This is a genomic window from Marinomonas sp. TW1, assembly GCF_001625355.1.
Taxonomy (GTDB): Bacteria; Pseudomonadota; Gammaproteobacteria; order Pseudomonadales; family Marinomonadaceae; genus Marinomonas.
On the sequence record NZ_JSEE01000005.1, the window covers coordinates 1 to 57,671 of the forward strand.

Genomic DNA, 57,671 nt, shown 5'->3' on the forward strand with positions numbered 1-57,671 from the left:
TTTGAATACATTGAAGTATTTTATAACCGAAAGCGGCGTCATGCATTTTTAGATTACGTAGCGCCAGTTGATTATGAGGCTCAGTATGCCTCTTAATTATTTTATCCGTTTTATTGTGGCAACCTCAGGGTGACTAAACAATGTTTAGTCAAACCATCAACAATGATGTCACTGGCGAATCATTGGTAGCGTGAGAACATATAGACAATCCAGTAATGAGTCATATGTTAAGCCCTTCTATATAGCCAGCGTATTGCAACCGATAACAAACAGTTCGTGATAAAGAATCTTCATATAGCCAGTAAAATGAATCTTCCTTGAAATCAAAATGCCCTCATGAACATTAGAGAATATTGTCGTGTTCCTTAATATCAGCCTTATTAGTATACATTTTCTTATCCGCTACAATGAGAAGCTCCTCAACATTTTTACCGTCTTCTGGATAATGAGCCACGCCAATGGCCGTATTCAAATTAATTGCTATTGAGTTAAAGATAAAAGGATCTGACAAGGCTTCTTTAATGTTTAAGAGTATCGAATCTATATCCTCTTTACTCTGTACGTTATTAAGCATAATAACGAATTCATCCCCAGCAAATCGTGCTGCTAAGCCATTCTGAGGAGTCTGAGCTTTTAGCCTTAGAGCAAATTCCTTCAACGTTTGATCACCAATATCATGACCAAACTCATCATTTATTTTTTTGAAGTCATTAAGGTCGAAAAACAACACCACAAAAGGCGTAATTGAATCAGCGATGACGCATTTTTCAATTGCTGCTTTTACATGTTGCTGGAAAGCATAGCGATTCGGTATACCAGTAAGGTAATCTGTCTGTAATCGGTTTTGCATGGCCGAAAAATTCTTCGCTAGAGCGCCAATCTCATCTTTTCTTTGGATATGTATAGGTTCTTCAAGATAACCACTTCCGACTCTGTTTACGGCTTGCGATAACAGCTTCAAATCCTTGGTTACCCAATGCAAAATAACAAGTCCGATAATCGACACAACCGCCGTAGCGAGAATACTTAGAAATAACGTCTGAGTGACATTGTTCTTAATGCCACCCATAAAATCTTCACTCGGAATAGCCACGACGTTTATCCATTTTAGTCCGGCCTCATCTTCGAATTTATTATAGCCAACGTAAAGCTCTCTACCCTGTTCATCGGTTAAGCTGAAGGTCTCCGGTTTAAGGTTTTCCATTTCACCAGAAATTAAAGGCGACAGTTTTAAATATATGTTCGTGAGCAGCGCATTGCCACTATCACCAGCGGCCACTCTAACGTTGCGTCCATTGTCATCCCGTTTAATATTAGGGCTATGGGATGACGCAATCAGCATACCGTTAGACTCTACAATGAAAGCAATCGCATTTTCGGAAATGTTTAAACTAGCAATAAAATCGTTCAGTGACTCCAGAGAAATATCCGTTGCAACGACCCCTTCAAACGCTTCATTTTCGTCTTCAATACGTCGTGCTCTCGTCGCCACCAAATTATTGGTTCTAAAATCGATGTAAACAGACGTCCAAATGTCATTAACATTACTCCAACCAGCCTGAAACCATGGCCTTACTCTAGGGTCAAAAATTTTGTCCTCTACAGACGAAAACAGCGGCTCGCTATTGATACCATCAATGGCGTAAAAGTTTCTCAGCTCTTCTGGAACGAACTTAACCCTTAACTCTCCGGAGTCAATGGAATCTCGATACAAGCCTATTGCTTGACCTGCTCTATTCCCATAGTACACATAGTTATTTGGATCTAAATATAAGGAAGAAGCGGTCCACAAACGGGTACGAATGTTTTCAAAATCCTTTCTGATATCCTTTTGAACAGCAATACCGGCCGGAAAAGCCGTTTCAAGAACCGCAACCGACCCCACCACATGCCGATCTATGGCTTGGCTTAAACGACTTACCGTTTCTTTTAATAAATTATCAGACACCGTCTGAACAGCATGGCTACCAGCGTTATAAGAAAGTAGGCCGATCGCCAGAGCCAAACAAATGACAAGTGCCACATAAGGAAGAATAAGAACAGATCTGAGTGAAAATTTGGTCATGTGAATATATTACATGCCAACAATTATAAAGGACAACAATAATGCCCCTTGCGAGACGATATTGTGAACGCTCCAACATACGTTCTATTTTCATCTGCCCCCAATTTCATGCCCTACCGAAAAGTAGGGCATGTGTCCGAGGTTAAAATTCGATTTCTGTGCCTGCAACGTAGGCCATTTCCGCGCCTTCTTTGTCGGTATTAGAAAGCTCAGCAAAGACTTTTACGTCTTTAAATTCAGGAAACGCATACGTCACGTTGGTGTACCATTCGCGAGTCTCTTCATCCGATTCTGGTTTATTATTCACATAACCAAGCACCAGGGTGGTCGAGTCGGCGACGTCAAACATGGTGACTAGGTTATAGACTTTTAACGTGTCTTCCGCTTCCGAGTAGTCTGCTGCGAAGGTCGCAAAACCAGCATCGTATTTGGCACTCACCCCATACGAGTCCATCTTCTCACCATGAATTGCCACTTCGCGATTTTGGTAAGCGACGGCAAGTTCCAAGTCTGAAACGTTAAACGATGCAAACGCATCAAATGATTGCTCGTCTTCGCTGTCTTCGCCTTCTGCTCGTAATTCTGTCGAGAGCACAAGATTCACTTTGTCTAGATCAAAGTCCAGTAAGATCACGTCGTCGCCATCCGTTTCATCAAAGGCCACATCGTCCGAGTCCATTTCATAGTCCTCTGCGATGCCAAATCCATCTGTAGCGTAATCTTGCTTACCAATCGACAGCGCAGTATCACGGTAAGCAAAACCGGCATAAGCGTCTTTGAGTGCGGCACTGTTTTGATCATCGTCATCATTTGCCGCGTCGTCAAAGTCGAATTTGATTCGACCAAACGCACTCAGATCCTTGCTTAGTTGATAAGAGACTTTGTTATCAAATTTCAAAGAATCAAAGTTCACGTAAAGGTTTTTATTTTCACCATTGTCTTTTTGCAATTGAATTTGGATGTCTCCATTCAATTGATATTTAAAGCCATCATGATCAACCATGGTGGCGGCCATAGCGGAAGTGGTCATAAGAGTAGAAAGCATTGCCGTTGCTAGAATTGTCTTTTTCATTTTAAGTTCCTCGGTGAGGTTTGTCTGTGCCACTAGACAACAGCCGCCCCACCTTATCTAAAAGTGTTTATGATTTAATAAAGAGTTCATTCAGTCCTGAAAGCGGTGATGTACCGCTAGTGAGGGCTTAGTTCATCCCGGTAACAGCGCTCTAGTTCACTTAAACTGTAGAAATACTGAGTGCCTGGAAAGACGTCGCAATCGTCTTTAAAGCCGATTTCTTTTTCGTTGTAGAGCATCTTCACCAAGGTGGCACTATTGGGTTTGTTGCTTTTAAACAGATCCCATTGGATGTTCGCAGAGTAAGGCGTTACCCAGCCGCCACGCCACGCGTTATTTTCTTGGCTATAAAGCTCGTCGGTGGTCGCGGATGTTTGGCTGCCTTCGACATGCAGAAGCGCCGCCAATGGCATAATTTGCTCGGCGTGAGCAAAACGAAGTTTGGCGACATGCTTAACCGTTTGACGGTCGTTCGCAACGGCGTCCATTTCATTGAACATGTCTTTTAGCAAGGGCTTCGCAATGTTGTAAGTCACACCATGACCATCCGCAAAGCTTGGCCCTTTTTCATAGAAGTCTTCCGCATCAGACTGGTAAGCGAACCAAGCGGATTCTTCTGGCGTGATAAATTGTTTCAGATCCCATTCTCCACCTTGCGCTTGGGCCTCACGCAACATCCCAGGCGCGATAATAAACATATTATAAAGTTTGGATGCCGCATCGACTTCGTTTTGCACGTACTTCCAATCGTCTTCTGTTTCATCTGGTTTACGAGTATTGGTTTTAAAGCAATTTCCGGCCGCGACATCGCAATTTTTGTCATCAGAAACTTGGTGTTCAAGGAAATCGACAAACTCTTTGGTATAAATGCGTTCTAGCATTTCACGCGCCAATAATTTGGTTTGCGGCAGTCTTGCGAGCTCATCCAAGGCGGCGTCTAGCTTGTCTGATTTTTTAAACGTCTTATAGGCTTTGTAGTTGTCCTTGTACTCTTGGTAGTTGGCGTTTTTCGCTGGGTTGGTTTTATGGAAGTAGAGCTCGTATTTATTGACCATCTTCTTATCAATTTTATTGGCTTGTGTTTGGGCTTGATAACACTGCGCCGCATCATCGCTTACGTAGTTAACGTCTTTTGCAAGCGACTGCATGAAGAAATGGGCCGTTTGATTGGCTCGCGCTTTACCCGACGTTTGCACTTGAATACAGACAGGCTGTTGGGATGCATTCTGCATGAGCGGTGACAAACGCTCAGCCATGCGTGTGGCAATACCCGAAGGCTCTTCTTCACCAATTTTTGTGAGTAAACCATAGCCCAGGGTTTGGTTTGCTGCGGTGACTTGATCGGTGATCGGCCCAAGCTTTTCCCCCAGCTCCGTTAATTGGCCGCGTTGTTTCGCCAGTGCCCATACTTGTTTTGTCAGTACGTCGTATTTGGGGCTTGATAACGCGCGTGCCCCATGGCGTTCAACCAGTTGCGTATAAGCAATATTATAGCCGTCAGGTGCGGCTTCGTAGCGGCTTAAATCTTGTTTAGGCACGTACGTTGCCTTGCTGCTGTATTGATATTCAACAGACTGAGCAAAGCTACTAGACGCACTCAACAAGGCGATCGTTGCTGAAGTGATGAGAGAATAACGATTCATGACTCTTCCTAAAAATGAAAGTGAAACAGGTGTGATGCGATTTCATAAAACAAGCGGAACAGTAACCACTAAATGTGACAATCTGATGGCATAAAAATGAATTTTGCACATAGGTGCAAAAAATTAACCTAACGTTCATTTGTTGTATTTTTGATGGTTGCTTTGCCTAAACTGGGAACGTTGAAGGCAACAGAAACAAGGCCCATTAAGTGCTTAAAATGCCAGGAAAATGCGCCTATCAGTGGACATTGAAGGTATAAAAAACATCACTAAACGGCGATCAAATACTTAATACCCCTGTTAAAAAGGGCGCTGGTATTCAGTTCAACATAAAGCACTCTCATTTCTGATAAATGGCGAGCTAACGACTCAGCCATGCTTGGTATTCGTTTCAGTGAAAGTCTGGATTTTTAGCGGATAGCATCAAACGGAGCATGATCGAAATGCATTAAGTCATATCAGCCGGTAAGTCAGCCTTCACATCGTGTTTACTTGCCATATACAGTGCATTGATATGATCTTGTAATCCCCCTCGTTCGTATAAGTCAGCATGGCCCACAAGAAACCCCATTTACCAGAAAAAATCTGTCTCGCTTGTCAGCGCCCTTTCACTTGGCGTAAAAAATGGGAGCGGGATTGGCAAAACGTCAAATACTGCTCCGTTCGCTGTAAGAAACAAGGCGCGAAACCGGCCTTAAATACGAATAACTAATTGCCTACTAAGATGACTCCATCATGCGCTTGTGGTTTACTTTATGTACAGCAGTCGAAGTACTGAGCCGTTGGACAATGGGTTAATGCCGAAAAAAAGTAAACGCACACAATCTCATAAACGATGGCGTCGTTGGGTGAACAAACTCTGGTCGATTTTCTGGCGAGCCTCGTTATTGTTTATCTTGGTGATCTTTCTTTTCCGTTTCATTCCTTTGCCAACAACGGCTTTTATGCTGCAAAGTGATTACCCAGTAAAGCAAGAATGGATCAGTATTGATAAGTTGCCTAATCATGTGGCATTGGCCATGGTGGCCTCTGAAGACCAACGTTTTCCCGAACATTATGGCGTGGACTTCGCGGCCATTCGTAAAGCGCTAGACCAATATTTTGATGGCGAGGGTTTACGAGGCGCCAGTACGATTACCCAACAAACCGCTAAAAATATCTTTCTATGGCCAGGGCAAAGCTTTCTGCGTAAAAGTTTGGAGGCAGGATTAGCGCTTGGCTTAGAAGCACTTTGGGGCAAGAAACGTATTCTTGAAGTCTATTTGAATATTGCCGAGTTTGGTAAAGGCATTTATGGAATTGAAGCCGCCAGCCAACATTATTTTGGCCGATCGGCTGAGCGCTTAACAAAAGATCAAGCTGCTCGTTTAGCTGTGCTGTTGCCTAGCCCTCGTACGCGTGATCCGGTCAATCTTACTCGCTACTTACGCAAACGCGCCGTCTGGGTTGAACTGCAAATGCGCCAACTGGGCAGCCACTATTTGGCCACTATTCTGCAACACTAAGGCGTCATAAATAAACCACCAAGAACAAAAAAAGCGACACTCAGTCATACCGAGTGTCGCTTTTAAATTCAAACGAGCTGTGACTAAAACTTACTTCGTCGCTACTAGAATCTTACGCACAACGTCCAATGTTAAATCACCCGTTTCCGACAAGGCCGTTAAACCCATTTTCTCCATGCTCTTAACGATGCTGTCGATACCGGCATCATCAATACCGTAATGCGTCAGGTTAGTTTCAATATCAAGAGCGTTGAAGAAAGCTTCGGTTTTATCAATCGCAAGATCAATTTTCGCCTCATCAGACCCGTCTGTTAGATCCCAAACCCGCTCAGCAAACTGCAGTAATTTAGCGTGCTTATGTGTCTTACGTTCACGCAATAGGTTAGGCAAAATAATGGCCAAAGTTCGTCCATGAGCAATACCGTATTGCGCTGTCATCTCATGACCAATCATGTGAGTTGACCAATCTTGTGGAACCCCCACACCTATGATGCCATTTAGCGCATTGGTCGCGGACCAAATGAAGTTTTTACGCGCATCCATATCATCGTTATCAGCCAGGGTCACTGGGCCATCTTCAATCAAGGTTTTAAGAATGCCTTCCGCCATTCTGTCTTGAACTTTCGCTTTGACAGGCTGCGTTAGATACTGCTCTACAACGTGTACGAAGGCATCGGCAACACCATTGGCGATTTGTTCCTTCGGTAAGGTTTTAGTCAAATCTGGTTCCAATACAGAGAACTTAGGAAACACCAACGGTGACATAAATGGGTATTTTTGCGCTTGATAGGTAATCACGCCACCCATGTTCATTTCTGAGCCTGTCGCAGGCAACGTTGCTACGCAACCTAACGGTAGCGCCTTCTCTGCAGGCACAGGAGAAAAACCATTAAAGAGAATGTGTTGATACTCTTCGCTGGCCGATTCCGCGGCTAAGGCAATAAATTTTGTGCCGTCCATGACGGAACCGCCACCCACAGCCAACAAGAAATCAACCTGTTCTGCTTTCACTACCTCAACGGCTTTTACTAGGGTATCAAATTGTGGGTTTGGCTCTATGCCACCAAATTCAACAATGTCACGAGCCTGCAAGGCCGCACGCACTTTGTCGATCGTGCCGTATTTTTTCGCACTCTGGCCACCAAAAGTAATCATTACTTTTGCGTTGCTAGGAATCAGTTTATCCAGTTCTGCTAAACGATCTTGGCCAAAAACGATGTGTGTTGGATTATAGTAATCAAAATTGTTCATAGTTACCCTCGTAATATTGGAAACAACAATAGATGCACTATAGTTCTGATTATGTTTTTATTTAAGGCCTATTTGGGCTTATTACATGCCTATTCGTTCAAATTATAATTTTAGTAGGCATCCTAAACGTTTACTATTATCATTCTTAATTAGACAAAAACTTCAGGCAAAAGCGGTGTCCAATATGCTCTCTCAATTTCAGCAGGCTTTAACACAACATGCCATCCAAGACGGTTTTACACCATCCTTGATGTCAAACTTCGGTGTCTTTCGTGCGTCTCAACAGCAAACAAAAAATCATGCTTTTTACCAACCTTTCATTTGCTTAATGGGACAGGGAGTAAAGCGTTGCCATGTGGGCGATCATGCTTACACATACGAAACAGGCGACTTTTTCATTAACTTTTTACCTACTCCGGTCACCAGTGAAATCCTCCAAGCGGACGACAAAACGCCGATGCTATCGGGTTTATTGGAAATCAATCTCGTGAGTTTGGCTGATATGGTGTTGCGCATTGAGCGCTGTGAGAAACATACTAAAGCGTACTCTAAAGAAGGGTTATCCTCCTTGATGGTCGGTAAAGCCGATGATCGGCTGCTGGCTTTATTCAACAAATTAATCGACATCAGTTATCACCCATTAGACGCCAAAATTTTAGGTGAAGCCGTGGTAGACGAAATCTATTATCGTATTTTGACCAGTCAGTATGGTGATGCCTTACGTCATTTGTTAAACCAGTACGGCGGTATTCAACCCATATCCAGAGCGATTACCTACATTCATGACAACCCTAACCGCATGATTCAAGTCCAAGAGCTGGCAGAAATCGCGAACATGAGTAAGACACGCTTTTTTAATGCCTTTAAACAAGTCATGCATGTGCCACCAATGCAGTACATCAAATCAAGCAAGTTACAAAAAGCTCAACTCTTGTTAAAGCAAGGCCTGAGCGCCACCGAAACCAGCTTTCAAGTTGGCTACAGTAGCTTTTCTCAATTCAGTCGTGAATATAAGCGTTTTTATGGCTTTCCGCCGTCACAAACCCAGTATTATCCAAATCAAGTACACGAATAACTGATTGATTAAACGGACATAATTTGTCCCTTTTCGCTGACTATTTTTTAAGCTACTCTTTAATCACGGGATGTTTGCTAGGAGAGCAGAATTGTTTAAACCAAACTATTTTTTATTGGCGACTGCCGCTTTTGTTTTGTTGGCCGTTTTCACTAGTCATATCTATTTCAAACTGGCTTGGGCCTGGTTTGCCTTGTCGTTTTTCACTGTCAGCTTAGCCTATTTACTGAACAAGCCGACCATCTTTCGTAAACGTTCTGACGGCACGGTGCCCGTTTATATACGCTGGGTGTTCATGCCCTTTTTATGGAGCACTCAGCTCTATAATAGTTGGGCTCGTAGCAATGACCCAGTACCCGCTCTGCAAAAAATAGACGATGGTATTTATCTCGCAAGGCGCCTCTTTCCTTCTGACATTCATGCCATAAAAAGTGAAAACATCAGCGGCGTGTTAGACGTGACGGCAGAATTCAGTTCGCTAAATTGGATGGCTTTGCAGGCAAACATCGATTACTTGAACATTCCCATTCTGGATCATTCCGTTCCAACAGACACACAAATACAACGAGCGTTAAACTGGATACACACACATAAAAAAAACGGCCGCTCGGTCGTTGTACATTGTGCCCTTGGTCGTGGTCGTTCCGTTTTTATGGTGGCGGCTTACCTATTAAGCCAATACCCAGATGCTAAGCCGAAAGAAATCATGAACAAGATTCGTGAAATTCGCTCCACGGTTAGACTCAACAACAAACAGTTTAAGCACCTTAACCAAGCCTTTGAAAATAAGCACCTAGTGGTCCATAACAGTGCTTGGATTATTGCCAATCCGGTCGCCGGAAAACGCCAGTGGGAAGAGGAAAAGGACACCATACTGAAACGCTTATCTGGCTATTACAATCTAACAGTGAAAACCACCACACCTGAGGAGAATGGCACCACACTGGCAAAACAGGCACTCAAAGCTTCGCCAGATTTGGTCATCGCTTGTGGGGGGGATGGCACAGTAACGGAAGTCGCCACCGCCTTGGTTGGCACAAAAGTAAAACTGGGCATCATCCCATTCGGTACTGCCAATGCCCTTAGCCATGCGTTATGCGGAACCCTGTCAAAAATGGCCTCAATAGAAACCGTTTGCTTGAACATCATTGATGGCTGTGAACAACGCATTGATACGGCGACCTGCAACGATGAATTGATGTTGCTGTTGGCTGGTGTCGGCTTTGAACAACAAATGATAGAAAAAGCCGACCGAGAGAAAAAGAACAGCAGTGGACAAATGGCGTATTTACAGGGTTTATGGGAAGCCATCAGTCAAAACGATGTGCATACTTTTAAGATCACACTCGATGACGATGACCCCTTTGAGATAGAGACGCCCAGTTTGACCATCGCCAATGCATCGCCTGTTACTACGCTGTTAGCACAAGGCAAAGGCGTACCAGATATTGAAGATGGAGAGCTCGATTTAACTTGGTTAGACCCAGAACGCATGCAAATTCTCAACCTTGCGGAGCTGGCCATGTTGGGATTAAGCAATAATGAAACAGACGAGAATAATCAACAAAAAGACTCTGGTGTGTTTCACCGTAATGCACGAAGAGTCCGGGTCGATATTAGCCAAATAGGTCATTACGTCATCGACGGTGAAACCCGTGAAGCCGATCGCTTAGAAGTGACCGTACAGCCACAATCTTTGAGCGTGGTCGTACCAGAAGCCGCATTAAAATAAAGCCTGATAGCCAACAAAAAAACCTGCCCATCGTGACTCGAAGGGCAGGCTTTTTTTTGTGATATTGAGCGAATGAATTAATGCTGCTCTGCGGTTTGCAAGGCTTTCATTTCATCATGGCACTCTTTCATACGTACTTTGACTCTTTGCAGAGTCACTTCACAGTTTTGTGGTTGTGGTTTTTCTAAGGCCGTATCAACTTCATCCAACACCTTATCTTCCACTTCTTCCAACTGATCAACATAAGTAAAGGCTTTATTGTCCGATAATTTCGCCATCAGCTTAGTGTAAGTTTGGCGGGCTTTGACCAGATTATCGGCATCCAATTCTGCATGGCCTTGTTCAGCAATAGCAAAGGGCTGAAGGTCATCTACGGCTTCACGCTTGGCATCTATCATACGATTAAAAAAGGCTTGATAACGCGCGCCTTGGAGTTTGTCTTTCGCTTCTTGGTAGAACTCAATACCACCCTGCATGACTTGAATAATATCGGCAATGTGTTTGCTCTGTGTCGTTTGGGTTTGCATGTTTTCCTCCTGTTTGCGTTTCGGATTCAATCTCTAACGCTTTCTATGTTTGAGGATGACGAATAGAAAAACAACCGCACAAAGTAGGTTGCACTGAGGTTGCATCATTACTGCAAAAAACCTCAATACTCTTTAAACTTATTATTCGCTTTTAGAAAAGCGTCGCCGATTATTTATTCCTGCTTAAAGCAGAGTACAATGGCGACCTTTCAATTTTCATGGGAACGAAAATGTCTAGCTCAGATCGCCAAGTAGGATTTTATAAAATTGCCATCATTTTAGGCTTGTTGTCAGCGATTGGCCCCTTTGCCATTGATATGTACCTACCAGCCTTGCCGCAAATCAGTCAGTTTTTCACCGTGGGGGTGGCTGAGGTGCAATTCAGTTTGACGGTTTTTCTCATTGCACAGAGTATCTCTCAGCTTTTCTATGGCCCGTTGTCCGATAAATTTGGCCGTAAACCTCCTTTGTTTATTGGTATGGGAATTTTCTTTCTCGCCACACTTGGCTGTATTTTTGCTTCTTCGTTGGATGAGTTAATTATCTATCGTTTCTTGCAAGGCATAGGTGCTGCTGCTGGCGTCGTGATTGCCCGCGCCATTGTTCGTGATATGTATACTGGGGTGATGGCAACCAAGTTGATGTCTTTGCTAATGCTGGTATTCGGAATTTCTCCGATTCTCGCCCCTCTGGTTGGTAGTACCATTCTTACCTTCACGGATTGGCGTGGTATTTTTGTTCTGGTGGCCATTTGTGCCGGCCTGGGTCTGTTATTGATTCAGTTTGGTTTACGCGAAAGTCAGTCTCTAGAAGAGCGTCAACACACTCGCTCACAAGGCAGCAGTTTAAAAGCTTATGTGACGCTTTTAAAAGACAATCACTACATGGGCCTTGTGTTTGCCGGCAGCTTTGCGTTAGCCAATTTCTTCATTTATTTGGCCAATTCGCCTTTTGTGCTGATCGAACATTATGGCCTCAACGAGACTCAATATGGTTTAGCCTTCGGATTAAACGCCATGTGTTTCTTCTTCGCCGCTCAGTTTAATAGCCGCCTTTGCTCACTTTACGGCATTGAAAATGTGATTCGTGCCGGCAAGTGGATTGGCGCGATTGCCATGTGCTGTATGAGTAGTCTGTATCTTATTGGCTTCGATTCTTTGTATCTGTTTATGGGGTGCTATTTGATCGCCAGTGCTGGCGTCGGCTTAGTGATTCCAACTACGTCAATTCTTGCTATGGAAAATCACGGTCGCATTGCCGGCACCGCATCGGCTTTATTAGGCACAATGCAAATCGCCATTGGGCCTATTTTTATTGCTATTTTAAGCCCATTTATGAACAAAGAACCTTTGCCTATGGTGCTGGGTATGACTAGCTGCTCGCTGATTGCCCTATTATTCGTGACCTTCACCTTGTCGAAAAAAACACCTTTCGCTAAGGCATAAATTTGTTATAAAGAAAGTCTGACAGAGTCCTAATAAAAACGGAGGCAAAAATGTCACAACACCATACCGGTTCTTGTTTGTGTGGACAGGTGCGTTACGAGCTCACAGGGGAATTTAAAAAGTTTTTCTTGTGTCATTGCAGTCGTTGCCGCAAAACTTCAGGCACATCGCACTGTGCTAATCTGTTCGCACCAGGAGCCGAACTGACCTGGTTGAGCGGCGCAGACAAAATCAGCTTTTATCGCCACCTAGACAGCCACTTCGCGCGCGCTTTTTGCCAAGTCTGTGGCTCCAATGTGCCAATTGATGCAAAAGCACGTGGTTTGGTCGTGGTGCCTGCAGGCAGCTTGGACTCGGATCTCGACATGAAAGCACAAGCGAATATCTTCATGGGAAGCAAGGGCAACTGGGATGAGGATCTTAATCAAGCGCCTTGTTTTGACGCCATGCCAAGCTAACGCAGTGGTTCTTTAAAGCCGTGCCAATTTCTGCGCTGCAGCAAGCAACGTGGCGTCGTCTTTGGCAAAGCATAAGCGAATGAGTCGTTGTCCTGTTGGTGGATTCTGATAGAACACACTGACAGGAATAGCCGCGACGCCCACTTCTTTCACCAAGTATTGGCAAAACGCCACATCGTCTAATTCGCTAATGTCGCTGTAATCCAATAATTGGAAATACGTGCCTTGGCAGGGTAGAAGGCGAAAACGACTGGAAGCTAGGGCAGCACGTAAAACATCACGCTTCGCTTGATAAAAGGGCGATAGCTCAGAACTGGCCGTTGGAGTACTCAGCAAATGCTCGCCAATCGCTTGCTGTAATGGTGTGGCGGTACTGAAAGTGATGTACTGGTGAAGCTTTCTCAGTTCACGGGTAATGGTTTCGGGTGCCACTACGTAACCCACTTTCCAGCCGGTAAGATGGAAACTTTTACCAAAAGAAGATACCACCATACTACGCTGTGCCAATGAAGCATGACGATGCACACTGACACTTTGAGCTTGATAGTGAATAAATTCGTACACTTCATCGGACAAGACAAACATATCCCTGTGCTGAATTGCCTGCCAAAGTTGTTCTAAGTCTTCATCTTGCCAGCAGGTTCCAGTGGGGTTGTGTGGCGTATTAATTAATACCAAACGGGTTTTATCTGTGAGCAATGAAGCAAACTCAGACCAGTCCGGTCGAAAGTCTGGCGCGCTCAATACCACACGTTTACACACACCACCAGCCAAAGCAATAGCCGGCTCATAGAGGTCATAAGCAGGGTCAAACAAAATCACTTCATCGCCCGCATTCACTAAGGCTGTAATACCATCAAAAATGGCTTCCGATGCACCACTGGTGACGGTGATTTCGCTGTCGGCATTGACCTGACGATCATAATAACGAGCAATCAGGTCTTGAATGGCTTGGCGCAACACAGGTAAACCCGTCATGGGTGCGTACTGATTGTTGCCATGCAAAATAGCCTGAGAAGCCCGTTCTAATAACGCTTGATCTGCAGGGAAGTCAGGAAACCCTTGTGACAAGTTAATCGCGCCATGTTGCGCCGCAAGAGACGACATTTGCGTAAAAATGGTGGTGCCAACTTGCGGTAATTTGGAAGTCAAAGTCACGGTTACAGCCTTAAAAATCTAGTGATACGCAATACGTTAAAAGACCACCACAAGCTGGGTCAACCTTTCTTTCAAAAGATCGTATCAATGCCTAAGTTGAGGCAAAAAAAAGCCAAGACACTTGGCCTTGGCTTTCCCTATTAAAGTATTTCGCTTACTGGATTAGCTAGCTTGTAAGCTCGGGTAATCCGTATAACCTTCCGCCCCTGGCGTGTAGAAAGTATCAGGATTAGGCTGATTCAAGTCTGCACCTTGCTTAACACGAGTGACGAAATCTGGATTCGCTAAAATGCCCGTACCAAAGGCCACACTGTCCGCCTGCTTGTCAGCAATGACTTGTGTTGCTTCTTCTGGCGTGTAGCCCATGTTCACCATCAAGTGACCTTCGTACACCTCACGCACAGCAGGCACAACATCCGCTTGCTGTAGGCCAAAGAAATCCGCACGCATCAAGTGTAAGTAAGCCAAATTGTAACGATTCAACGCTTTAGCAAGGTAGGTCACCAAACCAACAGGGTCACTGTCTTTCATGCTTTGGAAGCTGTTCAAAGGTGATAAACGAACCCCTACGCGACCGCTGCCCATAACGTCCGTTACCGCATCCAACACTTCCATCAAGAAACGGGCACGATTTTCGAATGAACCACCGTATTCATCATCACGCTGGTTGGCACTGTCTCTTAAGAATTGATCAATCAAATAGCCATTCGCAGCATGCACTTCCACACCATCGAAACCGGCTTCTTTGGCATTGATCGCCGCCTGCTTAAACTCCTGCACAATGTCCGCGATGTCCGCTTTGGTTAGCTCTCTTGGCACAGTGTAGGCTTTTTTACCTTCAGGTGTGTGTGTGTCGCCTTCAATCGCAATGGCACTTGGGGCAACCGCTTCTTTACCACCATTCAATAGCGGGTGAGCAGCACGACCAGCATGCCAGATCTGCATAAAGATACGGCCATCGGCTTTATGAACCGCTTCTGTTGTCAGTTTCCAGCCTTGAACTTGTTTAGCCGAATAAACACCAGGATCGTTACCGAACGCCGAGGTACCTTCACTGACCATCGTGCATTCTGTAATCACTAAGCCTGTTGCAGCACGCTGTGAATAGTATTCCGCCATCAATTCATTCGGCTGATGCTCTGGCGCACGACAACGAGTAAGTGGGGCCATGGCAAAACGGTTTGGTAGTTCTAAATCACCCAGCTTAACTGGGGTAAAGAGAGAATTCTCTGTACTCATGTTGATCTCCAAAAAATAAGTTTGATATCAAAGATAGCTAGTTAGTGTGGCTAGCTGAGTGGATTTCAATCGCTTGCACGCTATTTACTGAATTAATGTGGATGACGACGATTAAAACGGGGGTGATCGACTGACACCTTATCGATGGGTTTGGGGATCAAATGACATCACCTTGGAGACTTGATGCTCTGGGTTGGAAATTTCATTTCATACATGGCTTTATCTGCCCGAAGGAGCAATTTCTCCAGCGACTCCCCAGCTTGAATCGTACTCTGACCAAAACTAAATTGAATTTCCTCCAACAGCCCCTCAAGTACAACCGAGAGAGGCGTTTCAGAGGTTTGTAAATTGCGCCAAATTCGCTCTAAACTTCCATCGGCCACTTTTGCTAATATCAAAAACTCATCACCGCCCCAGCGCCCCACTATGCCCATGTTGCCAACGAACGAGGTGAGGTAGTTGGCAATCTCTTGCAACACCACGTCACCCGACAAATGGCCAAATCGATCATTGATGGATTTAAATTGGTTTACATCAAGATTGATCAGACCGAAAGGTTCGTTATGAGCTTCCCATTCCGCCATATAGAGATTCATTTGCTCATTAAAACCACGCCGGTTGAGCAAACCGGTTAATGCATCACACGATGACAGACGCTCTAGTTCAGCGGTTCGAATGGCCACTTTTTGCTCTAATTTATTGTGTTGATCAAGTAAGGCTTGAGACATTTTTTGATAGTGCCGTACTAAACGCTTTATTTCCGCACCAGCAAAACGCCCTAACGTGAGCTTAACTTGATGCTGTTGAGCCAACGTTTGGATCGAATCATCCAGCTCTTTGAGCGGACGAGTGACCACAAAGGAGATCAATAGATAAAACAACGCCAATGAACCGGCCAAACTTATCAAAGAAATGATTAAGATATTGAGAAACGCTTCAATCGGTAGAAAACGCTCGATGTCGATAAAATTAACCTGATACCAATCAATCTCAGGTATATAAATCACGCTGGCAAGTTGGCGCACACCATTGCGATGAATAAATGCCATGTGCACTTGATTCGGATCTTGTTTGGCGACCGCATAGTGACGCTTTAAGATCTGTTGAGAATCGTCATCATCCAATAAGTGAAAGACGAGTTTTTTATCTAAGGTTTGCTTTGTAATGGAGGCGTAATCAATCAATGATGCCTGCTGATATAACTGGATTGCCCCTTTATAATTGGTAAACACAATGGCTGAATATATGTCTTGTTTTTCAACCATTTGATTCAAAAAATCCGTTAAGTTCAGTCCCGTACCGACCACCCCGAGTATTTGCTCGCCATCGCGAATCAAAATATCACTCCAAAGTTTGATGACCCCCAACTCTTCATCTGGATTCACATTCAAATGCATATCAAGCTGCTTTTCAATGAGACTGTAAAACCAGGCATCGGAGGCTTTATTTGGGTCTAAAGTGTATCGATAAAAATTGTGTTTGGTCACCACTTCACCTTTGCGGCTAACTTGCTCATCACTGTAGTAATAATGATCATTTTGAGTTAACGCGATAAAATAGGAGCGGTCTGAAAAATAGGGACGGAATTGTTCTGTTGCTTGAAATGCTTGTTGTTTTAACAAGACATCATCAGGATTCTTAGCCCACTCTTTTAGCGCTGCCAACTGCGCAAAATCTTGAGAGAGCTTTACCTCTTGAATGAGAGGCAGTAAGGTTCTTACTTTATCAAATCGTAGCTGCTTTTCGGCATAACGCTCTATCCAGCTGACAACCATGTTTTCCACGACTACTCTCATGGAAGTCCAAGCCAAAAGCCCAACGGGGATAAATACCAATAAAGCGGCAATGAGCAATCGGGCTTTAATCGTCATAAGGTCTCAGTATGCTGTGAGCAGAGGGTTTAACCTTAAACCGTATGAAAACAGATACACAATGCCAAAAAGACCGATAAAATATTATTTTATGTAATCTGAACAACCATATGAGCAAAATGATTCAATGAGCCATAGCAACAAACAACCACCAGTACGACACCCGCCTATTATGGAGCCGAAGGTTTTTCGTCGCTTGCTGTTATTGGCTTGTATAAGCTTTATGCTGATTTGGTTAATTGATGAAAGCAGCGGCATTATCTCTCAATATGATGCGACGGCCTATCCAATTTGTATTGGCGCTTTCGCGGTCCTTTATGTGGCGAGCCGCTACGCTTCTCATGCACATCAAAACAATCTCCACTTGCTCACCTACCTTATCGTGGCAGGCTACCTAATCAGCACCAGCATTTGGCATCACATCGGCAGTAATGCCTTGTTTTCCAACGCGGCACAATGGCTAGGCCTCAATTACGTCATTGCTTATTTATTCTTAGAAGTAAAACGTGCCGCCTCCACCACCATCGTCGTCTTGGCCGCCACCCTTATTGGTCATTATGTGGTACTCATTCAAAATCATGGATTGGAAGACACTATGGGGGTGGTATTGAATATCGCGGTTGCCCATATTGTTTATATTGTTTTGCTGTGGACAGTCGTACGATTAAGAGTAAAAGCAGTGCAGGCTAATTCGCGTATTAACCTACTAGAAAATTATGCTTATGTGGACTTACTAACAGGCATTTTGAACCGCAGGGGAATAGAAAAAGTCTTTGAGGAATTAGGTATTGATCAGATTGAAAAAGACTCTCAACGCTATGCTCTGATGATCATCGACATTGATTATTTTAAACAAGTAAACGATCAATTTGGCCATACTATGGGCGATAAAGTCTTAGCCAAAGTCGCCGCTAAATTAAACCGAACGATCCGTCCAGAAGACGTCATTGGACGCTGGGGTGGTGAAGAGTTTGTGGTCTTAACATTGAACCGTAACCCTCAGGAAGTGTTAGAATTAGCGGAACAATTACGGCTCAGGATTAGCCAGTTATCGTTAGATGATGTATCTGGCATAACGGTTAGCATTGGCATTGGCTTCTCAAACCTAGCCAAAACACGACAAGAAGTATTCAATATTGCGGACAGTAATCTGCACGAAGCCAAACAATCTGGCCGTGATAGCGTACGCTGCAGTATCTAATTATTTGCTATCACGCATTTAGTTACATAAAATTTACGATCGATGCTACCATGTAGAAAAACATGGAAACCGATCATAAGGCGAAAGGAATAACGATGTTCAGAAGTAATGTTGATGTTGAAATCTTAGAAGCCAACTCAGACCGTGAATGCACCTTCTACACCGACTATTTGGTTCAACAAATTCGCAGTACTACCGCCAAAAACCTACAAGGAAGAACGGTAGAAGAACGGATTAAAAACATCAATGCTGAGCTAGATTTACTGATCCGTAAAAAGAAAGCCCCTAAGAACTTTGCTACGCAAATGACGACAGCCTTTGCGGCGACTCAACTGCCGCACAGTTATTTTCGCTGGATAGACAAACTCGATAGCCGCTTATGCCATTGGCTTTGGTGTTATTTAAAAAAGCACACCTTAAACAAAGATCAAGAACACGATGATCAAGGTATCATCCATCGTTCACTTAAACGCCTTTCAAGTCAGCCCTTCTTAATCGAAAAAGACAGTAATGCCGACCGTCACACAGACATTTTAAATGCGTTTTATCATGGTGAACTGGATGCAAAGCAGCAACAGGATCTGCTCGATTCCCTAAAAAGCATGTGGTTTGAAATTGAAGAAGACACTTCTGTCACGTCTTGGCTTGAAGACAACAACGTTAGTCAATGGCAATGGGCGTATTCTTATCTTCAGAATGTTAAAACCCGTCCGCTTCCGCTTGCTTGGACCAGCCATAAAGACAGTGAGAAACGAGATATTGTGATTGCAACCATTGATTTGTCGAACAATCTAGACCGCAAAGCCTTACTGATTGATAAGATGAAAAAGGCCTGGAGCCAAAAGAAATTTCGCGAAAAATCGAATGGTAAAAAGCCATACAGCATCAGTATGACACAAAACACTAAGCAAAAGCTGAATGCACTGGCGGAAGAGAATGAGTTAAAAATCAATGAAATGGTTGAGCAACTCATCCAAAACGAATACCAACGTCGTAATCCATCTACCTAAATCCCTCAATGGATGGCTGAGCAAACCACTTTGTAATGCAACGCCGTACGACAAAGTGGTTATTTCTGTCTTCACTACATTTTAGCTGTGCGTTTTTTAAACAAAACATTGCACTCTGGCGACACTTCGCTATAATCGCGCCTCGTATTTGACCGCTGGGTCAATTCGTATTGACCATTAAGTCAATTCATTCTTAACCGATTTGGGTTCCCTCACCCCAATAAAACGAAAAAGGTACAATATGAGCACATTTACCCCCGAGCAGCAGGGCAAAGCCCTAGGCTACCTCGCCATGTTCCATTTACTGGTCATTGCATCAAGCAACTATCTAGTACAGATTCCGTTTACCCTATTTGGCTTCCATACCACTTGGGGCGCATTTACCTTCCCTTTAATCTTTGTGGCTACCGATTTAACCGTTAGGATTTTTGGTGCTCAGCTTGCCCGTCGCATCATTTTTACGGTCATGATTCCCTCGCTGATCATTTCCTACGTGCTGTCTGTTCTCTTTGCCCAAGGCGCATTCCAAGGCTTCGCCGCTTTATTAAACTTCGACACTTTCGTGGCGCGCATTGCCTTTGCTAGCTTGATGGCTTATTTACTTGGTCAGGCGTTAGACATTCAGGTTTTTAATCGACTGCGCCAATTGAAACAATGGTGGGTTGCACCAATGGCTTCAACCTTGGTCGGAAACGGACTGGATACGTTGGCTTTTTTTGGCATCGCTTTCTATCGCAGTCCAGATGATTTCATGGCCACCCATTGGCCTGAAATCGCTATGGTAGACTTTACTTTTAAGTTGATCATTAGCTTAGGTTTATTCGTGCCAATGTACGGCGTGCTGCTTAACTTCTTAGCCAAGAAATTAACACAGATTCAACCAAATTTTAGCTTGGCAAACCCTGCGAGATGATAAAGAAAAGGCCTATTTCATCGAAATAGGCCTTTTTTATAAAGGAGATGTCACGTTAAATATTGCTATAAAAGGGGATTAATAGCTGTATTTAACACCTAAACGGTAGCGAGGACGCCACTTGTCATTTGCACTGACCTCTTCACCATTAAAACGATAAGTTTCGCCAGACTTATAAGGTTTCAAGCCAACTTCCACAAACGGATTCCAGCCATTTTTGAGACCCTTATATTCTCCTTTAAAATTCACATCGGAAAACCAAGATGACTTATCTTGCCAACGTGGTCCAGAGGCTTCTGGGTTAAAGGTATAGTCTACGGAAGAACTGAGTGACCAATTCTCAATGCCTTTATAACCAGCCGAAAAAGTCCAACGGTTATAATGAGAATTATCATCGTCGACTTTGGTTTCGTAATTATAGCGATGTCTAAAACCAACGGACCAATCACTGCTTACCTTGTAACCAAAACTAAAATTAAACTGATGGCTTAATTTATTCGAGCCAGATTCCCATTTATATTGAGGAGTGAAAGTCACCGCATCAGACAACTTAATACGATAGCTGATGTTACTCTGCTGCCCGTTACCTGATAACTCTCCAAAAGCTTGTTCGTTATTGCTCTTCCACTTCGCTTCAACACCAAAGCCGATGCCATTAGAAAAACGATGGCTGACTTCAATACGATCCGAATGACTGGCCGCCTGATCATCATACTCCGGCACAATTTCGTGCCGCATATTAATGCTTGTCGCATGCGCTGATACACACACCAATCCTGACAAAACAGCGGCAGATATAATCTTAACACCCATAAAGAAACACCTTTTTATTATTATTGAACAGATATTTTAATATATACTCAAGATAATAAAATCGAAAGCATTTTTTGAATAAAAAATGATCAGGCGAGTAACCAACAGACGTAAAAAGGCCGATGAAAATTCACCAGCCTTAAAAATTAATTAGCTATATCAATGAATTAAAGCATGAGAAAAATAACAAGAAGGGAGGTTAAATCTGATTCATTTGAGTGGTTAAAACAACATTTCCTGACTTTGGCACGCGAGTACTGAGACACAATTTCGACCCGCTGCCTTAGATTGATAGAGCGCTTTGTCTGCACAACTTAACATTTCGTCAACCGAACATTGCCCCGTTACTTTATAAGCGACACCAATAGACACAGTGAAATAAATCTTTTGATTATCGCCACTGAGCACCATGCAGTTCTCCATTTTCATCCTTAAACGCTCGGCTGTTTTCGTCGCTTCTGCTTGTGTCGAGCCGGGTAATAATACAATAAATTCTTCACCGCCAATGCGTGCAAGCACTTCCTCTTCGGCCAACACGCTACGACCACTCTCTGCTAGAGCCTGCAGTACTAAATCACCGCTTTTATGCCCATAGAAGTCATTCACTTGTTTAAAGTGATCCACATCCAACATAATCATGGCGATCGGCGAGGAGGAGGTAAGTGCAAGACTCAAAGCTTGCTCACATAACTCGAAGAAATAGCCACGATTGACCAACCCAGTCAGATGATCATAATACGCTCGTCGTTCAAGCTCTTCTTGTGCTCTAAAGCTTTCAATAGCGATGCTCGCCAAGTTACTGGCGAAATTAATGAGCTCCAACTCTTTGATTGAGGGTACTGACGGCTTGGCCTTATAGATAGCAAAGGTCCCCAACAAAGCCCCTTTTGAAGAAATAATGGGATCTGACCAACAAGCGGAAATCCCCGCTAACGTCGCTAAGTCATGAAAATTGGCCCAATATGGGTGACAAAATACATCTTCCACAATCACCCGTTGGCGCAAAAACGCCGCCGTTCCACAAGAACCAACGTTTAAACCAATCTTCACCCCATCTATCGCTTGGTTATAGGCTTCAGGGAGGTTCGGTGCCGCCCCCATGGTTAAGCACTGCGTTTGAGGATCAAATAATAAAACGCTGCAAATGGCCTGCGGAGTTTCATATTGAATTTGTTTTACCAACATATGCAAGGTATCAACCAAAGCCGAACTTTTGGCCACCCTTTCTAACATGTTACTGCGAGCGCTCAGGCGCTGTTCAGCAACACAATAATTGGTGACATCATTGAAGTACCAGAGTCGCTTATGACCAACAATGGAAAAACACAAATTGACATCGCAGATATTCCCCTGCTTATCAAACAACTTTATTTGGATGTCTCGAATGGAATGAGGCAAGTCGGTTTCACCCAACCAAGGCTCTATCATCTGTGAATAAAAATCTGGCTGGCGTGAAGCAAGATGATACCAAGAGCGAACATCAGAAAGGTCGGCTAAAACAAAGCCAAATAAGCTGTAAAAAGCAGAGTTAATGTATTCAATCGAGCCACTATCGATACTGGACCAAAAAGCAGGAATGGGTGAGGAATCGACCAAAGTTTCCAGACGAAATAGTTCATTTTCAGGGTGCGTCATAACTAATACCATGTGTACACTCGTGTGACCTAAATCTAAGGGTCACGATGTCTACAAGTAATACGCAACCCCCTTTTCAATACAAGCTAAGAAGAGGGCTTTTTTGTATGTTTTTTGTACTAAACCAAAAAACTAGGTAAAGAGAAACAACTTAAACGCCGCGACAGTAGACATGATTCGAATTAACCATTTGAACTGAGTGGGCTGCACCTTTTTGAGAAAGTGATAACCAATGAAGGACCCAACTAACAAACCAGGGATGGCATACAAACTGGTTTCTGCACTGTTGACAGTAAGCAAACCCAACCCTATGTAGAGAGGCAATTTCAATAAATTGATAATGAAGAAGGCCCAAGCTCGTGTGCTCACATAAGTACTTTTATCGAGTTTTTGCTCTAATAAGAATAAGCTAAACAATGGTCCCGCTGCATTCGCGATCATACTCACCACTCCGCCAAAGAACCCCATTGAATAAGCAGCCCATGGACGACGCATAAAAGATGCGGGTCGCACATCCAAATACAAGCCTAAGGCAATCATTGCAATAATAGTGAAACCTAGAAAACCAATGAACTGATCCGCATTAATATTGGCTAAAAAATGACTGGCGATGATGACACCAATAAACGCCAAGGGTAAAAATCGCGCCAACACTGACCACGCGATCTTACTTTTATAACTCGATACCGCCATCAGATCCGTAATGATGTACAAAGGTAACAATACCCCTAACGCTTCTGGACCTGGGAAGGCAATCATGACAATCGGCAGCACTAAAAGCCCCATCCCACCAACCGAAAATTTTGAAAAGCCGGTAATTAATCCGGCGAGGAATAATACCGCTATGGATGTGTCCATATAAACCTCCTACACATCTGATCTAATCTGTCTTTAATGAGGTTATGATAAGACAATCAATGAAAAATAAATAATTTCGTTTTACTATTAAAATGATATGAAAAACTGATCATCTTGGTGACACTATGAAAATCGATCAAATTAAAGCCTTTATTGCGGTGGTGGAAACCGGCAGTTTTCGTTCTGCCGCCGACGCCATCCACAAAACTCAGCCGAGTGTTAGCGCAGCCATTAAGGCTCTAGAAAACCAATATGAGATTACCTTGTTTGATCGCAACAGTTATCGTCCAGGCTTAACACCGGAGGGGCATGCTTTTTTCAGACAATGCAAAAAGCTCATGTCACAGGTGACTCAACTGGAATCCTTGGGGCACGATTTGGCAAAAGGTGTCGAGACACCACCCTTGCACCTTTGCCTAAGTCAAATGAGCCTAGACCAAAACTGCATAGAACGCATTCAAGCCTTTCAGCAACAATACCCTGACGTCGACATAAACATCACAACCGACCATTTATATGGCTTGCAAGACAAACTTGCCAAAGGCAAATGCGATGTCACGATTGGCCCAAGGTATGGCTTAGATGACCGTCACTCGTTACTAGAGCTTTATAAGATGGAAATGATTACAGTGATGAGCGCAAACTTGCTAGAACAACTCAATCTCACTGCCAACAAGGTAAAACAAACGTCTCTGCAGTCCATTCCACAGATCCTCGTCGTCAATACTGCCAGCGATGGCTCCAGCCATGGACACCGGCACGTATTAACCACAGGGAAACGTTGGTACGTGAACGATTTTCAGGTGAAAAAAAGCCTGCTACTCAATAGTATGGGGTGGGCAAGAATGCCAAAACACATGATCCTTGCCGAATTAGAAAACCAACAGCTAATGCCTATTGAAGTCGACAATTTTATGTCGCGCAATCATGTGCCGATTTACATGGTACGACTACGACAACAAACCCACAGTTACCAAGTGAATTTATTCTGGGAAATGATGCGATCTTTTACGTCTCGATAAGACCTAAAAGATCCGACTATCAAGGTGTGACATTCAAGCCCCAATCATAATCTAGATAAACCATATCCAGATCGCCATTGTTTAACGCTTGAATCGCTTGTGCGTCCAATGACAATTCTGCGACATAATCCAGCAAAAACGACGCCAAAGAAGCATAACCTGACCAGCCTTTCTCAAAGTCTTGTTTATACCATTTGAAGATTGACGAGAGTTTCAGCTCACCGTCTTCTAGTCGATTACGACTGACATCGGATAAAAACAGGCGTGTTTGTTCATTGAGTTGAGCTTCTAACGTTTGGCCCTGATAGGCTTCAGCCCGTAGTGCCGGACAACCAATGCTGGCGCAATTAACGGCAAAATGAATGCGTGGATCTTGGTAACGATCCGAGCCACGAATCATCTTATGCTCAATATCATCCAAAGAAACAGTGTTACCAAAGAGTGGCGCAATGTCTTTTGACCAAGGCGAACGGAAAAGGCTGCCAAGATCTTTAATCGACTCAAGATCCGGCCATTCCGTAAGGATTAAGGCAACCGTCCAAGCATTATACGCATTAATCAAAAACGCTAACTGCTCCGCGTTTGACCAAGCGTCAAAGCGCGAACGGGACACATCAGACAAACGATCCAAGTAAGCACTAAGACTCGCTTGGTCCTCAGCAAAACCGTGATAATCTACCTGCGTCGCTTGTCCACCCTGTAACACCGTCACATGTTGTTTGAGTAATTGATCCCATTCAGTATGATCAAAACCATCCTCTGCTGCACTCAGCGTCTGAGTCAATAAACCAAACAGAATAGACGTCACCAATAACCACGTTTTCATAAGCTTAGCCTCGACGCCAACTGTGGTATTTCTCAAGCCAGTTCAATATTTTGGCTGGGGCATGTGCACGCTTCCATTCGCCAGCGGCATATTTATTGGCTTCCGCCCAAGTAGGGTAAGTGTGAATTGTGCCTAGAATTTTATTCAACCCAAGACCATGCTTCATGGCTAAAACAAATTCGGCCAACAAATCCCCAGCGTGTTCACCCACAATGGTGACACCTAAGATTTTGTCTTTACCAGGCACGGTCAACACCTTCACAAAACCCGTTCGCGCCCCATCTGCAATGGCTCGATCTAAATCATCCAGACCATAACGCACCACTTCGTAGGCCACACCTTTGGCTTTCGCTTCCTGCTCACTTAGGCCAACACGCGCCACTTCTGGGTCGATGAACGTCGTCCAAGGTATGACTCGATAATCCACTCGAAAGCGTTTTAACGAACCAAACAAGGCATTAACTGCGGCATACCAAGCTTGATGCGCCGCCACATGGGTAAATTGATATGGCCCCGCCACGTCACCAGCGGCATATATATTTGGGTACAGCGTTTCTAAATAATCGTTGGTGACAATAGTGCCTTTGGTTTCGATGCCCAGATTTTCTAAACCATAACCTTCTAATCTGGCTTCACGACCCACCGCACAAATCAGCTCGTCAAATTCGATAGCACGCTCTTCCCCTTCATGCTCCACCACAATGCGCTTCACGTCGCCATCACGCTGACAACGCAACGCCGTGTGAGACGTCAGAACCGACACGCCATCTTGGCGTAGAGAAGCTTCCGCTAGATCAGAGACCTCTTCATCTTCTCGCGCCATTAAACGTTGAGAACGCTCAATTTGAATCACTTCAGACCCGAGTCTGGCAAAACTTTGCGCCAACTCACAACCAATTGGGCCGCCACCAAGAATCACCAATCGCTTAGGCGGTGTATCGCGCTTAGATAACGCTTCCCACAAGGTATCACTGGTTAAATACCCAACCTCTTCAAGGCCTTCTAATTTAGGGACAAATGGACGTGCCCCCGTTGCTAACACAATGCTGCGAGCGGTCATGCGTTGCGTACCACCCTCATTTAACTGGATTTCCACTGTCCAAGGATCAATTAACTTGGCATAACCTTGAACCACATCCACCCCTAACTCAGTGTAACGTTCCACACTGTCATGAGGCTCTACTTGGCGCACCACATCTTGAACTCGCGCCATCACTTGTTTAAACGAAAAACGTGGTTCACTGCTCTGCAAACCATAATGCTCCGCATGGCGAATCTGATTGGCCACTTTCGCGCTTTTGATCAATGCCTTACTCGGAATGCAACCATAATTTAAGCAATCGCCCCCCATTTTGTGGGCTTCAACCAGCGTCACCTTCGCCTTCACTGCGGCAGCAATGTAAGCACTTACCAATCCACCAGCACCTGCACCAATAACAATCATATTACGATCAAACGTCTTTGGTTTAGAGTAGCCCGCATACACTCGTCGTCCTTTTAGCCAGCTCAAACTTTTTTTGGCGACCAAAGGAAACACACCCAGCAGAACAAATGACAACAGCAATGAAGGCGATAAAATACCGGACAAACTGTCAATTTGACCCAATTGCGTACCGGCGTTCACATACACAAGAGTCCCCGCTAACATGCCTAACTGACTCACCCAATAAAAGGTCAGCGCACGGATACGTGTTAAACCCATTAATAAATTAATTAAGAAGAAAGGGAAAACGGGAACCAAACGTAAGGTGAAAAGGTAAAACGCACCTTCTTTTTCAATACCTTGATTAATGGCCGCAAGACGATCACCAAACTTGGATTGCACCATATCCTGCAACAAGTATCGGGACACTAAGAAAGCCAGTGTGGCGCCAATGGAACTGGCAAAAGACACGATCAACAATCCCCAACCTAAGCCAAATAATGCTCCAGCCGCCAACGTCATGATGGCCGCTCCAGGCAAAGAAAGCGCTGTCACTAACACATACATCAATAGAAAAACGCCGCCCACTAGAATCGGGCTGGCACTGCGCCATTCTTCAAACTGTACCAAACCTGATTTTAAGCCAGACAGTGTTAACAACTGGTGCAAATCAAAATAAAAGAAGCCTGCAGCCAATAAGGCAATGAGCACCAATAAACCTATTTTTTTCATTCATAACCCCACAACACCCGATTAAGGTCGTTAATTTGATTCTATTATTAACAGATTAGACTGACTAAGGCTGACCATTCTTACAGAATAATAGAAAAACAATGAGAAAAGGAAATGAACGCTTGATACACCATGACAAAGACAGGCGATCTTTGTCATGGCAGTAAGGCTCTCTTAATAGAGAAAGATTAGACGCTGGCGTTGATTCGATTGGCTAACAGACTAAACAATACCCCAAAGACGCAAACCAAAAGCACCAAGCCGACAATGCCGGATAAACCAAATAACGTCATTAAGGCCGCATAACTTGGCGGTCCAATGGTCGCCCCTAGATTACCAAACTGGGCTAACAGTCCATAGCCTTGAGCTTGCTCGGCTGGGTTACGCGCCAATGTTGGAATCATCGCCAGTGACGCGCCAGGAATCATACCTAGACACAACACCATTGCCCCAAGCAAAATCGCAAACAACCAGGGCGTATGAGCGACAGCCAACAAGCTAATGCCAGCCACTGCCACACCAAGGTAAGCGAGGAAAGCCACGCGTTGTGGTCGCATTAAATACTGAGCAATGGCCCCAGCGAGAAAGGTGCCCCCCGTGCTTAACAAAGGAAGAATCACCAACATGCTTTTATGCAAGGTTTTGTCTTCAATGAGACTTGGTACATAAGTTAAAATGGACACTAGAGTGCAGGTATAAAACAAAAAGACCAAGCTTGGTAACAGGGCTCTTGGATTCTGATAAATGCGTAACATTTGTGCCAATACACTGCCTTGATTCAGTGCCACAGGTGGCAGAACCAATACGGGATTGTTTTTCAAAATCAATAATAAAATCAAGCCCATGCCAGTGATCAAAAATCCGTGATTTAAGAACACGGCACTCAGTCCATGAGTATCTAAAATGTTCTTACCTAGGCCACCACACACGGCAAATGCCACCCCAAAAAAGGTGCCCCAAATCCCCATCGTTAAAGACTTATGTTTAGGAGCGCTTAATTTCGCAATTAAAGTGGGCGCGGCGACCACAACCCCCAACTGAGAAAAGCCTTCGAGCAAGCGGGTCACCAATAACACATTGAAAGGCGGCAACGTCGATTGGACAAAGGATAAAACCCCGCCCAATAAAAGCGCCCCGACTAATACTCTCAAATAGCCAAAGCGACTGGCGATCATGCCAGCCGATACACCAAAAATCAGTCCAGCAATACCCACCACAGAAAGCGACATCCCGGTTAAGGTTGCACCTTGTTGATAGTGTGCCAACAAGGCATCAAAGGATACGGAAAACTTGGCAAACTGCATCGCTGCCGATACCCCAGCCACCCACAACAAAGTGACCTCTAACCACTGAGTTTTCGATACGGCAACGGGGGATTGAATCTCTGACATTCGGGTTCCTATAAACTGGATCTGGGCAAATTGAAAATAATTGACCCTTTGGGCAAATTTCACTGCGCTATTTTAGTTCAAAGCCAAAAAGAAAAGACAGATGAGGCTGGCTCATTATTGCAAAAAATAAGGAAAGGTGAGTTATGGGACGATGACTTACTCATCACAGGAATGAGTAAATTATCGTCCACACTTGGCTACGTCACTTAGACTCTTTGGGAAACCGCGTTTAATTCCGTCTTACGCAATTCTTTCATACGTAAGCCAATGTTGCCTAGAATCAGCATCAAGCCACCGATGATTTGATAAGCCGTTAAACTCATATCCAAAAAGAGCCAATTAATGGCCGCGGCAAACACAGGAAAAGACAGCTCGGCTAAGGTGGCCAGTTGTGCAGGGACAGTTTTTAGGCCTTGGTAATAGAACCACATGCCGATAAAGCCGCTTAACAAGGCCATTAGAATCGCCAGGCCTAAATCTGAGATTTGCATACTCACCAAGGTCTCTGTTTGCACTAACGCCAAGGGAGCCAACACCAATAAACCGGCCACAAAACGCCCTGACATGATGGCATTCGCTGGCACATTTTGATGGGATAAATACTTACCACATACGGTTGCGGCGCCCCAAGCCACGACAGCAATGAGGGTAAATCCGTAACCCTTGATGATGCTCAAACTATCATTTGAGTAATGCCATTGAGCATCGCCCAAATGGCGTAAGTCCGGCCACATCATCACAAAACTGCCCAGTAAAATGACCATCGCCCACTGTACAAATTGCCCTTCAATGCGTTCTTTGAGAAACCAAAATGCCAGTAAAATCGCCACAATAGGTTGCAGCTTTTGCAACAGGATCACCACAGTTGGGTTCAAGTATTGAAAGGCTTCAGTAAAGGCCAACGTACCAATGGCAGAGCCAATACCACCAATAAAAAACAAACAAGATAAGCTTACCCGCGACAAATGCCGATAGACATGACGGTAGCGCCACAACATAGGGGCGATAAAGACAACCAACGTAAGGTGTTCGATTAGAACGATTTGCAGAGTGCTATAACCCGCCCCCAGTAAAGGGTAACGAATCAAGGTATCCAATGCCCACGTGAAGCACGCGATCATGATAAAAAATGTTCCTGCCATCTTTGCTTTCTCCAAAAAATAAGATGCACAGGGGTGATGAAACGGACTACACCAAGTTGCACGCCCAGCAAGCACGCAACAGCACAAAACCCTCCTATTAAGGAGGTTCTTCTGCCTTGGTCGATCTTCTATCATCCGGACTGTAACCGTCGGCTCTGGAATCACACCAGATCTGCTGACCTTAAAAGCCCATTAATGGCGTTCAAGCGCTCGCGGGCTGTTTGAAAGCTCATCACTTTCAAATTCACCGCCGGTGGGGAATTTCGCCCCGCCCCGAAGTTCGATGTTTATGAAATTTACCTGCCAACTTTAACCTTATCACTCTAGATAGGCAATATAGCTTCGCTATGACTAAGGAAAGCGCTGACTATTTCATGCTTTTGAGATGAATTCACAAAATACAACTTTCAAGACTAGGGAAGTGCTTCATATTCCGCTACACTCGCCTCTCTATTAATAAGGATTTGGAATATCAATATGCCAACATCTTCAAAAAGCGGACTCATGCTTGCCTTCACGGCGTTCTTTCTTTGGGCCATTGCGCCTATTTATTTTAAAGCAATGTCGTTTGTTCCAGCGCAAGAAATCCTTGCTCATCGCGTTATTTGGTCCTGTATTTTGGTCTTTGTACTGATCTTCCTACTGAGATACAGCAAAGCACTCAAAACCGCTTTGACCTCGAAAAAAATCATCCTGTCGATGCTCGCTTCCACCTTATTAATTGGCTTGAATTGGGGAACTTTTATCTGGGCAGTACAAAATAATCAAATGCTCAGCGCCAGCTTAGGTTATTACATCAATCCTTTGATCAGCATTCTGTTAGGAGTCATATTTTTCAAAGAGAAACTGGACCCCATTAGAAAAATCGCCGTTGTCTTGTGCTTTTGTGCCGTAGTGTTTGAGGTATTCCAGTTTGGTTCTCTACCATGGGTAGCGCTCGTCTTAGCCGTCACATTCGGCATCTATGGCCTAATACGTAAAAAAGCCGCGGTCGACAGCTTTACCGGTATGGCCATCGAAACCAGTTTCATGCTGCCCATTGCCATCATTTACCTGATTCTTAGCCCGTCCCCAACCGCCAATTTGCTGGAAAATAATGCCTCAGTAAATTGGTTATTGTTTATCTCGGGGCCCGTGACCATGGTGCCATTGATGTGCTTTGCCGCCGCTGCGAACCGTGTCAGCATGACGACATTAGGCTTTATGCAATACATTGGTCCAACAGGCATGTTTGTCCTCGCGGTATTTGTGTATGACGAACCGCTCAGCACCGACAAACTCACCACCTTTGTTTTAATCTGGTCGGCGTTGGCCATGTTGATATTTGATTCGATTCGTCGCCTACGAAATTCCCGCCGAAAGCCCATTCCACCCGCTGAGCCGATTTAACGTAAAGTGCGAGGCGCTTTTCTGCCACCAATGGACTGCTTCGTACTTTCCCTAGTGACCGAAATGTCAAGATTGCCCGCAGAGCGTCATTAACAAGGAAGCTCTGCGGTAACGCACGTCCAACCCTATGTATTTCATGGAAAAGCCCTATTGTTGTTTGCACCAGTCATAGGGAATACATCATGAAAATCAACGTACAAAGAACGTTCGCGAAAACCTTTGCGACTATTTTCTTTTCATTATCCGGTTTGGTGGTTATTTCGAGCTTTGTTTCAGCCATTCAGCATTTTTTGCAAGGTCAGAGCTTAACTCAAGTATTCATCAATATTATCAACGCCAACATCATCGCCATTGCAGTATTCGAACTGGCTATGGTCATTAACAAAGAGTATGGCAGTGGCAATGAACACGACCTCATAGTGCTGCTTAGGCGGACTTTGCCTCGGTTTATTGGCACAGTTTGTGTGGCTCTGTCTCTAGAAGGTTTGATCATGGTCATTAAATACAGTCAATTGGATATGGCTGGCAATTTATATTACCCCGTCGCCATTGTGATTAGTGCAGGAATACTTCTGATTTCATTAGGTATTTTCTTAAAGTATGCACCTCGTGAAGGGTGAGTTTTTCAACCTCTGTTGGGGCTAGAATGCCTCAACAGAGCACGGGGAATGAACCTTTTTCATTGAAGCTTACTCAGATTGGCAATCGCAGGGAGGGAAAGAACTGTAACATGACGTTAATAGAGAGCTACTAAAATTGGCTCAATAGACAGCCTACAAAACACGCAAGTTGAATCACTCAAACAGACGAATCCTTGGCACGATGACGTCACTTTCCCATCAGGATTAAAGTATTTGCAATGGGCTGTGCAACTTGTGAAGGCTCTGGTTTGGCCTTGACTAAACATTTGCCCAACGCCACAGAATAGTCATCAGGGATTTTGTTAACACTATAGTGCTGACTGAGGTGTTTGATAAAGGTGTTTTTTTGACGATAAAACAAATTCCACATTAGCTGCGCCTGCACTTTATTACCCCCATACATATCCAACAACTTGGTTTTAATAACCGTATGCTTTAAATAATAGGCATAGAGGTTTAAGCCTTTGCGCATGTCGTCAATTTGCTGTTGAGAGTACACCTTTACTTCAAGAGCAAGTTTCTTATCAAGAAACTCCGTGAGCGCCAAACAAGAGTTTATCTCATTCACTGACCCATTAGCCGACATGACAATAGGTGAAAACAACAGACAAATAACAATGAGGCCTCGCTTACAGATGTTCATAGCATTTTTCCTTTTTATTATTATAGGAATAATAACTCGTACAACCACAGCTTAAGATTGACGCTCCCCGACCATCAGGTTGGTTTATAAAATTAAACAACTACCTCAATATGCTAATGAATATAGTTGAAGTCAATCAAAATAAACAAGGGAATCAGACGGGCAAATGAACATCAGATAAAATGAGGATAAACTAATCTATGCAGAACAATTAGTTAAAATGATTTAACGCTTACCCCTCTTTTCTAACTAATTTTAGGCGCATTTTTATTTAAGCGTTTCGGGTGTTTTTCCCAGCGAACTTTGACATCAAACTGCTGACTGTCTTCATCGTCTGACGCGGTCACTTTTAAACGCAGTAAGCCTTTTGGTTCAATCGCCAGCGTGCCTTCTTTTTCATCACTGAAGGTCAACCGCCCCTTACTCAGACCTTTTGAAAGCGCTTTCAACACGTCTTGAATGTCGTCCGGATCGAGCAAGGCTTCGTACTTAAACTCAGTTTTTGACTTCATCACCCTTCCCTTCATTGTGATCGGCTTGATAAATGCCGGCTAATTCTTTTGCTGTCATCACTTTTGCGGTGGGGTAATCACAACTCAGTCCGACAATGCCCGTGCTTTTGTCAATTAACGTGGCACCAATGCCATAATCCGTTAAGCCTTCGACCTTACGAGAATGAGAGTCCAACGTAATGTCAGCCTCCACATGAACCAGACCTTTTTTAATAGTAATACGCTGGCCTTCTTGACGATTCACATGACCTTGCACAACCACATGAATCCCCGATTTATGAATGGCCTTCACGCCACGATGGGTCAAAGGTAGGTCGGCGTCACGATATTTGGTACGGAAAGTATTGGCGATTGAGCTGTAATAAAAACCAAATAAATCGCGTCGTTTGAGATTGCGATGAAACGCTTTATTGGCATATTTAGGACCGCTTTTTAATAGCATTTGTCCCATGTTGTCATCCAGCCCCGCATGCAAAAATAGGAAAGACCCGCGCTGGGCGACAAGCTCCATCTTACGGAAAAACCAATTAAATTCGCCTTTCTTATGCAAAAACAATTGCTGACACTTTAGGGAAGCCGCATAAACTTGACGAAGGCTTAACCCTGACGCATGGCAGTGTTTTTCAAAGCTTTCATTTTTCGACTCCATTTTACGCACTTCGCGGTCAATCCCTTCTGCGGTCAAAAAGCCAGCGGCATGAAATGGAAATTCTTTAAACCAAGCTTCCCCAGGAAATAATCGCTTACGACACGTGTCTTCATCGGGAATTTTCTTATCCCATTTGGTGTCCACCAAGTACTGATCAAACACTTCTCGGAACAAAGGCACGACCTTTTTGCCCATACGAACAAACAAATGCTGATTGCCCACATCTTTTTTACGCGCCAACGCCAGCAGCCCCATCAGCAATCGCAAATCATGATTACCCGCCAACAAAGTCACGTGTGCTTTCAAGCGATAAAGTTGTTGAACGCTGCGTAACAAATCCAAGTTACTTGGGCCTTTATCTAAGCAGTCACCGCCAATGATGATCTCAGATTGCTTGCCTTTCTTCGTCAAGGTTAAGTGGCCAAGATCAGACCTCTTCTTACGCTCTGCAACTCCTGCAGCAATGAGAGACGCTTCAAACGCCATCGCATCCGCATGAGGGTCTGATATAAACACCACAGGACGTTTTGGCCAACGTAATTTGTGTTTGGTGTAATGGGAAGGCGTATCTTCGACATTCAACACATGGCTGTTCACCGAACTTTTGTCCCTAGGCCAAGGCGCCCATTCTGTTGGTAACCGAGCAATGATCTCAGTGTGATGTGAATGAGGCTTAATAGCAGGAATAGGGTTAAGCATGGTATCTCTTACCTTGGTAGATGAATCGTATTACCGCGCCGCCAAAATCACTCTAGTACAATCCATGGGCGTCAAACAGAAGGCCGGATTATGCTAAAATTTTATGACAATTTGGTGACGCTCGGCTATTTTTTGAACATCCTTGTTCACATCAATATAGTCATGATTGGTCTAACATGAGAAATCCGCAACGTCAGCCTTATGCTGTCGCAAGCTGACCAATCAATTGATAACCCAAATCAAAATCAATTTTTCCAGTCAAACGATACACAGTCACATTCGCCAACTGATCAACATAATGCGCCGTCGTATCAATGGCATTTAAGTCTGCAAACACGCCTTGATTATCCTGATAGAAAGGCCCTGGACGTTTACGTAGCCCTTCAATCACGTTCGGCTCATGAGACAAGTTAACCTGCTCTAACCGTGTCTGTTCTGAACTATCCAAAGACCAATCCAACATGATTAGATTCACCAGCTGGCCTGTTAACTGGACTCGATGAGGGCCGTAATCCTCTTCAATTTGCACATCGTATTTCTCTTCTAATGACCAAAGTTCACTGGTCGACAGAGAAGATAAAGCCTGCTGGCGAGCCTCTGGCAAAATATGACGCAAACGATCTGAATACAACAAGGTACCCGGATTAACCCGAGGCAACTTAGCTAAGCCAATGGTTTCTGTGCGGTTACCAACGCGTTTAAACAGGATGCGGTCATTGGTTAAGAAGTCACGCGTGCTCTTTTCAAGACAGCGTAACATCAAGGTCGATTTCCCCCCGCCAGAACCAGCGGCAATCGCCGTCACCTGACCCTGCACACTAAACGCAGAAGCATGACCAAGGGTAAAGTCTTGACGCAAAAAGTGATTCAAAAACTGATTGTTAATGAAGTTAATGATTTGCGCCAAATTCGCCGTACATGGACCAACCGCCACGACCTGATCTGGACGTTGTAAGAAAGACATACCGGTTTTGAACTTCTTAATCCAACGCCCACTCGGCACATCCAAGTAGCCTTCTTTACGCCCTTGTTTACCTACCTCACGGGGGACTTCTAACCAAGCCAATTCATCCCCAGCAGGCGCTTGCTCCATCACATACAAATCAATAATCGAGGTGACAGGCTGAGACTCGTGTAAATAGCTTTTGTAATACTCCGTCAAGTCTTCAATCAAACCTCGTTCCGTGGCATGAACCCTGACTTGCAATTGCGCAAATTGAAAGTCGGTTTGATGTAGACAGGTGTCGAAATGCACTTCTACCTGAGTCAGGTCTAAAATATTCTGAATCATGACTTGGTGACCTCTTTTAACACGTAATTTGCGTACACTTCAGCAGCATCCACACCACACCCTTCTAATGCGCCTTTAAAGCCGCCAAAAGCCGATACTTCAAACACCACAGGCCCTTGGTCCGTCAACGCGATGTCCACTGTCGTAAAGCTAAGGTCATAACAAGCTTGCGCTTTACGCCCCAGTTCAATGAGTGCCGCATCCGGCTCAAAGCCTTCATAACGGCCCCCACTGTTGATCGTCGTGTTCCAAGAATCCTTATTGCCGACTCGAGCATAGGTACACAAATACTCTCCTCCAACGAACACCATGCCCAAATCACGTCCATCCAGATTCACCGTCTGTTGAATATAATAAATGGACTGAATCTGACGATATTCTTCTAATGCATTGCGCACAAACTCATCACTGTCTTCTTGCGTCAACATAATCATACCGCGAGCTTTGGTAGAATAGAGCGGCTTTAAGATGGCTGAGCCAAATGCTCTTACCGTCGCAAAAGCGAGTTCAAGATTTTCGGTAACGCGCGTTTTTGGCATCGGAATCTGCCCATGTTGTAACGCTAGGGTGCCCGCCAGACGATTAATCAAATTGCCCACACTCTGAGTTGGACTAAACAAACGTACTCCCGCTTGCTCCGCGTAAGACAGCAAACGCAGACGATCTTCTGTTGCAGGAGAATACACTTCACTGATCTTCTTGATGATCAAACCATCTAACGTGGTCAGATCCAACCCTTGATACATCAACCTTTGGCTGTCCAAGCATAATTCAACCTGATTCATATCGATCACAGCACGAAACCCAGTTTGGGCCTCTAAACGGTCGGCTAAGACTTCTGTGGACCATTTTCCTGGGATACCAATCACCCCAATTTTAGGTTTACTCAAAATAAAGATCCTTTAACGGTAAAGTGAATTTTTCAGCGTCTTCTGGCGTCAATTTGGCCAGTTTTTCCAATAAGTAGCGCGACCTTAAGTGCATTCTTGTCGCCAATTTTTTATCAAAGATAAAGCGCGTCGAGGAGGCAAAGGAGCGAGCAAGTCCTGCTGCCATACGTACTTCAAAGGTGTCATCCTGTTGCTGTTTTGCAAAACGACGCCCAAAGCGATATACCTCTTTCGCACTTTCCATCATGCGTTTTCGAGTGGCACCACTCAGCACCTGCAAGCGGTAAATCGACACCATCAACACCGACAAATCTTGTACATAATCAAAATAACTTGCCCGATGTAGGTCAATAAAATAAATGCGTTTTTCCAAACCATCGTAAATCAAGTTGTCGACGTTAAAGTCTCCATGAGTGAGAACACAAAAAGGTGCCCGCCAGTCTTGTTCTAGCAAGGCCACATCGGCCACCAGCGCATCAAAACTCGGCATAATATGTTGGCAAATACGCGCTTCTTGTTTAAAAAATTCTGGATGTACTTTACGGCTGTCACCAATTCGCTTACTCAGTTGCGCCATAAATTGGGCCGAACAGGTTTCCTGCGTCAGAGTCGCTTTCCAAGTTTGGTTGAGGGTTTTGAAGAGCTTCTTTAAGGCTTCTGATAACGCCGCTTCGTCTTCCCCCAAGAGCAAGGCTTCTAATGTTTTCCCTGGAATGTGTTCAATCAGTAGTGAAGATTGCTCACCCACATCATTGGCCTGCGCCAACACACTGGGTGCCAGCTTAGGGTCAATGTCGCGCCAATGATTCACACCTGCCACTTCCTCTTCAATCTTGCTGCGTTCGCCCTCTTTATACACGGCGAGCACTTCTTGACCACTTTGGTCTTTATGAGAAATCGCCGCAATGGCACTACCTGAACGAGTTAACGCCAAACGCCGCACCTTCAAATCACTAAGGTCGTAATTGAGATTGGCAGCACTGTCTAATAAATGAGGGTAGTTTTGTAAGTTGGCAACCTGTCCAAGGTCGGATTTAATGAGCGCATCTGCCACCACACTGAGTTGTTCGATCAGACGCTTTAAGCAAACATTGCTGAGAATCGATGCCCTCAGTTCCTCATCCCCTAAGGTCAATTTCACTTTTAGGGTATCCGCTTGCAAAGCCGCGTAATTCACTAGTAACTTTTGAATACGACGGCCTAATTTTATCCCTGTGCGACGTGGCTCTTGTTCTAAACCAAGCTTCACCAAATCCAGGCTGCGCTTTACTTTCTTCATGAGTTTGATGCACGCCGTTGCAGAAGGGTGCTCGTAGGGGTTATCCAATGTTCCCTCTTGCACACAATCAAAGCAGTGCTGAGTCAAGGCATCTAATGCCACCGCTAGCGAGCGCATCGCACTGACGCGGGAATAAAAACGGCCTTTGGTTTTGCGTCGTTGCAACAGACCTGCAGCTTCTAAATCAATCTTTTCACGCAGCGTTTGCACATACCCACGACGACTGCGGATACGGGGCAAAACATCGGTTGAACAAGAAGTATAAAATTGAGTAACCAGCTGACAATGCGTCTCCACTTCATTAAGAAGAAAATACACATGTTCTTGTAAAGCGGACAAATTCGTAGCCGAAGGCATAACATCTTTTACCTTAAAATAGTCTTCTTCACTTTAATTCAACTAGACAACAACTTGATGACACTAATGTGACAGAAATATGTCAGCGACATCACTATCTGTGTCTAGCCACCAATGCCAACACCACGATTTTTAGAGCCCAATCAATAAAATAGACCATAAGATCGATATTTTCACATGACTTTTTGGCCAGATTATCGCTACTATCATGATTCACTGCTGGGGAGACATCACGGACCATGGGCATCGACTTTAGAGTAAAAATTCGTTCACACAGAATGTATTCTGGGGCGTCAAAAGACACAGAAAGAAGAGATCTGGCGGTGTTTGAAAGTGATCGTGGCCGCATCATCAATTCAGCGGCGATTCGTCGGCTACAACAAAAGACCCAAGTTTTTCCCCTAGAACGTAACGCTGCGGTACGCAGTCGCTTAACCCACTCCATGGAAGTGCAACAAGTGGGACGTTTCATTAGCCAAACCATCTTTAAAAGCCTTTCTCAGGCGCAACTCGCCTCTTATGGTCTAACCGGCTTAGAACGACAATTTGAGTCCTTGGTGGAAATGTCTTGTCTAATGCACGACGTCGGCAACCCTTCGTTTGGGCATTTTGGCGAAGCCGCCATCAATCAATGGTTTCACGAACAAATCACCTCCTTATTTCGTCGCGATGACATCACCGACAACGAAGCGAATCTCATCGGATTAAAAACCGATCTCTGCCACTTCGAAGGAAATGCTCAAGCACTTAGGATTGTCCATACTTTACAGACGTTAAATCTCACGTATTCGCAATTATCCGGCATCCTAAAATACACTCGGCGTGGTGACCAAGCGAAGCCTGCGAAAGAAGATGACAAACATTATTTGCAGAAAAAGGTCGGTTTTTATCTCAGCGAAGCCGCCATAGTTCAGACCATTAACCACACCTTAAACACACAAACACACCATCGTTCTCCCTTTGCTTATGTGATGGAAGCCGCAGACGATATTTCTTACTGCATTGCAGACATAGAAGATGCGGTTGAGAAGGGCATTTTAAAATTTGATGAGCTATTACTGAGATTAAAAGAAGAGTTTCAGATCATGATCTCTCAGCAAGAAAAATACCCTAAGATCACCAAGGATGATGAGGCACAGATGTCAGGCTTAATTGAAAAAAGTCTATGGCAATACAAACGAACCAACATCATCAGTGACTTCTTTGTCCAGTTCAGAGTCGCGATTAACAATTTATCGGTTCATTACGCCAGTGAACAGTTTATTGAGCACATTGAAGACATTTTCCATGGCTCTTACAACCAAGCCTTACTTGAAGACGGCAGTCTAGTTCATGCGATCTTGGACACATTAAAGGCCGTCGCTTTCAAGCACGTATTTTGTTCTGAAGAAGTGCAGAAGCAAGAGCTGCAAGGCTATCGTATTATTGCTGGTCTGTTGGATATCTACTTGCCTTTGTTGCAACTTGACCGGATAAGCTTTGAAAACATCATCAACCAAAAAGGCCACACACCACTTTATCAAACCCGTCTTTGCAACAAGCTTTCCGGACGCCAATTAGCCGCTTATCAAAAGGCCATGTCACAATTATCCGAATTCAAACAAGGATTTGAGGAAGACGAACTAGGTAACCTAAGCGATAACGCTTGGGAGCTGTATTTCCGCTGTCGTCTTATTCAAGACTACATCAGTGGCATGACCGATCAATTTGCCTATGACGAGTACCGTGCTTTGCATGTGATTGAGAGTTAGGGAGGAGACATGAGGACACGCAAAATTCAATCTCGCGACGCGTTCGCTTGGTCAGCATTGAGAATCGCATTTCTCCCTGAAATCAAAGACATCAGCCAACAAGAAGTAAATGACTTTTTTCTAGGCACCAATCCTAATGTAAAAGAAGTGTTCATTGCAGTGGATGATACCCGCCAAGACATGATTGGTTTTATTGAACTAAATCTTCGCGATAACATTCCTGGCAGCCACCAACAAACCACACCTTACATAGAAGCCTTGTTTGTCTCTCCAAACTACCAAGGACAAGGCATTGGCAAAGCACTCATTAAAACGGCCGAAAACTGGTCGATAGAGGAAGGCTTTCATGAACTAGGCAGCGACGCGCCAATAACCAATGAAAAAAGCATAAACCTTCATAAACAACTTGGCTTTACAGAAATAGAGCGAGTCGTCTGTCTGTTGAAACGGTTACCCCATGACGCTTAAAGAAACCATAAAACGCTGTGGCTGGGCAGATTCAGCGCCCGACTTTCCTGAATACCACGACACAGAATGGGGCTTTCCTGTAGACGACGACCGACGATTATTTGAAAAACTCTGTTTAGAGACCTTTCAATCCGGCTTGAGTTGGCGAACCATTCTGACCAAGCGAGAACATTTCCGACTCGCTTTTCACAGCTTTGATTTTCATAAAGTGGCACAGTTTGGCGAAAAAGAAATAACCGAATTACTCAACAATGAAGGCATAGTGCGGAATCAACGCAAAATCCTCGCGGTGATTAACAACGCTCAACGCGCCTTAGAAATGATCGAACAAGAAGGTTCCCTAGCCGCTTTTATCTGGCGCTACGAACCCGACGAAAACACCCTGCCGCCGCCCGAAACCCAAACCACTTGCCCTGAGTCCATCGCACTTGCTAAGGAGCTGAAAAAGCGTGGCTGGCAATTCGTCGGCCCAACAACCCTGTACGCCTTCATGCAATCCATGGGACTCATTAATGACCACGCGGAAGACTGTTGTATGAGGAAAGAAATTGATCGGGCGAGGAAGGGATTTAAACGACCATCCCACATTAAGCCTTCAGCATAACACCCACCAGACATTTAACGGTGGCTGACAGACAATCGAATGGCATTGTTAACTCAATACTTTGGACTGAATCTGCTCTTTGCCTAGTTCTTTTGCTAATAAAAGTTGCGAATCGGCTTCTTCAAAATACATCCAAAAATCTTGTGTCACAGTCGGCATGCCATGCACTAAACCAATACTCACAGAGATCGACAGGTTTTCTCCCATTGCACTAAGGTCAATACGACTCACCGCATCCAAAATACTCTGAGCCTTTGCTTGAGCATAGTCTAGCGTCGCCTTCGGCATGACTAGGACAAACTCATCACCACCATAACGGACCAATATATCCGTCGACTGAAGGCAAGTTGAAACATGACGAACAAAGGTTTGCAGCACTTCATCACCACCATGGTGGGTCAAATCCGTGTTTAACTGTTTGAAATTATCGATGTCCAGCACCAGCACCGCCATCGGGGTACGACCATCGGCAATAAAAAACTGCGACTGTTTGGTTTCAAGAAAACGTCGGTTGGGAATGTTCAAGAAGTCATCTTTGATTACCAGCTGGGCAAGACGCTCTTTTTCCGCTTCCAATAAATCACGCAGTCGACGCTCTTCTGTGATGTCTCGATCCGCGCCGATATAAAGCTCAGGTGTGCCATCTTCTGTGCGGTTGATCACGGTCCCTTTATTGGCAATCCAGCGATATTCACCATCCACTAGAAAACGATACTCCCCCTCAAATACATCACTGTCTCCCTGCACTATGGCTTGCCAAGCGTGTTCGGTTATCGCTCGGTCATCAGGATGCACATATTCCAGCCACATTAATGGATCGTATGATGGTTGAGCCGTAAAATCTTCATCTGGGATTAGAGAGGAGCTTACATCTCGGCCGCCTGAATAGTGATTAATGACAAAAACATTCACTCTTGCTAACGCGTTCGAGATCGACGGATCATTAAATAAGACATCAAGTGCCTTTTGCTTCCTCGCCATGGCGGCTACCTTATATTAAATTGATCTCATAGAGCTGAAAAAATTGTTCATTTGAGCCATTCGATAATAAATTGTGGCTCTTATCTTTTCAATGTGACGAAAACAAACGTTACATTTTTTATCCTTGTTTTAAAACGAAAAATTCATATTGGCTCTGTCTCTCTTCAATTGAACAGAATCCCCAACAAAGCGCCCAAATATAGTGCGAAAATTAAACGTTGCATCGAAACATTTTCGGTCTTAACGTCCATTCTTGCTGGTCACAAAATGCACGATTAGAGCTTTCAAAAATGCTCTGAATGATGGACAGTGTAAAAACAAGAATGGTGCAGTGTGTTATTTATGTCGATTAAAGAGATAGCTACCCAATTGGATTTGTCGGTATCCACAGTGTCACGAGCACTCAACAATTACCCTGACATTAGCCCAAGAACCAAAAAACGTGTGCTGAAAGAGGCCGCACGACAGGGTTACCAACTGAAAGGCGCGGATGCAGCGCATTGGGTGCAATCAAAGCGTGTGATCACCGCCATAGTGCCAAACCAAGACATGCAATATCTCGACACCATTCTTTCGAAGGTGCTTGCTGGAACACGACACACTCTGCAAGCAGAAGGCTATTTGTTGCAAGTGGTCGCAATCGACACTGGCAAACAGGAATTGAGTGAATTTGAACGCCTTGTTAAAGCCGGCGATCAAGACGGTTTCTTGCTCCTTCGCACTCGGGTCAATGACCCTAAAGTTCATCGTCTACTTAAGCTTAACGTGCCTTTTGTGTGTTATGGACGCACCGAACGAGCGACGCAATTTGCTTGGTTGGACTTGGATAACTACCAAGTCGGCCAACTCAGTCTCCATCAACTCTACGAGCAGGGTCATCGCCACATTGGTGTGATCTCGGTCAGCGAACGCTATTTTTTTGCCCATGAAAGACGCCGTGGTATTCAAGACGCCGCCACTCAACTTGGGCTAACGATCGCTCCCGAACACTGTTTAGAAGTTGGTTTTGATGAGGAAGAGTGTTATCTCGCCTGTGCCGAGTTCCTGATCCAGCACCCAGACATCAGTGCGCTGATTTGCCTTACCAGCACCAGCGCTCGCAGTGCCGCATTAGCGGTAACGCGATTACACCACACCCAGCCCAACCAAAAAGCTGAGCCGGTGAGTGTAATAGGGTGTGATACCCCTGCCGATGAGCTGACCGCCAGTATGGGGATCACCAGCATTCAGCAAGCGCCACCCGGACACATTGGTGAGCAACTTGCCAAGATGATGGTGTCGCGCATCAAGGGAACCCCTGTAAAAGAGTTACAGGTCGTGCTAGCACCCGGAGTGGTGAAAACAAGCTTTTAAGCCCAACAACGTTCGGAAAGCTCGTATAAAAATAACATGAGGAAACGACAATGAATCAATCACTGACGATCGCCCGTTCCATTCTGCTCAGTGGCGTATTAATAAGCCCATTATCCAATGCGGCTACGGTCGAATTTTGGACAGCCCAAACCCAATCTGACCGACTGCAAACCATCGAATTACTCGCCAGTACGTTTGAAGCCTTAAACGATGGTGTGACCGTCAAAGTCGTTGGTGTAGACGAAAACGAAATGGCCACACAAATGGCGGCCGCCGTTGCCGCAGGGACGACGCCACAATTAATCGAAGTGAACTCTGAAATCATCATGGCCCTAGGAGAAGAGGGGATTGTCGACACCCAAACTCATCAAGGGGTCATCAAGGATATAGGTAAAAGTCGCTTTCATACTGGTGCTCTGACCACATTGACGTCCCCACAAGGACAATATTACGGCTTGCCTTACCATGGTTGGATTCAAGGTATTTGGTACCGAAAAGACTGGTTTGATGAAAAAGCGCTCGCTGCACCGAATACATGGGAGAACATCGCAACCGCGGCCAAAGCACTGACCGATAAAGCCAACAATCAATACGGTATCTTAGTTGGTACCAAGCAAGACAGTTATACTGAACAAGTTTTTACTCAGCTTGCTTTGTCGAATAACGCCGCCGAATTTGATGCCGAAGGCAATTTGGTATTCAACAGCCCTGCGACCCTAAAAACCATCCAATATTATAAAGGCCTCGCCCAGTATAATCCTCCAGGGCCACAAAATTGGCGCGCCCGAGATTATTACCTACAAGGTAAAATGGGCATGTTCTTCTACTCCACCTATATTATGGATGACCTAGCATTAGCCGAAGTCGCTAAGGGCTCGCTTTCGTCCGAGAACTTTAAAGAGTTAAGCGGTGGCACCTTCGACCCTGAACTGGTCAAAAATACGGCCTTTGCCCCGATCATTTCCCATAAAAGCGCAGCCTCTTACGGTACCTTGTCTGGACTCGTAGCACTGAAAACCAGCCGCGCGGCGGACGCCAAGGCAACCAAAGACTTCATTGAGTTTATGTACGACCCTGCCAGCTACATTACTTTCCTACATATGGCACCCGGTGGCATGAACCCGATGTTGAAAGGCATTGCTGAAGATCCTGCCTACTTAGATGATCCAAACGGTGTCTTCAAACTCTACGGTGCAGACAAAATGAAGCAAATTGTGTCTGGGTTTGATGACATACGTTCTTTCTCTGTGGTCGGCGGTAAAACCTTCCCAGCCTCTGGCGCCATTTTTGCCAAGTCCGTCATTCCTAGAATGATCTATGACGTCACCATTGAAGGTAAGGATCCTCAAGCCGCACTGGACAGTGCAGAAGCGGAAATGAAAACCATCATGGGTGAATAGACAATAGACCCCCTCCCAGCCTCCCCCTTGGCAGGGGGAGGAGCAGACTGTTGTTATTCCTTTCCTTAGCAGGGGGTGGGGCAGGCTGTTGTTATTCCTTTCCCTTAGCAGGGGAGGAGCAGACTGTTGTTATTCCTTCCCCTTAGCAGGGGGAGGAGCAGGCTGCTGTTATTCCTTTCCCTTAGCAGGGGAGGAGCAGGCTGCTGTTATTCCTTTCCCTTAGCAGGGGTGGAGCAGGCTGTTGTTATTCCTTCCCCTTAGCAGGGGGAGGAGCAGGCTGTTGTTATTCCTTTCCCTTAGCAGGGGTGGAGCAGGCTGTTGTTATTCCTTCCCCTTATCTTCAAGGGGAAGGTTAGGATGGGGTTGTGAATTTTTTAACCCCTTCTGGCCAAGAGGGGAAGTCATATTCTAGTTCCCTCCCCTTGTTAAGGGGAGGGCTAGGGTGGGGTCAAATGTAAAAAAGGGAAGCAAGTATGTCTTCTGTCTTAATAAAAAATGAATCTAGGTTGGGACTAAAACTGGTTGCTCCAGCGGTCGGTATTATAGGTCTGTTGGTGATCTATCCCATTTTATTCAATCTGTACCTAAGTTTTTTCGATGTGCAGCTCAATGGCAGTAAAACTTTTGTTGGATTGGACAACTATACGGAATTGCTAGGCAACCCCCGCTATTACCATTCAATCGGCGTATCCATTATCTATTTAATCGGCACGGTCGTAGGCACCACAGTATTGGGATTAGCCGCAGCCATTCTGATGAATCAGACCTTTCGTTTTCGCAATCTGGCCAGAGGCTTAATTCTATTGCCTTACTTCGCGCCAGTGATCAGTGTGGTGTTTGGGTGGCAATTCATCTTTGATCCAGTAAATGGCATTTATAATCATGTGGTAGTGGATGTATTGCACCTCACCAACGAAAGGGAAAACCTAATCGGCAACCCTGATTCGGCTCTGTTCGTAGTAATCTTATTCGATATCTGGAAGCACTTTCCCATTGCCTATTTGCTTTTCTTAGCCAAGCTGCAAAGCGTACCAAAAGACTTATACGAAGCCGCCGCCATAGATGGTCAAAACCCGTGGGGACGCTTTTGGCATGTCACCTTACCCGAGTTGAAGTTCGTCATCGCCACTGTGGTTTTATTACGTGTTATCTGGAACTTAAATCGCTTTGAAGACGTGTATTTACTCGCCCCAAATGTCGAGACCTTGCCAATTTTCACCTATTACCAAGCCTTCGCAGGCATCGTCGATCAAGGCGCCGCCGCGGCTATTTCGGTGATTCAATTGCTGGTCTTGGTTGGCTTAATTTGGCTGTACGTTCGCAAAGTACTCAAGTGGTAGGAGACAACTCATGATGAATAAACGCACGCCTCTGCAATCGGTCATCTTGTATGCATTAGTACTCGCCTTGGTGATCTTCTGCGTGTTTCCATTTTTGCAGATTCTGTCAACGTCACTTAAACACCCCATTGACTGGGGGAATCCGTCGCTCATTCCGCGCATATTACATTTGGATGCTTACAAAGAATTGCTTGGTCTAATGCCGCCAAAAGAGATTGATGTGCCCGCCAGTATCCAACGCTTACTGGACAATCCAGCCTTGTCAGCAGAAAAGAAACAAATGCTACTGGCGAAATTCAGTTCAGGAGGGGATGTCTTCCCATTCGGACGTTATATGCTGAATACCTTTGTAATCTCCTTCATCACAGGGATTTGCTCAACTTTCTTGGCATCACTCGCGGCCTATGCCATTGCGCGCTTACGCTTCCCTGCACAATCTCTAATGGCCAATGGCGTGCTCTTTGTTTATATGGTGGGAGGCGTGTTGCTGATGGTGCCACTTTACCAAATGAGCGTTAACGTAGGATTGGCGTCCAGCGCAGGCGGCACGATTTTCAGTTTGTTTTTAATCTATCTGATTCAAACCTTACCCGTCGCCATGTACATGCTAGGTAACTATTTCCGAACCATTCCTTTTTCATTGGAAGAAGCCGCCATGATGGACGGTTGTTCAAGGGTTGAAGCCTTCTGGCGTATTATCATGCCCTTGTCAAAACCCATGCTGTTTACCGTGTTTATCTACTGTTTTGTCATCGCATGGAACGAGTATTTATTCGCCTCGGTGTTTTTAAAACAGTATCAAGATTTTCAAACCTTGCCACTGGCATTACAAACCCTGTTTACCTCTAAAAACGCCATCTGGGACCGCATCATGGCCGCCTCCATGTTAACCCTGTTACCCGTGGTCATTTGCTTCATGTTAGCGAATAAACATTTGTCGGGCGGGTTAACCGACGGCGGAGTGAAAGGCTAACGATTCCCTCCCTTTAATAAGGGGAGGGTCAGGGTGGGGTTCAGACCCCCTCCCAACCTCCCCCTTAGCAGGGGGAGGAGTTGAGAACCACTGAGAGATAAAAATGTATGCAGAACAGCATCGGTTACGTCATACCAAAATTAGAAAGGAACTGACAATGAGCTCTGTGATTTTAAGAAACATTAACAAATCCTATGGCAACTTGCCGATAGTGAAGAACCTAAATTTAGACGTCAAAGACGGCGAGTTCGTCGTGCTAGTTGGCCCAAGTGGCTGCGGGAAAAGCACAACATTACGCATGGTCGCTGGGTTAGAAGACATTACCCAAGGGGACATTCAGATTGGCAATAAGACAATTAACGATTTACCGCCGCACAAACGCAACATCGCCATGGTGTTTCAAAACTATGCCTTGTACCCACATATGTCGGTGCGAGAAAACATTGTGTTTGGTTTGAAAAAATCCGGTGCCGATGCCGCAACCATTAAACAGAGACTCACCGACGTATCGGAAATGCTCAAGCTCAATGAATATTTGGATCGCAAACCTGCCGACTTGTCTGGCGGACAACGCCAACGGGTGGCTATGGGCCGAGCGCTGGCGCGTGATGCCGACGTATACCTCTTTGATGAGCCGCTTTCCAACCTAGACGCCAAGCTGCGCCACCACATGCGTACTGAAATCGCTCGAATCCAGCACCAGTACAATATGACGGCAATTTACGTGACCCATGACCAAATAGAGGCCATGACGCTGGGCGATCGAGTGGTTGTCATGCGCGACGGCATTGTTGAGCAAGTCGGTACGCCGATGGATATTTATCTACAACCCACCAATACCTTTGTCGCCACCTTTATTGGCTCTCCTGCGATGAATTTGATCGAAGCCAAACTAGAAGGTGAAGAGCTCGTATTCGATCAATACCGTATTCCTGCGGCGAAAATCGCCAATGTCGACATGCACTCACTCAGCGCTCACGACACCGTACTCGTCGGCATTCGTCCTGACTTTTTTGAAGACAGTGCCTTATCATCACCCAGCGATAACCTATTTGAATTCAATGACATACAAGTAGATCTAGTGGAAAACCTCGGTTTCGATAAGGAGATACTCTTCAAACTCGGCGGCGAAGACGCGAAGGCCAGACTCGACCTACGCTCCCACGTAAAACGCCAAGAGCACATTTCATTATCTGTGGATCTAAACCGAGTTTTACTGTTCGACACCAGTACACAAGGCATGCTGCTGAATGCGGGAGAGGTTTGAAAGCGGTTTGGTTAAGACGTTAGTGACCCGCTCATCGAGTAATTGATCAATGCTTGATGATTCTTGATCACCCTGTTTTCTGCTTGGATTTCAAAGCCCATTTTCAGGAAGAAAGCCTTAGCCACTTTACTCGCTTCCACGTACATGGTTTGACAGCCATGCTCTATCGCGGCGTTTTTCGCATAATGAAAAAGCGCCTTTGCCACCCCTCGACCTTGATAATCAGGGTGAACGTATAGGCAATCTATATGGCCATCTGACTCCAACTCAATAAAGCCGATCACAACACCCTCAATGGTTGCCACAAACGGTCTCATTCTTTCTAACCGTTCTGTCCACATAGTGTAATCTGGCGGTGAGGGTGACCATGCTTCCAACTGTTCTGGTGAATAAACGTCTGTGCTGATTGCATGCACTGAGCGATGAAAAAGATCCGCGATGTCTTTTGCATCGGAGGTTTTGAAGTGTCGGATTTTCATATAATGACCTTAACCCATGAATATCGACGTGCTGCACCTTTCATTTCCTGCACAGTGTTACTCCTTTTCGGGATGGCTTTCTCAACAGTAAAAAAAACAGACATTAAAACGACAGCTTCTCTACCAGATAATCAATAAAGACTCGCACCCGCTCCGGCATATGCTGCCCACCAATGAAAACCGCATGAATCACTTCTTTATCTTGAGGGTTATAGTCTTCTAATAAGGGGATCAATTCTCCTGACTTAATGGCATTTTCAATGTGAAAATTACCAACACGAGTAATGCCAATATCCTGCATCGCAAGTTCCACCAAGGTGTCACCATTGTTGGCGATCATATTGCCAGAAATGGGCAAAATATAGTGTCGTCCCTCATCGCACATTGGCCAACCGGGTTCTAGGCGATTAAAACTAAAGTCTAAGCAATTATGCTGCTCAAGATCGGCTGGGGTTTTCGGCATGCCAGCTTTTGCTAAATAGTTCGGTGTGGCCACAATGGTTCGCCCCGTGTCCCCTAAACGGCGGGCACTCAAATTGCTATCGGGCAACGGACCAAAGCGAATCGCAACGTCGATGTGACCACCCTCCACGTCACTGATCAGGTCACTGACTTCGATTTCTAGCTTAATGTCTGGATAGCGTTCTAAAAACTCCTGATACAAGGGAACCATAGTCAATCGACTGTGCGCGGCAGCGGTACTTATTTTCAATAAGCCGCTCGGACGTGCTCGATTGGCAATGGCCGACTCTGTCTCTTCAAGGTCATTTAAAATACGTCGTGCCGCCAAGGCGTAGGCTTCTCCTTCACTGGTCAAATGCAGATGACGCGTGGTTCGTACAATGAGTCGCACGCCCAGTCGTGTTTCCAGTCGCGTCATCATGCGACTCACCGCTGAAGGGGTTAATCCCATTTGTTTGCCAGCGGCACTCAAGCTGCCTGTGGTTGCCACCTTCAGGAAGGTTTCCATTTCCGTGGTTTTATCGACTTTCAACTGTTTCATTTGTGAATCCAATGCAAAAGAGATTGACATAAACCCTGTCTATTCAAAGGACGCATCTCTAGTTATATTCCCCACAATCATAAATCAACGGAAATTAAGATGAAAATGAACTTACCTTTATTGGCGTTAGCCATTGGGGCATTTGGCATAGGAGTGACCGAGTTTTCACCCATGGGAATGCTGCCAACCATTGCAAATGACCTAGGTGTCTCCATTCCAACTGCTGGCATTTTAATCAGTGCTTATGCTTTTGGTGTATTAGTCGGCGCACCTATCATGACCTTGGCTTTTGCCAACCTACCACGCAGACGTTTGCTGCTGTTGTCCATGGCGATCTTCACCTTGGGTAACTTAATCAGCGCGCTTGCTGACAGTTATACGACCTTATTAATTGGGCGCATCATTACTTCGTTTAATCACGGCGCCTTCTTTGGGGTTGGCGCTGTGGTAGCCACCAGCATAGTGCCCGCTAATAAACGAGCAGGGGCGGTCGCGGCCATGTTTTCAGGCCTGACCCTTGCCACCATTGGCGGTGTGCCGTTAGCCAGCTACATCAGCAGCACGATCGGCTGGCGGGTCGCCTTTTTTGGTATCGCCATGATTCGGTGTGATCACCATGATTGCTCTCAGGTTCAGCTTACCACCACTGGCCAACACGGAGAAAGCAAACATACGTCATGAGCTGAGTGTATTAACTCGCGGCCCAGTGCTCGCGGCATTATTGCTCACCGTGGTTGGCGCCAGCTCGATGTTTACCGTGTTCACTTACATTGTGCCGATTTTGCAGCAAGAAACATTGGCATCCACTACCTTTGTTACCGCGATGTTAGTGCTCTACGGTGTAGGGTTAGCAGTAGGGAATGTGTTGGGGGGACGCTTTGCTGATAAATCTCTGTACGGTACCTTAATTGTGTCTCTGGTAAGCGTCACTGTCTTGTTACTGCTTTTCTCCATCTCCATGACATCGGCTTGGATGACCGCTCCGTTGATCTTTTTCTGGGGTGTCGGCAGTTTTGCAGTGGTGCCGCCATTACAATCCCTTGTTGTACAGGAAGCCAGCGAAGCACCTAATTTGGCCTCCGCTATGAACATTGGCGCCTTCAATCTGGGCAATGCGGTCGGTGCAGCGCTTGGTGGCGCGGTGATCAGTGCGGGGCTCGGTTTACCTGCGGTTTCTATGGCCGGTGCCGCCACCGCCATATTAGGGTTAATGATGACAGTCTTCTTAAATCGACGACGTCAAGCAACTCAAGTATTGGCATAAAAGCCCATTACGTCATTCTGACAATCTCAAAAAGACATAACCGCCGACGGTATTATCTCGACGGTTATGTTTTTTATTTAAGCACCCTACAACTTACCCGCTCCAGCGTTGGCGGTGACATACTCAATAACGTCACTAGCAGGCAATACTGGCGTTGGGCCATATAAGTTTGGCTGCCAGTCTATATCTTTCGACAGTGACTTACCGCTGACTCGATTCGCCTCTTCAATGATGTCCAACATCTGGCCATTAAACAAAGAACCTCGATCAAATGCGACGTCACCTTTCATATGACCAATCGCATTCGCTGGCGTACCGTTCACAATGTCAAATACGTTCGCTTCTGAGAAAATCGCAGAATGTTTCCCCGCACCCAATGCTTGACGCAAGATATTGTGTTTAGGTTTCGCCTTTAATGAATCCACATGGCGCTCATAATTATTGTCACCCTGACCATCCCCAGAAGCGTCGCCAACAAAGTAATTGTTATAACTGTGAACTTGTCCGTAACGCACCCTTGGCATACGCTGACCAACATTCATAAAGTAATTATCATGTAGTGTCACTCGTAAATAACCACTATCTGATGTCTTTTTGTCACTGTTTCCTATCAGCATGGCTTTATCATGATCATGGAAGTAACTGTTTGATATGGTTATCAAATCTGCCTGATTGGTAATATCAATCAAACCATCATGATGCTGAGCTTTTTGAGTGATTTCGTTTTGTGGGAAAGGATACACAGGTGGAAACAAGGCATCTGGTCGATCACCATCGGAGAAGGTGCAATGGTCTATCCAGATGCGCTTAGCGCCACTGATAGAGACCAAATCGTATTCTGCATTCCAACGGCCACCACGGCATTTCTGTGGACCGACATTGGCATTCACATACTCAGCCTGACAACCAGGGTAACTGGGGTCGATTTTAAAGCTGTCACCTGGATCCCATCCAGGGAAGTAATCAAAAGCATCTTCAAAATGAATATTACGAATGATGACATTCTCGACACCAGTACTGAGATGAAGCATGCCTTTGACAATTTTTGCATCGTCCCCCAGACCAATCAAACTGGTATTAGAAGGAATCTTTACCACGATCTGTGCTTTTTGTCGGTCTGCTGACGCGAGTCTGGCTTCTTCTTGTGGGCCTGACAATTTACGATTCGGACGTCCTTTGACCAACGGTTTGATGTTCCAAACACTTGGGGCATAAACCGCTTTATACTGCTCAAATCGATAGGGTGCGACGCGATAGTCTTCTTCGGTGAGCTCTCGCCCAGCATCATCAGAGGAAAGGTTAATGGTGCCACGGATCTGAATAATGCTAGGCAAGTCGCCTGATTCAGCTAACGCTGCAACCAACTCTTTGCGATTGGTCACCGTATAAAAATGCTGTTCACTGGCTTGTGAACCACCTAATAAAGGACCTTCTGCACCAGCCCAGCCATATTCAGCTGGCATGGCTTGCTGACTGATACTGTGTTGAGAAGAGCCTATATCTAGGGTTGAACATCCGGCGATTAAGCCCACCGCGAAACACGATGCGACTAAAAAGTTTCTATTCATGATTTTCTCCAGCTACGCAAAGCCCTCAGGCCTTGCTGTCTTATTGTTATTATTCAGCGCTGACAAAGGCACAAATACCCCTTGCCAGAGATTAAGACTAGCAGAAAGAAAAATAAAAGAAACATCGTTTTGTTTTTTAAGGTTCGATGTTTTTAATTAACTCATTAAGGCGGCCACACTGCCACAAACCGTCATCACAAAGAGAAACCATTTCAAATGATTTGGATTAGCTTTTAAAGCAAACTTCACCGCAAGGTGAGAGCCCAACATAGTGCCTAACGCTAGGATCAAACCAGGTAGCCATAAAATCTGATCATTCCAAATGAAGACCCCCAGCGCCAACGCCGTGAACCCCAGAGTACACACCATTTTTAACGCATTTGTGCGCACAAGGTCGTAACGTAATGTCCCCGCCAAAGCGGCAATTAGAATAAACCCCACCCCCGCCTGTACAAAGCCGCCATACACACCAGCAACAAACAAAGCAGCCCAGGCACTTGGCTTTTGTGACACTTTAAACGGCACCGTGCCTTCTGGTGGTGCAATCAAAGCAGGACGTACAATCATCAGTAACGTCATACCAATCATGGCACTGAGCAATAAGGGTTTTAGCCAAACTTCAGGGGCGTAACTGGCCGCAAAGGCACCGACCACACCGCCTAATAATGAGGGAATCATGACCGGCAGAATATCAGCATTGTCCAGCTTCTTGGCTTTGCGAAAGCCCAAGGTGGCCGAGACATTCTGTAAAAAAACACCCACTCGATTGGTGGCATTGGCAATGTCTGCGGGCATGCCCATTACCATTAATGCAGGCAAAGTTAGATTAGAACCACCACCTGCTAAGGTATTAATAATGCCCGCTATAAATCCGGTACCAATTAACAAACTAATCGTAAACACACTGTAGTCCATGCTGCATCCTTAAGAGCACTACAAAAGGGCACTTATCATATAGTGTTGTAAACGATTAATCCTAATAAAAATACTTGTTCAATTTTCGGTTGTTCCCATTCTGACATTAACGCTACTCTGTTCCTCATAATGAGACAAAGAGATACCTGACTATGCTGATCACTGACCGTCAACAAGCCGACGAATACTACCAAGCTCTGATAGAACGAGACTCAAACTATGTGGGTTGCTTCTTCGTCGGCGTAAAAACCACGTCTATTTTTTGCATTTCTACCTGTCGTGCGCGCAAGCCGAAACGTGAAAATGTGAACTTTTACACGCACTTTAAAGACGCCATGGACGCGGGGTTTCGCCCTTGCAAAGTCTGCCGACCAACAGAAAACAGCCAACAAGCGCCACCAGAAGTCGACGCGGCAATGAATCTAGTAAGAGACTGTACGAAAGCCAAGATTACCGATCAACAATTACGAGAAGCAGGGATTCGGCCGATTTTTGTCCGCCGCTGGTTTAATCAGCATTATGGAATGACATTCCAAGCTTTTCAGCGCATGTATCGGATCAACTTCGCTTACCATGAACTAAAAAGTGGCAAGACGGCGACGCATGCCGCGTTAGATTCAGGTTATGATTCCTTGAGTGGCTTTGGCTACACCTATAAAAAACTGTTGGGTCATTCCCCCACACTGAACCGGGAGCAATCTGTGATTTTAATTGACCGACTTACCACCCCTATTGGTCCTATGTTCGTCTGTGCCACTGACCAAGGAATTTGCCTTCTGGAGTTCGTTGATCGCCGTATGTTAGAAACGGAATTTGAAGACTTACAACGGCGTCTCAAAACCACCATCATCAATGGTGAGAATCAGCACATCGTCCAATTGAAAACGGAACTAGAGGAATATTTTGCGGGCCAACGCCAGCACTTTACGGTGCCTTTGCATAGCCCCGGCACCGAATTTCAAAACCAAGTGTGGCAAGTGCTGCAGACTATCCCATATGGTCAAACAGCCAGTTACCAAGAACAGGCCATTAAGCTGAATAATCCCAAGGCCGTTCGAGCGGTTGCTAGAGCCAATGGCATGAATCGCATTGCCATTGTTATCCCTTGCCATAGGGTCATTGGCAAGGATGGCAGTTTGGTGGGTTATGCCGGTGGTTTAGAACGGAAAAAATGGTTACTTGAACACGAGAAGACACACGCTTAAGTTACCTTTTGTATCTCACTGCAAGGTTTTCCGCCCCCTTTTCAAGGATGCGTCATAGCAAGGTAATTTTTCAGCAAAGCTGTTTCCAGTGGCTTGAATTTCCTCTGTAATAAGGCCATTTTGTGCGCTTTTACAGCTAAAGATGGAATTCAACCATGTCTACACACATCGTTGCCGTATATGGAACCCTTCGCGAAGGCTTGTCTGATCATGGCTTAATTGCCGACTGTAAACGCATTGGTTTGGGTTGGCTTACAGGCTTTCGTATGCACAATCTCGGGGACTTCCCTGCCATTGTCCCCACTCTAGACGAAAGCGGGCGCATCCGCGTGGAGTGGTATCAAGTAAGCGATGAGTTATTGGCCGAATTAGACCAATTACAGGACTTCGATGAAAGCGCATTAAGCCAATCTATTCACACTCGTAAACGGATTTTCACTCCTTACGGTAAAGGCTGGATATACATTTATAATCAAACATTAGGCAATGCGCCCTACATGGAAGCGGGAGATTGGACCCGCTTCCTGAAAGAACAATCTAATCCAACACCACAACCGGCTTAGACGAGATTTGAGGAGACGTTTGAGCCTGCAGTTCCTCAATGCGTAAACGACTCTCAGCGACTTCTTGTTCATCTGTGAATAAACCAAAACGAACAATAAATTGTTTTGATTCTCCGGCCTCGATGGTCGGCACTAAACCAAGTGGTCGCTGGTAAGCACGGTTGTAGGCAAAACTGGTTCCGGGTTCAATCCCCACCACATAACCTTGCTCTAACGTATCGGTATTTTTCCAGACTGTTAATACCGGTAAGGTATCGGTTGAATAACACACCTCAATCGCTTGATTCCCTTGGGCATTTTGCATCAGAGCATACGACAAGCCATCCGCGTCACTGAGAGGACGAATGTTGAACACCATTTCATCAAAGTCTGCCGTCGGGGCTGGCATCTCTGACCAATCTTTTAAACCACTTGCTGCATAGTCATTAAAAGGCGATAACTCAGCCACTGGCACATGCAAACGCGCGCCTTCTTCTAAAATGGGTTGGGCAAAATTATTATGATAAATCGCTTGGTATTCACGAGGATAACTACCTTTGTTGGTCAAAGTATCTTCAACCAATAAATAAGGTTCGTCTGGTGTTAATGATAAGACCGTGTGCAATTCAAAATTAGTGAACTTGAAACGTTTTTCATCGACTCGACCACGCAACGTCACTCGATACGGTGGTACTTGCTCTACTTCTAGAATCACCTCATCGGCGGGAGTGTTTTGAATACGCCCATGCAAAGTGAGGAATTCATCACCATCTTGGCCTGGATGCCCAGCCCATTGGTAGCCACAGCGTACCAGCATTTCATTAAACCCATCTAACCAACCAATGCCGCCAGACGCTTCTTGATTAATAAAACTCGGGTGCACCACTTCTTTCACTGGGGAATCCCAACCAAAGCGTACGCCGTTGCGAGAGGCCTCTAAAATTGCCATACCACGAGTCGGCACAACCCGTACCACCGTATCGCCCACTGTGAGTTGAATCACCCGCGAACCCGCTTGTTTACCACCGACTAAACAGGTTTGTTCTACCTGTACTGGAATCTCTTTAGGCAATCCCATCAATTCAGCATTCAATGACAAGTTTGCGACATCCACTTGCTGTTTCTGACTCAGCAAAACCAGTTGAAACATTGCATTACTCCCAACAAAATTTGCCACATGCTAGCGCGAGCTAGATAACAAGGCTAGCCATGAGGATAAAATCTGCTATTTATTCCATGTTCCTTGGCTCTTCGTTCTCGTTAAAAATCCCCCGGTGCACACTGTAAACACGTCAGTCCCAAATTACGCCACCCCTGCACCACAGCGTCGCGGTCATCCAATACCAACCAAGGGGAAAAACCATCCGCATGAATCTGCTCTAACAACGCTTTTTTCACGTCTTCGTCTGGTATGGCATCGGCACCTTCGGGACGTAAATACATGCCATCGCACGGAATCTGGTGTTTTTGAATCCATTCAAGTGAGTGCTGTTTGTGGGACTCAGGACGACCACTGCAAATCAAAATATGCTGACCCTGTTGCTTAAGAATAGTCACCAATCGCAGCACATTTTCAATCACTGGCGCATGTTTCATGTGCTCAAAAAACGGGTCCCAATGTTTTTCAGCGCCCAATACCCAATGGGCAACTTGAGTGTGATCAAATTCAGCAAGGGTGCCATCTAAATCAACAATAACGGCGTTTGGAGTCATAAAAATCTTCCTTTAAAAGGGGTGATAGTCCAGCCGTTTTCATCTTGGCTGGGAATGAAAGAAATCGGAGTCACATTGCCAATTCTGGGGCAATACGGTGTGCCATTAATCACATTGTTCAACACACGATACACACCCGAATGCGCAATGATTAACGGCCAATCATGTTCACTTAAAATCGTGTTTAGCGTGCTGATAACGCGGGCTTCAAAGTCCTGCCAAGATTCACCATTGGGCGGCGTAATTTCATAGGCTAATTGCTGCTCAATCGGACAACCTTCTAAATCCCCCCAGTTGCGCTCTTTAAGTTGTTCGTAAGGGTGGATGACTTGATTGGGCACCGCGTAAGATGCGGTTTGTTGAGTACGTTGTAGTGTGCTGGTAATCACCGCGCTCCACTCAATAACACTCAGTATCGGCGCCGCTTGTTGGGCTTGTTGAATACCGGTTGCACTCAGTGGACTATCCGTAAATCCACCAATACGAAA

54 protein-coding genes and 1 riboswitch (1 of these 55 running past the window's edge) are annotated in these 57,671 nt (G+C 45.1%); of the genes, 25 read left to right on the forward strand and 29 right to left on the reverse strand.

From position 1 onward, the window contains the following. Window positions 1-9 precede the first annotated feature (9 nt). On the forward strand, window positions 10-96 hold the full coding sequence (locus tag OA79_RS18595; RefSeq protein ID WP_442919194.1) for a hypothetical protein: 87 nt from the start codon (window positions 10-12) through the stop codon (window positions 94-96). Between the two features lie 247 nt (window positions 97-343). Here OA79_RS18595 and OA79_RS05390 read toward each other — a convergent pair whose 3' ends face one another. From OA79_RS05390 to OA79_RS05400, 3 genes are all read right to left on the reverse strand, one after another. Continuing rightward, window positions 344-2,065, reverse strand: a complete 1,722-nt coding sequence (locus OA79_RS05390; RefSeq protein ID WP_063332205.1) for a diguanylate cyclase domain-containing protein — start codon at window positions 2,063-2,065, stop codon at window positions 344-346. Between the two features lie 142 nt (window positions 2,066-2,207). Beyond that, complete coding sequence (locus tag OA79_RS05395) at window positions 2,208-3,137, reverse strand: porin (RefSeq protein WP_063332206.1); 930 nt, start codon at window positions 3,135-3,137, stop codon at window positions 2,208-2,210. A gap of 116 nt (window positions 3,138-3,253) precedes the next feature. Beyond that, window positions 3,254-4,780, reverse strand: a complete 1,527-nt coding sequence (locus OA79_RS05400; protein WP_063332207.1) for a histidine-type phosphatase — start codon at window positions 4,778-4,780, stop codon at window positions 3,254-3,256. Between the two features lie 550 nt (window positions 4,781-5,330). Between OA79_RS05400 and OA79_RS18035 the strand changes: the two genes are divergently transcribed. Together OA79_RS18035 and mtgA are read left to right on the forward strand one after the other, a co-directional pair. Further along, entirely contained in the window at window positions 5,331-5,492 is a 162-nt protein-coding gene (locus tag OA79_RS18035; RefSeq protein ID WP_082825389.1) for a DUF2256 domain-containing protein, read from the forward strand. 43 nt (window positions 5,493-5,535) lie between these two features. Continuing rightward, on the forward strand, window positions 5,536-6,285 hold the full coding sequence (gene mtgA / locus OA79_RS05405) for a monofunctional biosynthetic peptidoglycan transglycosylase (protein ID WP_231908808.1): 750 nt from the start codon (window positions 5,536-5,538) through the stop codon (window positions 6,283-6,285). Between the two features lie 90 nt (window positions 6,286-6,375). On the opposite strand, the gene OA79_RS05410 is transcribed toward mtgA, so the two are convergent. Further along, a complete protein-coding gene (locus OA79_RS05410; protein WP_063332208.1) occupies window positions 6,376-7,536 on the reverse strand; it encodes an iron-containing alcohol dehydrogenase in 1,161 nt (386 codons plus the stop codon). A gap of 184 nt (window positions 7,537-7,720) precedes the next feature. Between OA79_RS05410 and OA79_RS05415 the strand changes: the two genes are divergently transcribed. Together OA79_RS05415 and OA79_RS05420 are read left to right on the forward strand one after the other, a co-directional pair. Continuing rightward, a complete protein-coding gene (locus OA79_RS05415) occupies window positions 7,721-8,611 on the forward strand; it encodes an AraC family transcriptional regulator (RefSeq protein ID WP_063332209.1) in 891 nt (296 codons plus the stop codon). Window positions 8,612-8,702: 91 nt separating this feature from the next. Then, window positions 8,703-10,343, forward strand: coding sequence for a diacylglycerol kinase family protein (locus OA79_RS05420; RefSeq protein ID WP_197465362.1), 1,641 nt, complete (start codon window positions 8,703-8,705; stop codon window positions 10,341-10,343). A gap of 77 nt (window positions 10,344-10,420) precedes the next feature. Here the strand turns inward: OA79_RS05420 and OA79_RS05425 are convergent, their stop codons facing one another. Continuing rightward, window positions 10,421-10,870, reverse strand: a complete 450-nt coding sequence (locus OA79_RS05425) for a PA2169 family four-helix-bundle protein (RefSeq protein WP_063332211.1) — start codon at window positions 10,868-10,870, stop codon at window positions 10,421-10,423. A gap of 230 nt (window positions 10,871-11,100) precedes the next feature. Between OA79_RS05425 and OA79_RS05430 the strand changes: the two genes are divergently transcribed. Next, window positions 11,101-12,315, forward strand: a complete 1,215-nt coding sequence (locus OA79_RS05430) for a multidrug effflux MFS transporter (protein WP_063332212.1) — start codon at window positions 11,101-11,103, stop codon at window positions 12,313-12,315. Window positions 12,316-12,365: 50 nt separating this feature from the next. Next, window positions 12,366-12,773 carry a GFA family protein gene (locus OA79_RS05435; protein WP_063332213.1) on the forward strand — a complete coding sequence of 136 codons (408 nt, stop codon included), beginning with the start codon at window positions 12,366-12,368 and terminating at the stop codon, window positions 12,771-12,773. 12 nt (window positions 12,774-12,785) lie between these two features. Here the strand turns inward: OA79_RS05435 and OA79_RS05440 are convergent, their stop codons facing one another. The 3 genes from OA79_RS05440 to OA79_RS05450 all read right to left on the reverse strand — a co-directional run bounded on the left by OA79_RS05440 (window position 12,786) and on the right by OA79_RS05450 (window position 17,041). Next, the gene (locus OA79_RS05440) at window positions 12,786-13,931 is read right to left on the reverse strand and encodes a methionine aminotransferase (RefSeq protein WP_063332214.1); all 1,146 of its coding nucleotides are present in this window, start codon (window positions 13,929-13,931) and stop codon (window positions 12,786-12,788) included. A 162-nt stretch (window positions 13,932-14,093) separates the two neighbouring features. Further along, complete coding sequence (locus tag OA79_RS05445) at window positions 14,094-15,170, reverse strand: alkene reductase (RefSeq protein WP_063332215.1); 1,077 nt, start codon at window positions 15,168-15,170, stop codon at window positions 14,094-14,096. Window positions 15,171-15,337: 167 nt separating this feature from the next. Next, window positions 15,338-17,041 (reverse strand): GGDEF domain-containing protein, encoded by a 1,704-nt coding sequence (locus OA79_RS05450; RefSeq protein WP_063332216.1) that lies wholly within the window; start codon window positions 17,039-17,041, stop codon window positions 15,338-15,340. Between the two features lie 127 nt (window positions 17,042-17,168). On the opposite strand from OA79_RS05450, the gene OA79_RS05455 reads away from it, so the two are divergent. From OA79_RS05455 to OA79_RS05465, 3 genes are all read left to right on the forward strand, one after another. Next, window positions 17,169-18,242, forward strand: a complete 1,074-nt coding sequence (locus OA79_RS05455; RefSeq protein ID WP_063332217.1) for a GGDEF domain-containing protein — start codon at window positions 17,169-17,171, stop codon at window positions 18,240-18,242. A 95-nt stretch (window positions 18,243-18,337) separates the two neighbouring features. Further along, window positions 18,338-19,252, forward strand: a complete 915-nt coding sequence (locus OA79_RS05460) for a hypothetical protein (protein WP_063332218.1) — start codon at window positions 18,338-18,340, stop codon at window positions 19,250-19,252. Between the two features lie 241 nt (window positions 19,253-19,493). Further along, window positions 19,494-20,165: a 7-cyano-7-deazaguanine/7-aminomethyl-7-deazaguanine transporter gene (locus OA79_RS05465; protein WP_063332219.1), complete on the forward strand. Its 672-nt coding sequence runs from the start codon at window positions 19,494-19,496 to the stop codon at window positions 20,163-20,165. Window positions 20,166-20,243: 78 nt separating this feature from the next. Here OA79_RS05465 and OA79_RS05470 read toward each other — a convergent pair whose 3' ends face one another. The 3 genes from OA79_RS05470 to OA79_RS05480 all read right to left on the reverse strand — a co-directional run bounded on the left by OA79_RS05470 (window position 20,244) and on the right by OA79_RS05480 (window position 23,471). Beyond that, entirely contained in the window at window positions 20,244-20,978 is a 735-nt protein-coding gene (locus OA79_RS05470; protein ID WP_063332220.1) for an oligogalacturonate-specific porin KdgM family protein, read from the reverse strand. 222 nt (window positions 20,979-21,200) lie between these two features. Next, window positions 21,201-22,613: a sensor domain-containing diguanylate cyclase gene (locus OA79_RS05475; RefSeq protein WP_063332221.1), complete on the reverse strand. Its 1,413-nt coding sequence runs from the start codon at window positions 22,611-22,613 to the stop codon at window positions 21,201-21,203. A 132-nt stretch (window positions 22,614-22,745) separates the two neighbouring features. After that, window positions 22,746-23,471, reverse strand: coding sequence for a sulfite exporter TauE/SafE family protein (locus OA79_RS05480; protein ID WP_063332222.1), 726 nt, complete (start codon window positions 23,469-23,471; stop codon window positions 22,746-22,748). A gap of 125 nt (window positions 23,472-23,596) precedes the next feature. Between OA79_RS05480 and OA79_RS05485 the strand changes: the two genes are divergently transcribed. Then, window positions 23,597-24,493 carry a LysR family transcriptional regulator gene (locus OA79_RS05485; protein ID WP_063332223.1) on the forward strand — a complete coding sequence of 299 codons (897 nt, stop codon included), beginning with the start codon at window positions 23,597-23,599 and terminating at the stop codon, window positions 24,491-24,493. A 19-nt stretch (window positions 24,494-24,512) separates the two neighbouring features. Here OA79_RS05485 and OA79_RS05490 read toward each other — a convergent pair whose 3' ends face one another. From OA79_RS05490 to OA79_RS05510, 4 genes are all read right to left on the reverse strand, one after another. Then, window positions 24,513-25,319 (reverse strand): DUF547 domain-containing protein, encoded by an 807-nt coding sequence (locus OA79_RS05490; RefSeq protein ID WP_063332224.1) that lies wholly within the window; start codon window positions 25,317-25,319, stop codon window positions 24,513-24,515. A 4-nt stretch (window positions 25,320-25,323) separates the two neighbouring features. Next, window positions 25,324-27,474, reverse strand: a complete 2,151-nt coding sequence (locus OA79_RS05495) for an FAD-dependent oxidoreductase (protein ID WP_063332225.1) — start codon at window positions 27,472-27,474, stop codon at window positions 25,324-25,326. A 188-nt stretch (window positions 27,475-27,662) separates the two neighbouring features. Then, window positions 27,663-28,865, reverse strand: coding sequence for an MFS transporter (locus tag OA79_RS05500; protein WP_063332226.1), 1,203 nt, complete (start codon window positions 28,863-28,865; stop codon window positions 27,663-27,665). A gap of 206 nt (window positions 28,866-29,071) precedes the next feature. Continuing rightward, on the reverse strand, window positions 29,072-30,007 hold the full coding sequence (locus OA79_RS05510) for a DMT family transporter (protein WP_063332228.1): 936 nt from the start codon (window positions 30,005-30,007) through the stop codon (window positions 29,072-29,074). A gap of 119 nt (window positions 30,008-30,126) precedes the next feature. Then, window positions 30,127-30,292: riboswitch (FMN riboswitch) on the reverse strand. 192 nt (window positions 30,293-30,484) lie between these two features. Between OA79_RS05510 and rarD the strand changes: the two genes are divergently transcribed. Further along, the gene (gene rarD, locus OA79_RS05515) at window positions 30,485-31,396 is read left to right on the forward strand and encodes an EamA family transporter RarD (RefSeq protein ID WP_082825391.1); all 912 of its coding nucleotides are present in this window, start codon (window positions 30,485-30,487) and stop codon (window positions 31,394-31,396) included. Window positions 31,397-31,578: 182 nt separating this feature from the next. Continuing rightward, entirely contained in the window at window positions 31,579-32,016 is a 438-nt protein-coding gene (locus OA79_RS05520) for a hypothetical protein (protein WP_063332230.1), read from the forward strand. A gap of 208 nt (window positions 32,017-32,224) precedes the next feature. Here OA79_RS05520 and OA79_RS05525 read toward each other — a convergent pair whose 3' ends face one another. The 6 genes from OA79_RS05525 to OA79_RS05550 all read right to left on the reverse strand — a co-directional run bounded on the left by OA79_RS05525 (window position 32,225) and on the right by OA79_RS05550 (window position 38,357). Next, entirely contained in the window at window positions 32,225-32,680 is a 456-nt protein-coding gene (locus OA79_RS05525; RefSeq protein WP_063332231.1) for a hypothetical protein, read from the reverse strand. Window positions 32,681-32,925: 245 nt separating this feature from the next. Next, window positions 32,926-33,192, reverse strand: a complete 267-nt coding sequence (locus OA79_RS05530) for an amphi-Trp domain-containing protein (RefSeq protein ID WP_063332232.1) — start codon at window positions 33,190-33,192, stop codon at window positions 32,926-32,928. Further along, the gene (locus tag OA79_RS05535) at window positions 33,176-34,540 is read right to left on the reverse strand and encodes a metallophosphoesterase (RefSeq protein ID WP_063332233.1); all 1,365 of its coding nucleotides are present in this window, start codon (window positions 34,538-34,540) and stop codon (window positions 33,176-33,178) included. The genes OA79_RS05530 and OA79_RS05535 overlap by 17 nt, the downstream gene beginning before the upstream one ends. Window positions 34,541-34,739: 199 nt before the next feature. Continuing rightward, window positions 34,740-35,831 carry an HprK-related kinase B gene (locus tag OA79_RS05540; RefSeq protein WP_063332234.1) on the reverse strand — a complete coding sequence of 364 codons (1,092 nt, stop codon included), beginning with the start codon at window positions 35,829-35,831 and terminating at the stop codon, window positions 34,740-34,742. After that, window positions 35,828-36,721 (reverse strand): GAK system ATP-grasp enzyme, encoded by an 894-nt coding sequence (locus OA79_RS05545; protein WP_063332235.1) that lies wholly within the window; start codon window positions 36,719-36,721, stop codon window positions 35,828-35,830. Before OA79_RS05545 ends, OA79_RS05540 begins: the two co-directional genes overlap by 4 nt. Next, window positions 36,714-38,357 carry a phosphotransferase gene (locus OA79_RS05550; RefSeq protein ID WP_063332236.1) on the reverse strand — a complete coding sequence of 548 codons (1,644 nt, stop codon included), beginning with the start codon at window positions 38,355-38,357 and terminating at the stop codon, window positions 36,714-36,716. The genes OA79_RS05545 and OA79_RS05550 overlap by 8 nt, the downstream gene beginning before the upstream one ends. A gap of 239 nt (window positions 38,358-38,596) precedes the next feature. Between OA79_RS05550 and dgt the strand changes: the two genes are divergently transcribed. Genes dgt through OA79_RS05565 form a run of 3 tightly spaced genes read left to right on the forward strand, consistent with a single transcriptional unit; the run spans window position 38,597 to window position 41,180 of the window. Continuing rightward, on the forward strand, window positions 38,597-40,108 hold the full coding sequence (gene dgt / locus OA79_RS05555; RefSeq protein ID WP_063332237.1) for a dGTPase: 1,512 nt from the start codon (window positions 38,597-38,599) through the stop codon (window positions 40,106-40,108). A 9-nt stretch (window positions 40,109-40,117) separates the two neighbouring features. Beyond that, window positions 40,118-40,576 carry a GNAT family N-acetyltransferase gene (locus OA79_RS05560; RefSeq protein ID WP_063332238.1) on the forward strand — a complete coding sequence of 153 codons (459 nt, stop codon included), beginning with the start codon at window positions 40,118-40,120 and terminating at the stop codon, window positions 40,574-40,576. Next, a complete protein-coding gene (locus OA79_RS05565; RefSeq protein WP_063332239.1) occupies window positions 40,566-41,180 on the forward strand; it encodes a DNA-3-methyladenine glycosylase I in 615 nt (204 codons plus the stop codon). Before OA79_RS05560 ends, OA79_RS05565 begins: the two co-directional genes overlap by 11 nt. A gap of 48 nt (window positions 41,181-41,228) precedes the next feature. Here the strand turns inward: OA79_RS05565 and OA79_RS05570 are convergent, their stop codons facing one another. Beyond that, window positions 41,229-42,161, reverse strand: a complete 933-nt coding sequence (locus OA79_RS05570; protein WP_063332240.1) for a sensor domain-containing diguanylate cyclase — start codon at window positions 42,159-42,161, stop codon at window positions 41,229-41,231. A gap of 342 nt (window positions 42,162-42,503) precedes the next feature. On the opposite strand from OA79_RS05570, the gene OA79_RS05575 reads away from it, so the two are divergent. The 5 genes from OA79_RS05575 (at window position 42,504) to OA79_RS05595 (ending at window position 48,494) form a co-directional block, all read left to right on the forward strand. Further along, window positions 42,504-43,514 (forward strand): LacI family DNA-binding transcriptional regulator, encoded by a 1,011-nt coding sequence (locus tag OA79_RS05575; RefSeq protein WP_063332241.1) that lies wholly within the window; start codon window positions 42,504-42,506, stop codon window positions 43,512-43,514. A gap of 50 nt (window positions 43,515-43,564) precedes the next feature. Then, window positions 43,565-44,914 carry an extracellular solute-binding protein gene (locus tag OA79_RS05580; RefSeq protein ID WP_063332242.1) on the forward strand — a complete coding sequence of 450 codons (1,350 nt, stop codon included), beginning with the start codon at window positions 43,565-43,567 and terminating at the stop codon, window positions 44,912-44,914. A 473-nt stretch (window positions 44,915-45,387) separates the two neighbouring features. After that, window positions 45,388-46,254 (forward strand): carbohydrate ABC transporter permease, encoded by an 867-nt coding sequence (locus OA79_RS05585; protein WP_063332243.1) that lies wholly within the window; start codon window positions 45,388-45,390, stop codon window positions 46,252-46,254. 10 nt (window positions 46,255-46,264) lie between these two features. Then, window positions 46,265-47,227 carry a carbohydrate ABC transporter permease gene (locus OA79_RS05590; RefSeq protein WP_063332244.1) on the forward strand — a complete coding sequence of 321 codons (963 nt, stop codon included), beginning with the start codon at window positions 46,265-46,267 and terminating at the stop codon, window positions 47,225-47,227. Between the two features lie 157 nt (window positions 47,228-47,384). Then, entirely contained in the window at window positions 47,385-48,494 is a 1,110-nt protein-coding gene (locus OA79_RS05595; protein WP_063332245.1) for an ABC transporter ATP-binding protein, read from the forward strand. Window positions 48,495-48,505: 11 nt separating this feature from the next. On the opposite strand, the gene OA79_RS05600 is transcribed toward OA79_RS05595, so the two are convergent. Together OA79_RS05600 and OA79_RS05605 are read right to left on the reverse strand one after the other, a co-directional pair. Then, the gene (locus tag OA79_RS05600; protein WP_063332246.1) at window positions 48,506-48,973 is read right to left on the reverse strand and encodes a GNAT family N-acetyltransferase; all 468 of its coding nucleotides are present in this window, start codon (window positions 48,971-48,973) and stop codon (window positions 48,506-48,508) included. Between the two features lie 103 nt (window positions 48,974-49,076). Next, a complete protein-coding gene (locus OA79_RS05605; protein ID WP_063332247.1) occupies window positions 49,077-49,976 on the reverse strand; it encodes a LysR family transcriptional regulator in 900 nt (299 codons plus the stop codon). Window positions 49,977-50,075: 99 nt separating this feature from the next. Here OA79_RS05605 and OA79_RS18440 point away from each other — a divergent pair, with 99 nt between their 5' ends. Beyond that, window positions 50,076-50,657 (forward strand): MFS transporter, encoded by a 582-nt coding sequence (locus tag OA79_RS18440; RefSeq protein ID WP_231908809.1) that lies wholly within the window; start codon window positions 50,076-50,078, stop codon window positions 50,655-50,657. Continuing rightward, window positions 50,593-51,240 (forward strand): MFS transporter, encoded by a 648-nt coding sequence (locus tag OA79_RS18445; protein ID WP_231908810.1) that lies wholly within the window; start codon window positions 50,593-50,595, stop codon window positions 51,238-51,240. The genes OA79_RS18440 and OA79_RS18445 overlap by 65 nt, the downstream gene beginning before the upstream one ends. Before the next feature lie 86 nt (window positions 51,241-51,326). On the opposite strand, the gene OA79_RS05615 is transcribed toward OA79_RS18445, so the two are convergent. Together OA79_RS05615 and OA79_RS05620 are read right to left on the reverse strand one after the other, a co-directional pair. Next, a complete protein-coding gene (locus tag OA79_RS05615; RefSeq protein ID WP_063332248.1) occupies window positions 51,327-52,808 on the reverse strand; it encodes a pectate lyase family protein in 1,482 nt (493 codons plus the stop codon). 156 nt (window positions 52,809-52,964) lie between these two features. After that, entirely contained in the window at window positions 52,965-53,723 is a 759-nt protein-coding gene (locus OA79_RS05620) for a sulfite exporter TauE/SafE family protein (RefSeq protein WP_063332249.1), read from the reverse strand. A gap of 152 nt (window positions 53,724-53,875) precedes the next feature. On the opposite strand from OA79_RS05620, the gene OA79_RS05625 reads away from it, so the two are divergent. Next, window positions 53,876-54,928 carry a bifunctional transcriptional activator/DNA repair enzyme AdaA gene (locus OA79_RS05625; RefSeq protein ID WP_063332250.1) on the forward strand — a complete coding sequence of 351 codons (1,053 nt, stop codon included), beginning with the start codon at window positions 53,876-53,878 and terminating at the stop codon, window positions 54,926-54,928. Between the two features lie 155 nt (window positions 54,929-55,083). Then, window positions 55,084-55,491, forward strand: coding sequence for a gamma-glutamylcyclotransferase family protein (locus tag OA79_RS05630; protein WP_063332251.1), 408 nt, complete (start codon window positions 55,084-55,086; stop codon window positions 55,489-55,491). On the opposite strand, the gene OA79_RS05635 is transcribed toward OA79_RS05630, so the two are convergent. The 3 genes from OA79_RS05635 to OA79_RS05645 form a co-directional block, all read right to left on the reverse strand. Continuing rightward, window positions 55,466-56,620 (reverse strand): aldose 1-epimerase family protein, encoded by a 1,155-nt coding sequence (locus OA79_RS05635; protein ID WP_063332252.1) that lies wholly within the window; start codon window positions 56,618-56,620, stop codon window positions 55,466-55,468. The two genes, OA79_RS05630 and OA79_RS05635, sit on opposite strands and share 26 nt — an antisense overlap. 110 nt (window positions 56,621-56,730) lie before the next feature. Next, window positions 56,731-57,183, reverse strand: coding sequence for a phosphatase domain-containing protein (locus tag OA79_RS05640; protein ID WP_063332253.1), 453 nt, complete (start codon window positions 57,181-57,183; stop codon window positions 56,731-56,733). Next, a protein-coding gene (locus OA79_RS05645; RefSeq protein ID WP_063332254.1) for a histidine phosphatase family protein crosses the window boundary here: on the reverse strand, window positions 57,180-57,671 show its 3' portion. Its footprint extends 63 nt past the window's final position; 492 of the gene's 555 nt are visible here — the last part of the coding sequence; its start codon lies off the right edge, out of view; the stop codon is at window positions 57,180-57,182. The genes OA79_RS05640 and OA79_RS05645 overlap by 4 nt, the downstream gene beginning before the upstream one ends.

Coding starts and splice junctions, on each gene's coding strand:
- OA79_RS05390 (WP_063332205.1), bottom strand. CDS start 2,065: ATGACCAAATTTTCACTCAGATCTGTTCTTATTCTTCCTTATGTGGCA.
- OA79_RS05395 (WP_063332206.1), bottom strand. CDS start 3,137: ATGAAAAAGACAATTCTAGCAACGGCAATGCTTTCTACTCTTATGACC.
- OA79_RS05400 (WP_063332207.1), bottom strand. CDS start 4,780: ATGAATCGTTATTCTCTCATCACTTCAGCAACGATCGCCTTGTTGAGT.
- OA79_RS18035 (WP_082825389.1), top strand. CDS start 5,331: ATGGCCCACAAGAAACCCCATTTACCAGAAAAAATCTGTCTCGCTTGT.
- mtgA (WP_231908808.1), top strand. CDS start 5,536: ATGTACAGCAGTCGAAGTACTGAGCCGTTGGACAATGGGTTAATGCCG.
- OA79_RS05410 (WP_063332208.1), bottom strand. CDS start 7,536: ATGAACAATTTTGATTACTATAATCCAACACACATCGTTTTTGGCCAA.
- OA79_RS05415 (WP_063332209.1), top strand. CDS start 7,721: ATGCTCTCTCAATTTCAGCAGGCTTTAACACAACATGCCATCCAAGAC.
- OA79_RS05425 (WP_063332211.1), bottom strand. CDS start 10,870: ATGCAAACCCAAACGACACAGAGCAAACACATTGCCGATATTATTCAA.
- OA79_RS05430 (WP_063332212.1), top strand. CDS start 11,101: ATGTCTAGCTCAGATCGCCAAGTAGGATTTTATAAAATTGCCATCATT.
- OA79_RS05435 (WP_063332213.1), top strand. CDS start 12,366: ATGTCACAACACCATACCGGTTCTTGTTTGTGTGGACAGGTGCGTTAC.
- OA79_RS05445 (WP_063332215.1), bottom strand. CDS start 15,170: ATGAGTACAGAGAATTCTCTCTTTACCCCAGTTAAGCTGGGTGATTTA.
- OA79_RS05450 (WP_063332216.1), bottom strand. CDS start 17,041: ATGACGATTAAAGCCCGATTGCTCATTGCCGCTTTATTGGTATTTATC.
- OA79_RS05455 (WP_063332217.1), top strand. CDS start 17,169: ATGAGCCATAGCAACAAACAACCACCAGTACGACACCCGCCTATTATG.
- OA79_RS05460 (WP_063332218.1), top strand. CDS start 18,338: ATGTTCAGAAGTAATGTTGATGTTGAAATCTTAGAAGCCAACTCAGAC.
- OA79_RS05465 (WP_063332219.1), top strand. CDS start 19,494: ATGAGCACATTTACCCCCGAGCAGCAGGGCAAAGCCCTAGGCTACCTC.
- OA79_RS05470 (WP_063332220.1), bottom strand. CDS start 20,978: ATGGGTGTTAAGATTATATCTGCCGCTGTTTTGTCAGGATTGGTGTGT.
- OA79_RS05475 (WP_063332221.1), bottom strand. CDS start 22,613: ATGACGCACCCTGAAAATGAACTATTTCGTCTGGAAACTTTGGTCGAT.
- OA79_RS05480 (WP_063332222.1), bottom strand. CDS start 23,471: ATGGACACATCCATAGCGGTATTATTCCTCGCCGGATTAATTACCGGC.
- OA79_RS05485 (WP_063332223.1), top strand. CDS start 23,597: ATGAAAATCGATCAAATTAAAGCCTTTATTGCGGTGGTGGAAACCGGC.
- OA79_RS05490 (WP_063332224.1), bottom strand. CDS start 25,319: ATGAAAACGTGGTTATTGGTGACGTCTATTCTGTTTGGTTTATTGACT.
- OA79_RS05495 (WP_063332225.1), bottom strand. CDS start 27,474: ATGAAAAAAATAGGTTTATTGGTGCTCATTGCCTTATTGGCTGCAGGC.
- OA79_RS05500 (WP_063332226.1), bottom strand. CDS start 28,865: ATGTCAGAGATTCAATCCCCCGTTGCCGTATCGAAAACTCAGTGGTTA.
- OA79_RS05510 (WP_063332228.1), bottom strand. CDS start 30,007: ATGGCAGGAACATTTTTTATCATGATCGCGTGCTTCACGTGGGCATTG.
- rarD (WP_082825391.1), top strand. CDS start 30,485: ATGCCAACATCTTCAAAAAGCGGACTCATGCTTGCCTTCACGGCGTTC.
- OA79_RS05520 (WP_063332230.1), top strand. CDS start 31,579: ATGAAAATCAACGTACAAAGAACGTTCGCGAAAACCTTTGCGACTATT.
- OA79_RS05525 (WP_063332231.1), bottom strand. CDS start 32,680: ATGAACATCTGTAAGCGAGGCCTCATTGTTATTTGTCTGTTGTTTTCA.
- OA79_RS05530 (WP_063332232.1), bottom strand. CDS start 33,192: ATGAAGTCAAAAACTGAGTTTAAGTACGAAGCCTTGCTCGATCCGGAC.
- OA79_RS05535 (WP_063332233.1), bottom strand. CDS start 34,540: ATGCTTAACCCTATTCCTGCTATTAAGCCTCATTCACATCACACTGAG.
- OA79_RS05540 (WP_063332234.1), bottom strand. CDS start 35,831: ATGATTCAGAATATTTTAGACCTGACTCAGGTAGAAGTGCATTTCGAC.
- OA79_RS05550 (WP_063332236.1), bottom strand. CDS start 38,357: ATGCCTTCGGCTACGAATTTGTCCGCTTTACAAGAACATGTGTATTTT.
- dgt (WP_063332237.1), top strand. CDS start 38,597: ATGGGCATCGACTTTAGAGTAAAAATTCGTTCACACAGAATGTATTCT.
- OA79_RS05560 (WP_063332238.1), top strand. CDS start 40,118: ATGAGGACACGCAAAATTCAATCTCGCGACGCGTTCGCTTGGTCAGCA.
- OA79_RS05565 (WP_063332239.1), top strand. CDS start 40,566: ATGACGCTTAAAGAAACCATAAAACGCTGTGGCTGGGCAGATTCAGCG.
- OA79_RS05570 (WP_063332240.1), bottom strand. CDS start 42,161: ATGGCGAGGAAGCAAAAGGCACTTGATGTCTTATTTAATGATCCGTCG.
- OA79_RS05575 (WP_063332241.1), top strand. CDS start 42,504: ATGTCGATTAAAGAGATAGCTACCCAATTGGATTTGTCGGTATCCACA.
- OA79_RS05580 (WP_063332242.1), top strand. CDS start 43,565: ATGAATCAATCACTGACGATCGCCCGTTCCATTCTGCTCAGTGGCGTA.
- OA79_RS05585 (WP_063332243.1), top strand. CDS start 45,388: ATGTCTTCTGTCTTAATAAAAAATGAATCTAGGTTGGGACTAAAACTG.
- OA79_RS05590 (WP_063332244.1), top strand. CDS start 46,265: ATGATGAATAAACGCACGCCTCTGCAATCGGTCATCTTGTATGCATTA.
- OA79_RS05595 (WP_063332245.1), top strand. CDS start 47,385: ATGAGCTCTGTGATTTTAAGAAACATTAACAAATCCTATGGCAACTTG.
- OA79_RS05600 (WP_063332246.1), bottom strand. CDS start 48,973: ATGAAAATCCGACACTTCAAAACCTCCGATGCAAAAGACATCGCGGAT.
- OA79_RS05605 (WP_063332247.1), bottom strand. CDS start 49,976: ATGAAACAGTTGAAAGTCGATAAAACCACGGAAATGGAAACCTTCCTG.
- OA79_RS18440 (WP_231908809.1), top strand. CDS start 50,076: ATGAAAATGAACTTACCTTTATTGGCGTTAGCCATTGGGGCATTTGGC.
- OA79_RS18445 (WP_231908810.1), top strand. CDS start 50,593: ATGATTGCTCTCAGGTTCAGCTTACCACCACTGGCCAACACGGAGAAA.
- OA79_RS05615 (WP_063332248.1), bottom strand. CDS start 52,808: ATGAATAGAAACTTTTTAGTCGCATCGTGTTTCGCGGTGGGCTTAATC.
- OA79_RS05620 (WP_063332249.1), bottom strand. CDS start 53,723: ATGGACTACAGTGTGTTTACGATTAGTTTGTTAATTGGTACCGGATTT.
- OA79_RS05625 (WP_063332250.1), top strand. CDS start 53,876: ATGCTGATCACTGACCGTCAACAAGCCGACGAATACTACCAAGCTCTG.
- OA79_RS05630 (WP_063332251.1), top strand. CDS start 55,084: ATGTCTACACACATCGTTGCCGTATATGGAACCCTTCGCGAAGGCTTG.
- OA79_RS05635 (WP_063332252.1), bottom strand. CDS start 56,620: ATGTTTCAACTGGTTTTGCTGAGTCAGAAACAGCAAGTGGATGTCGCA.
- OA79_RS05640 (WP_063332253.1), bottom strand. CDS start 57,183: ATGACTCCAAACGCCGTTATTGTTGATTTAGATGGCACCCTTGCTGAA.